This is a genomic window from Acinetobacter entericus, assembly GCF_026168575.1.
Classification (GTDB): Bacteria; Pseudomonadota; Gammaproteobacteria; order Pseudomonadales; family Moraxellaceae; genus Acinetobacter; species Acinetobacter bouvetii.
Genome location: NZ_JAPEQW010000024.1, coordinates 1 through 49597 on the forward strand (window position 1 = coordinate 1; position 49597 = coordinate 49597).

The following is a 49597-nucleotide window of genomic DNA, read 5'->3' on the forward strand; positions in this document are numbered from 1 at the left end:
ACCTATGAAAATCGGGTGGGGATGATTTTTTTGTCGTGTGCAGAGGAAAAACCTATACTTTTTTATTTAAAATGTATTTTTTTGTAAACACAAATTAAATATAATGCACTGATAGAATAATCAAAAAGAGTCAAATAATGTCTAAAATTATTTGGGGTGCAGGTTTTCTTTTAGCTGCGGCGGCTTCAGGCACTGCGGCGAATTGGTATGCAGATCAAAAGTTAACATCGTATTATGAGCAGGCGCAACTGGCAAAATCCGTTGATGAGGCGAATATAAAATACAGCAATATTCAATTAGGGCCATTCAGCGGTACCGCAGACTGGGTGCTGACAATTACGCCAGATCCATGCAAATCAAATGACGTTATTGTGCTGCATGGGCAGGATAAAATACAAAAGAAATGGAATGGCTATGCTATCGATTCCATCTATACACTGAAATCAGGCAATGAAAAAGTTAAAGCAGCGCTGCGCGGCGAACAGCATGCGGAAACTCATATTAATTGGCTGGGGAAATCCCTAACAACAGTTCATTTGCCAAGGATTGATACGCAGGCGGAAGGGCTCAAAATCCGTATTGATCCTAGCCAAGTTCATATTTATGCGGCTTCACCTGCCAACGGTGAGTCTCAGGTTTCCAAACTGGTCATGGATGTTCCCGCTTTTACGGTCGTTAAAGGGCCAAGCCAAATCCTAGCGCAAAAAATTCAGCTGGAAACCACGCAAGGCCTGAATCAGGCAGAAATTGAGTCGGGCTATACCCGATTTACAATAGGTGCTTTTCAGCGTTTAGACTCTAATTTGTCAGGCGGCATCAAAAATATAGATTTACAGCTGGATACCAAAGTCAAAGAAGGCAAAGTTTCATTTGATGGGAGTTTTAAAATCGGCGAGCTGAATGTGCCAAATTCACCGCTGACGAAAGATATTGTGATGAATTTGGACGTGCAGAATATCAGTTTGCAGCGCATGCAGGAATTATCGGCTATTTTGAAAAAGGCTCAAAACAGCTGTGCCAGCAATGAATTTCTGCAAGAGGAAGCATCTAATGCTTTCCTGAATATTGTAAATGATGGGCTTGATTTTGAATCAAAGAATCAGATGCGCATGGGTGACGGCTTAGCGACGGCCAATATTGCAGGTAAAATGATGCCGGGGCATCATGGTTCTGTTCAGGCCTTTGCAAAAATGCTGCCGAGCTTGCTGACGTTCAAAGCTGAGCTGGAATTTGATAAGAATCTTTTCAGGGTTCTTACCAACAGTTATGCGAAAGCGACTGAAGATAAAATGATGTCAGAAGAGGACATTGAAGCAATGTTCAGCAGTATGGAAACGTCTGGGCATGCTGTGCGATCTGGCGACAGTATTCAATTGCTGATGGATTACCAATTCGGTCAAAAGCAATTTTTAGATCCGAAGAAAAATTAATATTGAAATAGCATGCAGGAAGAAACCGCTGAATTCAGCGGTTTTTTCTTGGGCTGAACTTTCTTGCATCTGTAAATATCTTTTAAATCATTAATTCATGATTTGATGTTTGATGAGAGTCAGCTATCTATCGGAGAGTTAAACTGCAGATATTGTTTTAGGATTGGAAAATAGTTAGCGTGTTAATGCTATAAAAATAAAAGGAACAAGCATCATGAGGATCTATAGCCAAATACTGCATCAATTAAAAGCAGGAATAATCGGCAGTATTCTGCTGACGCCGCTAGTGTCATATGCGGATGCAAAAACGCATTTGTCAGATCACAAGCTGGAAACTGCAGTGAGGATGAATGGCACTTTAAATCGAGATGCATTACAGCAGGCATCTGTAGACGCTGAACAAAGCCAGACCAAGCAACTCGAGGCTTCTAAAGAAAAAGCCAGCAGCATAAATAAGCAATTACAGGAAAATAGCTTGGATGGCTCAGCAATGAGTGACTATTTGTTGCAGAAAAAAAGAGCGGGAGAGTATATGCCTGCCGGGAAATCGGCAGATATTCCTGATGTGAGAAGAATTGTGCATCAAGAGAAGCATGACAATATCACAATTTCATATCCTGACGGTTTAGTAGTAGAGATGAAGCACAATTAATGTGCTTCATCTTTTTTAAGCCGAGCAATAAAATATCACCGTGCCCAATTCATTTGCTTAAACAGGGAAATGCTGAATTTTCCATGCGCGGTGGATTTTGGTATTGCGTTTGAAATCCAGGCCAATAGTTTCATTGCTGATTTCTTTGACATCAAACATGGCTTCAATTTCTTCATCCATCTCAAAACCGCGGTAATTGTTTGAGAAATACAGCGTGCCATCTGTAGTCAGGCGGTTCATTGCCCGTTTCAGCAGTGAAATATGGTCACGCTGTACATCAAAGGTACCGTAGAATTTTTTAGAGTTAGAGAAGGTTGGCGGATCAATAAAGATCAGGTCATATTGTTCATGGCCTTCTTTTAACCATTCAAAACAGTCGCTGGCAAAGAATTGGTGCTGTTCATCTGCATGGTCGACCGTTAAGCCATTTAAGACAAAGTTTTCTTTAGACCAGTTTAAATAGGTATTTGAAAGGTCAACGCTGGTAGTGCTTGCTGCGCCGCCTAAAGCTGCATGTAAGCTGGCCGTAGAAGTATAGCTGTATAAGTTCAGGAAGTGTTTGCCCTTGGCCTCTGCAGCAATGCGCAAACGCATTTGACGGTGGTCAAGGAATAAGCCTGTGTCTAAGTAGTCCGTCAAGTTAACCAGGATTTTGGCTTTGCCTTCCTGCACAATAAAGCGTTTTGACGCTGTACTTTGTTTTGAATACTGGGTTTTACCTTCTTGGCGCGCGCGGGTTTTAATAAAGATCGCATCACGCGGCAAGCCTGTTACTGCGCGAATAGAGGCCAAAGCCAAGTTAAAGCGTTTTTTGGCTTTTTCTGGATCAATTGTTTTTGGCGGCGCATATTCTTGCACATGCAAACGGTCACCGTATAAATCTACCGCAACATTGAAGTCTGGAAGATCCGCATCGTATAGGCGCAAACAGAAGATATTTTCTTTGACGGCCCATTTTTTCAAGTTCTGCATATTCTTTTGCAGGCGGTTGGTAAAGTCTTCCGCGCCCTCAATGGCCTCAAACTGCTGCGGCTGCCAAGTGGCTAAGAACGGCTGCGCCGCGGCTACAGGTTTAATCACGCCAAAACGCACATAAATTGGTAATTTGCCGTTCATTAAGCGCAGAATTTGCGGTTCATTAAAGGCAAGCACATCGGCCTGTTCAACGGCAGCAGCAATCACCGCTGCGTATTGATTTGGAAAATTCTTTTGCAGTAAAGCAGACAAGCCTAAGTAAAGTGCGCGGTTAGACGCTTTATCGCCCAACCGTTCGCCATATGGCGGGTTCGTAACCACAAAAGTGCGTTTTCCTTCAGCGTGGAAGTCTGGCCAGTCGGCTAAAGTACGCTCTTCAATTTTGATTTGATCGAGTACGGATTCAAAACCTGCTGCAATAATATTTTGTTTGGTCGCTTTAACCGCTTCCCAGTCTGCATCAAATGCATAGAATTTTGGCAATTCTTGTTCTAATGCTTTGGCATGACGCTCGGCAGCGTCTGCTTTAATATCCATCCACAATTCATGATTATGCCCATTCCAGCCATTAAAGCCAAAACGGCGGACTAAGCCAGGCGCACGGTCGGTCAGAATCATCAAGGATTCAATAATGAATGTGCCTGAACCGCACATTGGATCCAAAATGATTTCAGGATTGTGTTCTTTTAGTTTTGCTTTTTGCAGAATGGCTGCTGCCAAGTTTTCTTTAATTGGCGCATCTGTCATAAAGCGGCGGTAACCGCGTTTATGCAGTGAATCACCTGATAAATCTAAGCAATAGGTATGCTCAGTTTTACCTGCCAGCACATACAGGGTGATTTCAGGCTGCTTAATATCGATGCTCGGGCGCTTGCCGACAGCTTCCATGAATGAGTCCACTACGCCGTCTTTAACACGCAACGTTGCAAACTGGCTATTCACCTTAATGTCGCGTTCAATATGCAGGCGTATTGCAAAAGTGCTTTGCGGCGCAAAGATCAACGACCAGTCAAAACTGATGGCACCTTCATAGAGTTCTTCAGCAACATCACGCGCATCATGCGTAAATTCAAGCTCATGGGTATGTATTGGCATTAACACGCGGGATGCTAGGCGTGACCACATGCAAATGCGGTAAGCATCTTCGAGTGTGCCTTGGAAAATCAAACGACCCGGCAGTTGTTCAATATTTTGAACTCCTAAACCCTCAATTTCCTCGCGGAGTAAGGTTTCAAGTCCATCTGCACAGGTGACCCAATATGAAGAAAGACGGGGTTTCGAATTCATGAATATTTCCAAAGACATTAAAGCAATCGCGTATTTTAGCGTATTTTGCTAATGAAAACTTGCAGATTGAAATTTTATGGGCTGAAAATTCTGAAAAATGCTAAAAAAAGCAGTGGTGCTGTATAAAGTTGCTTGAAATATATTCAATATATCCGTATTAAAAGCACGAATGAATAAAAAGATATTTAACTATGCTTAGTTTGATTGTTTCCATGTTCACTTTTTCATTGTCTATGTCCATTTCACCTGGGCCTGTAAATTTAACGATTCTCAGCAGCAGCATGAATTTTGGAGCCAAGCCCACTTTTGCGTTTATTTCTGGCGCTACGTTAGGATTCACGGCGCTTTTGGCTGCAGTCTGTTTTGGCTTGTATCAGGTGATTGAGCTTTATCCTGCACTATTAGACATCATTAGCATTTTAGGCACAGCATTACTGGTTTGGATTGGCGTTAATATCCTGAGGGCAAAAGGTAAAACAATCCAAACTGATTTCAATGAGGAATCTAAAATTCCAACGTTTATGCAAGGCGCTTTGATGCAGTGGCTGAATCCTAAAGCGTGGATCGCAGCAGTGGCAGGAACAGCTTTGTTTTCAGCTTCAGCTTATTCTTTTGCATTAGTTGTATTTATTTTTATCTATTTTTCAGTGTGTTATTTATCGCTTTTGATTTGGAGCATTGCTGGTGAAAAACTGGCTGTTTTTCTCAATATTGGAAATCGAGCGCGAGTTTTTAATATGATGATGGGTCTGGCATTAATGATCATTTCTGTAGAAATGTGCCTTCGCCACTTTGGTATCTTTTAAGCTAAATAAGCCTTTGGCACATGTTTTGCTATATCTGTTCGTGCCTTGGGTACGCAGCATATTGCGCAATTGTGGGCACAGCTTGTGCTGACACTGTTTTAAAGGGGTGAATATTTATATGAATAATTTAATGAATAGCGGTTTTTCAGAGCATGGTGAAGCATTTTCTATCGCCACGTTAATTTATGCACGTTTACGGCGCATTACTGGCCGTTTGATTGATGTTATGTATGTGGTAGAAAGCCGAGTTTATGCACAATGTGTAGTAAATTTGGCCCTAGCTGCCAATGACGCAGATTTATTGCGTCACGCAATGCGTTTAGATGCGCTAATTGAGCGTGAAAACAGTATGAATCCATTGCTGGAAAATATCGATCAACCTAACTATGCCGCAGTTCAACAAGCAAAAGCTCCTGAAGATTTGAGCCAGCCGCGTGAGGCGACTGACGAGGAAATTTATAAGGCGCAGGTTTCACATCATTATATTGGTGCGCTGCGTTAAGTTTTAACCAAAATCATATTTTCGATTTTGGGCAGGCTTTAAAATCTGTCACTTTTTAAAGCCTGTATTGGCTACTTGCTTGAAGCACTAAAGGTCAAATTTGAATTTCAATCGACGTTCAGCTTTCAGTTTAGAAGTAGACAAATGGGGGAGTTGAAAATAATTAATGATTTTGAAGCGATTACTGAATTGGCTGCGGGTTTTCATTTTAATGCATTGTTGATGCCTAGCAGGAACGTAATGACAATTAAAGCAATGAAATTATAGGAATAAAGGATCGAGCATATAGATTCTGTTTAAATTATCTAATTGAATTTATGCATAGGAATTTGGAAATCTATTTTTTATTTCTGAATAAGTTTTGTGTAAACGCTGAAAACTTCAACTGCCAAACCGAAGGATTCTCTGTATAATACGTTAACTTAACGATAAGGAATCTCTCATGCACTTGGCGGCATTGCATACACCGAGCCAGATTCAACTCAACCAAAATGGCCACTTAAAGCATTTCCTCACCATCGATGGTTTATCTAAAGAAACCCTTACAAAAATATTGGACACAGCGCAGTCCTTTTTTAATGACCAAAATCAGCTCATTACCAATAATCTGCTAGAAGGCCGGACGGTGATGAATCTTTTTTTTGAGAATTCTACCCGCACCCGCACCACCTTTGAAGCGGCGGCAAAACGCCTTTCTGCGAATGTGCTGAATATTGATATTGCCCGTTCAAGCACTTCTAAAGGTGAAACACTGCGAGATACGCTGTGGAACCTTGAAGCGATGGCCACTGATATTTTTGTGGTACGCCATTCATCTTCAGGCGCACCGCATTTTATTGCCAAAGACGTATGTCCGCATGTCGCGATTATTAATGCAGGTGATGGCCGCCATGCGCATCCAACGCAGGCGATGCTGGATATGCTGACCATCCGCCGTGAAACCAAAAAGAAATTTGAAGACATCAGCATCGCCATCATTGGCGACATTAAGCATTCACGTGTGGCACGTTCCGATGTGGCTGCGCTGCAAACTTTGGGCTGTAAAGACATTCGTGTGATTGCGCCGAATACATTGCTGCCTTTCGGTTTTGAAGAATATGGCAGCGATGTCCGTTTATTTAATAAAATGGAAGACGGCATTAAAGATTGCGATGTGATCATTACTTTGCGTATTCAAAATGAACGCATTGATTCACCAGCGCTGTCGTCGCAAGCTGAATTTTATAAAATGTACGGCTTGAATAAAGAGCGTTTGGCTTTGGCAAAACCGGACTGCATCGTGATGCACCCTGGGCCTATGAACCGCGGTGTTGAAATTGATTCCAGCATTGCAGATGGCCCGCAATCGGTGATTTTGCATCAGGTGACTAATGGCATTGCGGTGCGCATGGCGGTGCTGGCATTGGCGATGCAAGGCCAGCTGCAGGAAAAAGGTTTGTTAGAAGCGATTGCGGGTTAAGGGAAAGCCATGACTATTGTAAAAATTGAAAATGTACGTGTCTTAGACCCAATCTGTCAAACAGATGGCGTGCAAACGGTTTATATCGAAAATGGCAAACTGGTGGCGGAATCAGCTCAAATCAGTGAAACAATTGATGGCCAAGGCCTTTGGCTGATGCCAACGATGGTTGACCTGTGCGCGCGTATGCGTGAACCTGGCCAGCAGCAGCACGGCACATTAAAGTCGGAAGGTAAAGCAGCCCGTGAAAATGGGATTCTGCATGTCTTTACGCCGCCGGATTCTAAGCCAATTGTTCAAGACAATGGCGCGCTGATTCATGGCTTGGTTGAAAAAGCCATGCTGGATGGCGGCATTTATTTGCAGGTGATTGGCGCGCAGACGCAAGGTTTAAAAGGCAATCAGCCGGCCAATATGGCGGGTCTGAAAAAAGGCGGCTGTACGGCAGTATCGAATGCCAATGCGCCGTTTGCCGATGATGATGTGGTCATCCGCACACTGGAATACGCTGCTGGTTTGGAGATGACAGTCGTGTTCTATGCAGAAGAGCCTCAGATTGCTAAAGATGGCTGTGTGCACGAAGGTTTTGTCGCTTCGCGTCAGGGCCTGCCGATGATTCCGGCTTTGGCAGAAACAGTGGCTATCGCCAAGTATCTGTTGATGATCGAAGCAACAAAAGTACGCGCGCACTTTGGTTTGCTATCATGCGGCGCTTCAGTGGAACTGATTAAACAAGCGAAAGCCAAAGGCTTGCCCGTGACATGTGATGTTGCCATGCATCAATTGCATTTGACAGATCAGCTGATTGATGGCTTTAACTCACTTGCACATGTGCGCCCGCCGCTGCGTTCAGAGCAGGACAAAGAATTGCTGCGTCAGGGTTTGAAGGATGGCGTGATTGATGCCATTACCACGCATCATGAACCGTTAAGCAGTTCTGCAAAAATGGCGCCATTTGCTGAAACGCTGCCAGGCTTTACCGCTTTTGATACCTTTGTGCCTTTTGGCCTGCAGTTGATTCATGAGGGCTTATTTGAGCCGCTGCAATGGGTTGAAAAGGTCACTGTTGCCCCTGCAAAAGTTGCCAATATGTATGAGCGCTGGCGGGCGGAAGCGGGCTGGGTTCTTGTCAATCCTGCTTTGGAGTGGATTATTACCAAAGACAGCATTGTTTCTAATGGTAAAAATACACCGCTGATCAATCAAGCTGCGACAGGAAAAGCCATACGGACATTTACTGCATAAATCTTCAGTAAGTCATTGAATTAAAAGCCAGCGTCAGCTGGCTTTTTTGTATGTGAAGTTCGATTATTGAAGCAATACAATTAATTACAGAAGCAGAATTCGTTGGGCATAAACTGTTTAATTAATAAGCAAAACAAGAATGATGAAGATGATAAGCAGCAAAGGATCAGGCCGATGAGCAATAATTTAATTGATGTATTGAAACAGCAAGTCTCTGCAATGGTGCTGGAAGGAGAAACCACATTTCTTACAGAAAAAAATACTGCATTAAGTCTTTTCTATCCCATACTGCTGAGCATTTTAAGAGGAAGGCCCCGTTTAATTGAGCGTTTGAGGGATCAGCTGAATCCGCGGCTGAATGATTTATTTGAAAGCCATCCTGCCTTAAAGCCCCAGTTTTTAGATTCTCTGCGCGGCGCAGCGCCTGCGTCCGAAATTGAAAACATATTATCTAAATCGATTCTGCCAGTCTTGGGCGTACTGGAGAATCAGGCAGGCTCTGCCGAGCCGGATGCAATAGTGCATTTAATTAATATCCAGCAAGATTCAGTGCATCGCGCTTTGCCCGTGTGGGCTGCTGGAATACTGGAAGCATTAGGCATCAATACAGCAATCGGGAAAATAGCCCACCAAGCGCCTGAAATTGCAGCACCAGTGGCGGTTAAGGAGAAAAGATCCGGCGCATGGCTGCCTGTTTTAGCCCTTATCATTTTAGGGCTGCTGGCCGCGTTTTGGTATAAATCCTGTTCGAGCAAAAGCAGCGTGGACGATGCAGGGCCTCCTGTGCAAAGCGCAGCGGCCCAGCCGGCGTCTTTACATCTCAGCACGAATGAACAGGGTGCGCTGGCCAGCTGCCAAATATATGTCAATAACAGCAGTTATATCGATATTTTACAGCAGCAAGTGAAACAGATTTTTAGCAGTCCTGCAGGCTGTGGCGCTTCGGCGGATGCTAGCTACCATACCGTATATACAGATCAGGATACCATTCCATCGGTATTGAAACTTATTGAGGGCACACCCAATGTTTCTTTGAATTGGGTCGGTGAACAATTGTCGATTCAAGCGGCCGACCCGCAAGATGCTGAACGGTTAGCCGGTGACATTAAGAAAATTGCAAAAAACATGAATATTTCGGTTCAGAAACCTGTTGATGTCAATACAGCCGTGAATAATAGTATTTCCGAGGCGCAAAAGGCGCTAGCTGCAATTAATCCTGAGCATATTCGCGCACTGGATGTTGCGACTGCATTGAATATGCAAATTATTAATTTTGCTGCGGGCTCTGCAGAGATTCCTGAAGTCAACAAATCAATCTTGGATCAGGCTACCGCTTTAATGCAGTGCGCGAAGCAGGTCGAACTCACCGTAACAGGGCATACTGATGCGACAGGCAGTGCGGCGGCCAATAAAAAATTGTCTCAGGCCCGGGCCCAGGCTGTTGTGGATTACCTTATTGGCAAGGGCGTAGATCCGGCGCAATTGAGGGCTGTCGGCATGGGGCAGGAAAAACCGGCAGCAGAAAATGCCACAGAGGAAGGCCGGTTTAAAAACCGCCGCATTGAATTTGAAGTGTTGAATAAAGATACAGGCGTGATGCGTACAGTAGATGAAGAGGGTGGGAAAGAATACTCTTATTAACGCCATGCATGCCGTGCAGCAATGTTTCAAGCAGTTTTTTAATCCTGAAAAATACTTGCACTGGCTGCAGGTTTTTTCAAGAAGCTATGGTCAAGATGCTGAGTTTTTGATTTAATACGCGAAAATTATAAAACAGTATGGTTAAAAGATGATAAATAAAAAAATAATGATTGGCCTCATGTGCGGTACTGCAATGCTTTCAGGCTGTGATTATTTTAAAAATAAAAAAGATAAAGCCGCTTCAGAAGAGCCGAAAGTACAGCAAGTGACAGATTTCAGCTGTACAGCGCCTGCAAATGTAGAGCAGCTGCAGGATTATTTAAAGGAAGAATATCTTAAGGATTTAGATCAGCGCCTGCGCCAGTCATCTTTTGAAGCAGATCAGGCCTTATTGGATAAAATCCGCAAAAACATAAAGTTTGAAATTACGCATATCAGCACGAAAACGGAAAATCCTGAGCAGGCTAAAACCTTGGACTGCAGCAGTTTAGTGACAGCAATCTTGCCAAATGGCCTGCAAAAGCGTGCTGAAAATGCGTTTATGGATGCGCCGTGTGAGGAGTGTGAAGGAGAAGTAACAGATAGCACAACGACGCTGCAAGATTATCTGGGCAGTTCGTTTGCCAGCCTGACTTTGAAAAATGACCGTCTGAATGGCATCGATTTTATTTATCATATTGATAAATCTGATAAAGATGAAATCAGCATGACCATGGAAAATCACTCAGTCATCAGCCAGTCTGCATATTTGACTGAATTGGCGGTGCAGTATGCATCATATATGAAGGCCAATGAACAAAACAAAGAAGAGTCCAAAAAATATGTGGAAGAGGATACTGCGCAGCGTGAACTGGCGCAAAAGGCCTTAGATGTGCGTCAAAAAGAAATTGATGGTGAACAAAATGCTTCGGTAGAGAAGCTGAACGCTGCTTGGGACCGTTTGACGGCAGAGCAGAAGACTTCCCAGCAGCAGGATCAGTCAGATTGGTTCGAAAAGCGTGATGTGGACTGTAAAGTGCTGTCGCAAAAAAGCGTACATCAGATGGATGAAAAAGAGTTAGAGACTTACCAAAAGAAATTTGACTATTGGAACGATGCGATGTCTGCACAGAATCAGGCGATTCAATACAGCAAATGCTTTATCCAAAAAACCAAAGAACGCACTGTCTATTTGAATAATCTGTTTAATTAATTTATAGCCGCTGCAGCATTGTTTGCCGCGGCGCGCAATAGCGCATTATTGAATTGAAAAGTGCGGGAATGAATGCGGCTGCGGTAAATTAATCTGAAGGACGAATTGATTCGTCCTTTTTTTATAGGCATGCTTATGCATCATTTTAATAATGTAGCAGAATTATGCGGATCAGTTTTATTGGCGCAGGGCGGGTGGCGCATCATTTGGCGCGGGCTTTAAAGGGGCGGCACCAAATTGTTCAAATCTGCAGCCGGAAATATGAACATGCAGACGCGCTGGCACAGGCTGTGGGCGCTGAAGCGGCAACGTCATTCAGTGCTTTGAAGGCCGAGATTGATTTATTGATTATTGCTGTGAGTGACAGCGCAATTGCCGATGTGATTCAATCTGTTCACCGCTATGCGCCGGAAGTCTTGATTGCGCATACATCCGGCAGCACAGACATTGCGAAATTAACCGAAGTTCATCCTAGAGCTGGCGTGCTGTATCCTTTGCAGACTTTCAGTTTTGAACGTGAAATTGATTGGGCGCAGACCCCGGTATTTATAGAAGCTGCAGAGCTGCAGGATTCAGCCATATTGAATGCATTGGCAAATGAGCTCAGCCAGCGGGTATATCAATACACTTCAGCGCAGCGCCTGAGCCTGCACTTGGCAGCGGTTTATGCCTGCAATTTCGCCAATTACTGCTACGACATGGCGAAACAGGTTGTCGATGCACAGCAGGTCGATTTCAGCCTGCTGTATCCGCTGATATTGGAAACCGCGCAAAAAGCCACAGCAGCTGATCCTAAGGCAATGCAGACAGGCCCAGCCATGCGGGGAGACAAAAATATTATCGCCATGCATGCAGAAATGCTGGAACAGTCACAGCGTCAAGATTTGAAAGCTGTTTATGCACTGCTGAGCGAACAAATTTTACAACGGCATCAGTCATGATTTTATTAAAGCAATTGATGCTGGATGCTTGAGAAGGAGCGGATTTTGGCAAAGGATTTTAGCAGTCAGCAGGTTGTTGATGGTTATGACCAGCACATTAGAAAATTGATTCCGGGCTATGATCTGGCGCATCAGCAGATCTTGGCAATTTTACAGGGATATCTGCCAGAGAAAGCCAATGTGCTGATTATTGGTGCAGGGACAGGCTATGAATTGGGCTATCTGCTGCAGGCTTTTCCAAAGTGCAAATTTACCGTGACAGAATTGTCCCAGCCGATGCTGGAAAAAGCGCGGCACTATGCGGCGCCGTGGAATGCGGATCAGCGGGTAAATTTTGTTTTTGGCCCGCATACGGCATTAACTGAGCCGGGGGATTTTGATGCCGTGCTTTCGGTACTGGTAACGCACTTCGTCCCTTTTTCTGAAAAACTGGGTTTCTTGCAGGGCGCACAGCAATGTTTAAAATCCAGCGGGATTTTTTTGACATTTGATTTAATGCAGTTTCATGATCAGCAGGAAGCGATAGCCTTAAAGCGGCTGTGCGAAATGAACGGTTTGGCTGAAAAGCAAACACAAGCCATGCTGAATCGGATGAATGACGATTTTTATGCTTTAAATGAATTGGATACTTTGGCGCTGTTGCAAAAAGCCGGCTTTAAGCAGATGTCTTCATTTACGCAAATTTTATGCTATCAGGGTTTTATCGCTGGAAAGTAAAATCATATTTAGGTTCAGCAGCTGTTTATATAAAAAAATGACCTTTAAGTAAAATACGTGATGACGTTTTTTACAGATATATGCTATTAAAAGACAGGCATGAAAAATAAAAATCAAAGGAAAACAAAATGCAAAAGGAATTTGACTACATTATTATCGGCGGAGGCAGTGCGGGCAGTGTATTGGCCAGCCGTTTAACGGAAGACCCGAATATTTCTGTTTGCCTGCTGGAAGCCGGGGGGCAAGGTGACAGCTGGACGGTGAATATTCCCGCGGCCTGTGTCGTAAGCCTGCCAACAAAAATCAATAACTGGGCCTTTGAAACGGTGCCTCAAACAGGCCTGAATGGCCGAAAAAGCTATCAGCCGCGCGGCAAATGCCTCGGCGGATCTTCAGGCATTAATGCCATGATTTACATCCGCGGCAACCGCGCCGATTATGATCATTGGGCAGCATTGGGAAATGCAGGCTGGTCGTATGACGAGGTGCTGCCGTACTTTATCAAATCTGAAAATAATGAACGCATTGAAAATGAATTCCATGGCAATGCAGGGCCGCTTTCAGTCAGTGATGTGCGTACCGACAATCCGATCCATCAGCGCTATATGGCTGCAGCAGAAGCGCAAGGCTATAAAGTTCTGGATGATTTTAATGGCGCAGAGCAGGAGGGTTTGGGCGTATATCAGGTGACCCATGTGAATGGTGAGCGCTGCAGTGTGGCCCGGGGCTATCTTTTTCCGCACTTAAGCCGCCCGAATTTAACCGTGCTGACACAGGCTATAACGCATAAAATTCTGATCGAGAACAAAATAGCGTCGGGTGTAGAAGTGCAGCATGCAGGGCAAATCAAACAGCTGCATGCGCGTAAAGAAGTGCTGCTGTGCGCAGGAGCAATTCAGTCTCCGCAAATTCTGATGCTGTCAGGCATTGGCGATCAGGCGGAATTGAATGAGCATCAAATTGAAGTGAAGCACCATTTGCCAGGCGTCGGTAAAAATTTTCATGATCACCCCGATTTTATTTTCGGCTATACCGTGAAAGACACCGTCAATACATTTGGTGTGTCTATGTCTGGCTCATTGGGGATGATCAAACAGATTAAGCGTTACCGCAGTGAACGCCGCGGCATGATTGCATCCAATTTTGCGGAGTGCGGCGGCTTCTTAAAAAGCGATCCTGCATTGGACATTCCAAATTTGCAGCTGCATTTTGTGATGGCGCTTGTTGATGATCATGCGCGTAAATTCCATGCCAGCCATGGCTTATCCTGCCATGTGTGCTTATTGAATCCGCGGAGCCGAGGCAGTATACAGCTGAGCGGCAATAAAATTACCGATCCGCTAAAAATTGATCCGAACTTTTTAGGCGATGCCGGTGATGTAGAGGACTTGGTTCAAGGCTATAAGCTGACGCAGCAGCTGATGCAGTCTCCGTTTTTATCTGAGCTGTATAAGCAGGATTTATTTACTGCGGATGTGCATACAGATGATGATATCCGCAATATTTTAAGGGCGCGGGTAGATACCGTGTACCATCCTGTAGGCAGCTGTAAAATGGGCATTGATGAAATGGCGGTCGTTGATCCGGAGCTGCGCGTGTACGGCATTAGCCAGTTAAGGGTCATTGATGCCTCTATTATGCCAACAGTCGTGAATGGCAACACGAATGCGCCTGTGGTGATGATTGCTGAAAAAGCAGTGGATTTGATTCGTCAGAGCCAAATTTATCAAGATGTGGCTTGATCAGGCAAAGCACGGCACTGACGAAGATTGAAATACACTTATTTTGCAAAGATTAAATAAAGGAAAATGCATGGCAATGGAACAGCAGCAGGCGCAAGCAGGGAATAGCGCTGCTTTAGAGCAGATTTTTACACAGCAGAAACTGGCATTTAAAGCGCAAAGCTACCCCAACTATGAACAGCGCAAACAGAATTTACAGTCTCTTTACCAAATGCTGGTTGATCATCAAGACGAGATCGCTGCCGCAATCAGCCGCGACTTTTCCAACCGCAGCGCTGATGAAACCCGCTTATTTGAAGTAATGACCAGCTTAAACGGCATTAAGCACAGTTTGAAATACTTAAAAAAATGGATGAAGCCCAGCAAGCGCGCTGTCGGTATCTTATTCCAGCCTGCTAAAGGTTATGTGCTGTATCAGCCTTTAGGCGTGGTTGGCGTGATTGTGCCTTGGAATTATCCTTTATTTTTAGCTGTAGGCCCGCTGGCTCAGGCACTGGCTGCTGGCAATAATGTCATGCTGAAAATGAGTGAATTTACCCCAGACTTTTCTGTACTGTTTAAAAGGCTGATTGCGGACAATTTTAGGGAAAGTCATGTCACTGTAATTACAGGCGATGCACAAATTGCGCAGCAGTTTACCCATTTGCCTTTTGATCATTTGCTGTTTACAGGGGCGACTTCAATTGCTTCGCATGTCTTGCATGCTGCCGCAGACAATTTAACGCCAGTCACCTTAGAGCTTGGAGGCAAGTCGCCTTCTATTGTTGCACAGAATGCAGATTTAAAAGAGAGCGCCCGCCGCATTGCTTTCGGTAAAACCATGAATGCAGGTCAGACCTGCGTGGCGCCAGATTATGTGCTGGTGCACAGCAGTCAGCAAGATGACTTTATTCAGGCTTATATGGATGCGGTTAAGCAGTTTTACCCAAACAGCATTGAAACCAATCCTGACTATACAGCTATTGTGAATGAGCGTCAGTTTGACCGGCTGCAGCATTATCTCACTGATGCGCATGCCAAAGGCGCACAGCTTGTTCAGGAACATACTGAGCCGGATGGGCGCCGTATGCCGCATGTTGTAGTGACGAATGTCAATGATGATATGGCGTTGATGCAAAATGAAATTTTTGGGCCGATTTTGCCGATTGTCTGCTATGAACATATTGATGAGGCGATTGAATATATCAATGCGCGTGAACGCCCTTTGGCTTTATATTATTTTGGCTATGACAAAGCAGAACAGCAGAAGGTGTTGCATGAAACGCACAGCGGCGGCGTTTGCCTGAATGAAACGCTGATGACTGCAGGGATGGAAGATATGCCGTTTGGCGGTATTGGCGCTTCAGGCATGGGGCATTATCACGGACATGAGGGCTTTAAAACTTTCAGCCATGCCAAGTCGGTATTTGTACGGCCCAAATTCAGTTTGATGAAGCTGATTTATCCGCCTTATGGAACATTCATTCAGAAGCTGATTTACCGTTTGTTTATCCGTTAAATGTACTTCCCATTTAAAGCATAAAAAAGCGCTCCATTGAGCGCTTTTTTATGCTTTGGCAATTAACCGATTTTCTTAAATAGGAAGTCGTTAATTTTATGTCCGGCTTCTAAGCCGCGGCGTTCAAATTTAGTTTGCGGACGCCAGTCTGGACGCGGGTAGCTGTTGCCTTTGCCTGCCGCATTTTCTAAATTTGGACGGTTGTCCAGCACATCCAGCATCCATTCAGCATAGGGTTCCCAGTCAGTTGCGGCGTGGAATGTACCGCCCATTTCCAATTTTTGCTCTACCAGCGGCATCCGGTCATGCGATACAAAGCGGCGTTTGAAGTGGCGTTTCTTCTGCCATGGATCAGGGAAATACAGCTGTACGGTATTGATGCTGTTGTCAGGCATTTCGCGCAGCACTTGAATGGCATCGGCATCTAAGACGCGCAAGTTTTTCAGCTCAGACATCCCAGCTTCAAAAATACATTGCGCAATACCCGGCACATGCACTTCAATGCCGACAAAGTTGCGTTCTGGGTTCGCTTTAGCCATCAGGACTAATGAACGGCCCATGCCGAAACCAATTTCAACTGTCAGCGGGCGCTCAGGGTGTTCGAAATGCTGACGTAAATCGCCGACAGGATATTCCAAAATTAAGTGACCATATTGTTCAAGCGCAGTACGTTGAGAGGTGTTCAGCGGAGTTGAGCGGCGCATAAACGTCACGATTTCACGCTGTTCGCTTAAATTGTCCAGCTCTACGACTTGCTGGTCTAATTGATCGTTCGACATAACTTTGGCAAATCTAAAAAATTCAGAATGCGGTATTTTAAGTCCTGAGCTGAACAAGTCAAACTTTTTGCCTTGATTTTATCTTTAAAACCGTCTTGTCTGAGCGGCAGATGGATAGGATTGGCAAAATATCAGGCGTACCTATTTCATCATGCTTCAGCAGAAGCTTTATGTTTCGGGGCTAAAGGCAAGCTGACCTGAATACTGGTGCTGCCGAATTGCGAAGCTATATCGAATGTACCGCCTAAACGGCTAATGCGGGCGCGCATGCTTTGCAGTCCGACATGCAATCCTGCATCTACAGTTTGCGGGTCAAAGCCAGCGCCATTGTCGTGAATGCGCATGAGCAGTTCATGATTGCCTGTTTGGGTTAAAGAAACCGACACTTTTGAAGCTTGGCTGTGTTTGAGAATGTTAGTCAGCGCCTCTTCTGCAACGCGGGTTAAGGTTAGGCACTGCAGCGCTGTAGGCAGTTTTTCCCAGCTTGGCTCAAAAGACCATTGTGAAAGGATCTCTATTTCCTCAAACAGCTGGACAAATCTGTGGCGAATCGGCGCAGCCCATTCAATAGGCGTATCAGGAACTTTAGCGGAAAGGCTGGATCCTGTATCAATCACTTGGCGCAGATCACTGCGCAGCATTTTTAGAATAGACAGCACTTGAGGCTTATTGATTTGTTCATTGCGTTCCAGTGTGATAATGGAACGCACGATAGAACCGCCTAAACCATCATGCAGGTCATGCGAAAGGTGTATGCGTTCCTGCAGGAGGGCATTTTCCAACGCCAGTTTATGCTGTACGCCTAAAGACTCAGTGAGTTCACTTTTGGCGCGAATGATATTTTCATTAAGGGTTTTATTAAAAGCCGCAATTTCACGTGAGTCACGGGCTAAACGGAAAGCCAAAATTATGCCGATGGACATCGATGAAAAAGGTGCAGTATAGGGCGACAGCGGCTGACCTTGCAAAGTGGTCATAAATATTGCGTCATTAATCGCAATAGGAATAAACACGAGATATGTCACAGACATAAAATAGGTTTCAGTGATTTTAGACTTATAGGCGATATAAGGATAAGTCAGGCATTTGGCTAAAAAGATCAGCACGGCAATGCCGAAAAAAACCTGCATGGTTTGATTGATATAGGCATCAGGCGCCAAGGCAATTGCAGCTGCTCCGCAGAAGGCAAAGGCATACAGTATTTTTTCAATTTTAGGAAATGACTTGCGTGCAAAGCGCCATGCGCCCAAACAGCCAGCAACCACATAAAAGCAAAAAATAATATTCTGCAGGCGGTCTACATCAGTGCTGTTCAAATAGGGCAGAGGGTCTGAATACACAACCAGTGTGCTGTACAGCACCCAGGCAATCGATACCAGTGCAAACCATAAAAATGCGGAATCACTACGCGCTATGCCCCAAACTAAAAAACAAATAATGGCGATCACTAAATTCAGCATCGCGTTTAAATAAGGCAAGGTTTTCTTTTCAAATATCCATTTACTATAGGCTTGATAAATACTTGCATAATCGCCAATCAGCACCTGGCCTAGGCCCGACTTTTGGGTCAAGCTGCCTTGTACTTGTACCCACAGAACATTTTCACCTTGATGCAGGCTTGAGGCTGGAATATTCCATAAATGCGGTGTAACGGCATTGCGTGCAATAGGTTCTTCAGTTGAAATATCTTGCCAAAGCAAGTCATTATTAATAAATACTTGCCCCGTCTGTGTAATGCTTTCAATGGCCAGTGCCAAAGGCGAGTTTTGCGCAGGATTTTGACAGCTATAGCTGAAAATAATTTTGTACCATGCCTTGCTGTGATAGTCAGGCCAGCGCTTTTCCCACTGATCAGGCAGTTTTTCCAGCGTTACCCAGCCTTGAGCTGGGCCCTGCATTTCTTGATTTGGATTGCTTTGCGCGGTTTCTATGCGCTGTATTTTTGCCTGACATTCAGCAGCGCCGCTGTGCTGCGGCGCGGATGCAAAAACGCTGCTGGATACCCCAATGAAACTCGCAAACCAAATGAAGCACGCAATGATGGCGTGCTTAATCAGATTGGAACGATATTCAGAGTCTTTCAGCTCAATCACAGGTGTTTCCCCAAACCTTATGTTAAAACTAGACAAAATATGACACTTAGCTGAAATCAGAAAGCCGGCAAATGAAATACTGTAAATGTTTAATTTATAATTTTTTTTAGGAAAAATATATAGATAATTAACGTGAGCGTTCAATAAAGCCCTTAGATAGGGCTGTTGCTGCCGCTTGGATGGAAACAGATTCTGCACATCTGTTTTGCAATTTCAAGAAGGTGAAGTTGGATTTCAATTAAGGTGCTGCTGGCTTTATTGCCATAAGGGCAACCAACGCTGCTTGGTCAAATTTGCGATTAGACATTTGACAGATTAACAATAAGGTGTATGAGTAAGGCGTAATCATAATTTTATAGGAAACTTAGATTCTGGAGGCATTAAAAAATATCGAACGCTTATTTTAATGCAATAGTGAGTACGCCAAGGGCAATGAGGATGATCCCTAGATATTCTTGAACGCTGGGCCGTTCACCTAAAAAAAGAACAGCAAATAGGGTTGCCAACACGACACTGAGCTTATCAATCGGTGCCACTTGCGATACCTGACCCAGCTGTAGGGCGCGAAAATAACAAAGCCATGATGCGCCAGTGGCGAAAGCAGATAATGTTAAAAACAGCCACGTTTTGCCTGAGAGCAGCAAGGGATTCTGCCACTTACCTAAGCCCCAAACCAATAAACTTAATACAAATGCAATAATCACGGTGCGAATTAGTGTTGCCAAGTCAGAATCGATCTGCCGCAACCCTACTTTAGCAAAAATAGCAGTTAAGGCGGCGAAGCAGGCAGATAATGTAGCCCACACCAGCCAATGATTCATATTCATATTGTTGCCTATATTTTTTAGTTTTGAACTGCTATCGCATAGGTTGTTTTATTTATGATAGCAGTAATGGTTTCATTTTTATTTTAGTAAAAAACTAAAGCGGATTGCAGCGGTCCATTAAGGTGCTGCTGGCTTCATTTAATCCTACAATCTCTACGTCAATATTTTGATCTTTAAACTTCTGCACTACGGTATTCAGCATATTCACTGAAGTCATATCCCAGATATGGGCATGGGTCAGATCAATGATGACCTTGTGCATATCTTCTTTAAAATTGAAAAATTGAAAAAACTTATCTGAGCTGCTAAAAAAGATTTGTCCGTAAATACTGTAATTGCGGACCTTTCCAATCAGCTCAGACTGCACTTTGACTTCACCTTCCAGTTTGTTAATGATGAACAGGGCAGAGAGCAAGACACCAATCAACACACCCAAAGCCAGATTGTGCGTTGCCAGCACAATGATGACTACGGCAATCATTACCGCATTAAAAGAAGCCGGATGCTTGCGGAATTGCTTGATTGAGCCCCACTGGAAGGTGGTAAAAGACACCATCACCATAATCGCGACTAAAGCCGCCATAGGCACATAGGCCAGCCAGTCTTTAAAAAATACCACCAGGCACAGTAAAAAAACGCCTGCCACTAAAGTAGATAAACGGGTGCGCGCCCCTGAAGAAACATTAATAATTGATTGGCCGATCATAGCGCAGCCAGCCATGCCGCCCATAAATCCGCTGACGATATTGGCCAAGCCTTGCCCGCGGCATTCCCGATGGCGGTCGCCCTCTGTGCCTGTCACTTCATTAATGACTGTTGTGGTCATCATAGTTTCGAGCAAACCGACAGTGGCCAAGGTTATAGAATAGGGCAAGATGATCTGCAAGGTTTCCACATTCAGCGGAATTTCTGGAATCAGAAAAATCGGCAAGGTATCTGGGAATTGCCCTAAGTCGCTGACGGTGCGCATATCCGCGCCCAGCAACGGTGCTAAACCGCTTAGAACAACAATACAAATGAGTGGCGAAGGAATGGTTTTGCCGATTTTAGGAATGTATGGAAACAGATAAATAATCGCGAGGCCCAGTGCCATAAATAAATAGCCTAAGCTATCCATTTGGCTTATTTCAGGAATCTGCGCTGCAAAAATTAAGATGGCCAGCGCATTGAGAAAGCCATACACAACAGCTTGCGAGACAAAGCGCATCAGCTTAGCGACTTTAAAAAACCCCGCAATCACTTGTATCACACCTGTTAATACCGTAGCGGCCAGCAAATACTGCAAACCATGCGCTTTGACTAGCGTAATCATCAGCAGGGCCATAGCGCCAGTCGCTGCTGAAATCATGGCGGGACGTCCGCCTAAAAAGGCAATGGTGACTGTAATGCAGAACGACGCATACAAGCCGACTTGCGGGTCTACGCTAGCAATAGCGGAAAAAGCGATAGATTCAGGAATCAGCGCCAGCCCTACGACCAATCCTGCCAGTACATCTGTACGTATATTGGAAAACCACTCTTCTTTTTTAAAAACCACAATTTTTTCATCAAAATTAAATCAGGCGTATGGTAAATCATCATGAAGCAAAATTGCATCGCAGATTCACTTGAAAAAAGCTGTAATTTAGACAATATTCAAAGCGTAAAGGTTTTTATCCATTTACGCTTTTTTGCAATTTATAGGTGTGATCACTTGAAAGTTTGTTAGAAGCGATTTAAAACAGTTAATAGTGTAATAACAAGGATCAGATATGAAGCTTTACTATTCTCCAGGCGCTTGCTCATTGGCATCGCATATTATTCTAAATGAAATTAATGTTGATTTTGATTTGGTTCGCGTCGATCTAAAAACACATAAAACAGAAAAGGGCGCAGATTATTATGAAATTAATCCTAAGGGCTATGTCCCGGCTTTAGAGATTAATCCAGGCTTGATCCTTACTGAAAATGTTGCAATTTTACCGTTTCTCGCACAGCATGATCCTAAGCAAGATTTAATCCCGCCGTCGGGTCTGGGCCGCGCCAAGGTCTTGGAATGGCTGGGCTATTTAAACTCAGAATTGCATGATGCCTATGCGGTGTTTTTTGGCGCGCCGCTTAATGATGAAGCCAAGGCAAAAGGCTATGCAGAAATTGACCGCTTGTTGAGCTATATTGATAAAGCGATCAGCGAATCAGACAATGACTATTTGGTGGATGATAACTTTGGGCCAGCGGATGCATACCTATTTGTATTAACAAACTGGTCGAATTTGATTCACCATGATTTAACGCCGTATAAAAATATTATTGCACTCCGCAATAAGGTCGCCGCGCGCCAGTCTGTGCAAATTGCGATGCGGGATGAAGGTTTGATTCCTTAAAAAAAGCTTTAAAACGCCAGATGATAAAAAAACGCCCTTGGGCGTTTTTTTATGGCTATTATTTTGATTGCTGATTTTTAATCAATAATATTTTGCGTATTCGGGAATTTTTAACAGCATTGATTGTCGCTATAGTGCCTGCAGTACTTAATATTCAAGGCTTAGACATGAGTAACATCTTAATTGTAAATGGCGCCAAAACATTTGCGCATTCAAATGGTGAGTTGAACGATACCCTGACTGATTTAGCGGCATCTGTTCTAGCTGATTTGGGGCATCAGGTTAAAATTTCCCGTGCAGATTCCAATTATGATGCGAAGGATGAAGTGCAGAATTTTCTTTGGGCGGATGCTGTCATTTACCAAATGCCAGGCTGGTGGATGGGTGCACCTTGGACAGTCAAGAAATATATTGATGATGTTTTTACTGAAGGACACGGCAGTTTATATGCAAGTGATGGCAGATCGCGTTCTGATGCCTCTAAAAAATATGGTTCCGGCGGTTTAATTCAGCATAAAAAATATATGCTGTCATTAACCTGGAATGCGCCGATGACGGTATTTAATGAACCTGACCAGTTCTTTCATGGTGCGGGTGTGGATGGGGTGTATCTGCCGTTTCATAAAGCCAATCAATTTTTAGGACTGCAGGCGTTGCCGACATTTATTGCAAATGATGTCATTAAGGCGCCAGCTGTCGAAACTTACAAAGCGCAATACCGTGAACATTTGATACAGGCTTTTGCTTAATTGGCAATCAAGGAGACTATTATGCTCACTGTTGTTGCAGAAATTATATGTGCTGCAGAAACTGATTTTGTCAAAGTGCTTGAGTCATTTAAAAAGATCCGTCCGCGGGTTTTACAGGAAGCGGGCTGCTATGGCTATGACATTTATATTGATGATCTGTCTGGTGAAAGCGCTATGCAGGCGAAAGTTCCATATTCCATTATTATGTACGAAAAATGGGAAACGCGGCAGGATCTGGAAACGCATATGCACAGCGTTAATATGAAAGCGCATCAAGAGGCAATACAAGGTGCTGTATTGCAGGTTCAAGTGCGCATACTGGAACAAGTGATGTGAGTTGATTACATTTATAAAATAGCCCTGCCGCAGGGCTATTTTACTCAAACTCATCATGTTCATTAAATTGTATTTGCTCGAGGCTCAGTGAATATTTGTTTTTTAATTTTGACCATTCAACTTTAATGGGCCGCGCAGTTTCTGAAAACTCATTTTCTCCAGATGTGCTTTTCACTTTTCCTGTTAAGAAATTGATACTGCGTGCGCTGATATCGCCTGATGCGCGATGAAAGTCATTGCTGTCCAGGCCAATCAATTTAAATGCATGGTTTTGATATTTGAAGGTATAGGTCTGATTGGTGACGTACCATGAGCCGCAGCTGAGCCAATAATGGAAGCTGATTTTAAGCAGGCCTTTCTGAATGACTAAGGTTTCACCTTCGCCCAATGGATCGGCGAGGCAAGGAGCATCGGCATCACCTTCGGCCGGCAAGCTTTGGTTGCTGGCAGCCAGCTGATAGCCCTGCTGTGACTGCAGCAGAACCATCAATTTCCGCGGATTCAGATTGAGTTTGTCGCTGCCCAAGTTTTCATTTAAGACAATCATTTTCGGGTCAGTATCTTCGATAATGACAGCAAGATCGGGCAGTCCATCACGGTTCAAGTCGCCTTGGGTTGTTTTGAGGACTTTCCAATGTTTAGGAATAAAGGACTGATAGCTTGTTGAAGCAGGTTTTTGTGCTGAAATGCTGCTGATCATTAAAGATGCGGCAATAAAACAGAAGATTCGTTGTTTTAATGGCATGTTTTGTCCCTTTTGAAATTTTTATCAAACACACAGCAGCATATAAAATGCTAAAAATAAAATTTGAAAGCAATCCAGTATAAAAGGATTCCGAAGAATCCTTTTATTGAGTATTTTTGCTGATTATTTAAAGAAATACCCAGTTTCTGGCGAGCTGGCATTAGCCATGCGCTTGCGCGGCATGCGGCCTGCTAAAAATGCTTCACGTCCAGCCTCGACGGCTTTTTTCATTGCAGAAGCCATCAGCACTGGATTTTGCGCGGCGGCAATCGCCGTATTCATCAGTACACCGTCACAGCCTAATTCCATGGCAATCGCTGCGTCACTGGCTGTCCCTACGCCAGCATCTACCAATACGGGAACTTTGGCATTTTCTTTGATAATTGAAAGGGTGTGCGGATTTAAAATCCCTAGGCCAGAGCCAATTAAGCTGCCCAGCGGCATAATGGCCACGCAGCCCATGCTTTCAAGTTCCTGAGCCACGATAGGGTCATCTGAGGTGTAGACCATAATTTCAAAGCCGTCTTCAATCAGTGTTCGAGCGGCTTTCAGTGTTTCAGTGATATTGGGATAAAGGGTTTTTTCATCTCCCAGCACTTCCAGTTTCACAAGGTTATGGCCATCCAGCAATTCGCGTGCCAGCATGCAGGTGCGGATTGCACTGTCAGCATCAAAGCAGCCTGCTGTATTTGGCAGGATTGTATATTTCTCAGGCGGGACAACGGACAGTAAGTTCGGCTGATCTGGATGCTGGCCAATATTGACACGGCGGATTGCCACGGTCACGATTTCAGCGCCGCTGGCTTGAATGGCTAAATCTGTTTCATGCAAATCTTTATATTTTCCCGTACCGACCAATAAGCGAGAATTGAAAGTACGTGAACCGATTTTAAAAGTGTCTTCCATGGGGACTCCATTTAGCCGCCGCCGACGGCATGAATTATTTCGATGCGATCTTCATCGCAAATGGCGGTCTGTGCTAATCTGCTTTTAGGAATAATCATTTCATTTTTCTCGACGGCAAAGCGCTTGCCTTCCAGTGCGAGGTCTTGAATAAGTTCCAATAAATTGCGGCAAGCAGTTTGCTGTGGCTCGCCATTTAGGTAGATGTGCATGCAAAAAATCTCTATGGGGTTATTTTGCGAATTTAAATGCGTTCCAAGCCAAAATTAGCCAGCCTAAAATCATCAACGCACCGCCAATCGGGGTGATGGCGCCTAATATGCGGGGCAGGCCTAAAGCCATGACATAGAGTGAACCGCAAAAAAAGAGGATGCCCATTTGAATCAGCCAAAAGCTGGCTTTTATTGGAAGCTGCGGGATGATTTTGCTGATGATGGCTAAGGCTAGAAGGCCCAAGGCATGATAAAAGAAATAATCTGTTGCAGTTTGCCACCAGGCAAGCTGTTCAGGCGATGCAATTTTTTTAAAACCGTGTGCGCCGAATGCGCCAAGCATCACGGCTAGAGCGAGGTTAATTGCAGAAATTCCAATCCACATACACAAGATGCCCTTGGTAAAATTTGCGCTCCACCATAGCATATTTAGGGCAGGCGGGTAAGCCGAAAACTGCCATTTTTTATACCAGAATTCAACGCAAGTGCATATGTGCGCACTTGTGTTGAATGTTAAATCTTCAATAAAGCTGAAATTCAGCGGCCAGAGGTGTAAACCATCACAGGGGCATTGCTGTAGGACATTGCGCCATTTGCATCAAAGGCAATAGCTTGCGCTAAGCTGGCAGATTTCCAGCCGTTGCATAAGTCAGATTGTTGACTGCGCGCACTAGGATGCCGCCAATAGAAGTTGCAGATGGGTGCCGGATAGCATGCGGGCCATTGACTCTTTTTTTTAAGCGCAGAGTTTTGTTGATATATAACGGTCATAGCCACCCTTTATTTTTATTGAATACATACAGGTGTCATTATTTTTTGCACAGGATAAGAAAAATTAGACAATAAAAAAGCGCCGAAGCGCTTTTTTATAGAAGCTTAATTAGTCTAATTCTTTAGTTCGATGACATCGCGACTTTAATTTTTTCCATTGCGTTTTTTTCAAGCTGACGGATGCGCTCTGCAGAAACATTATATTCAGCCGCTAATTCATGTAAAGTTGACTTTTCATCGTCCAGCCAGCGGCGCTGCAAAATATTGCGGGAACGGTCATCTAGCTGCTCCATTGCGTCATGCAATGCTGACGTGCTCTGTTCTTCATAGTCTTCATTTTCGACCAGACGCGCTGGATCATAACGATTATCTTCTAAATACAGAGCAGGCGCCACATGGGTTGAGCCTTCATCATCATCATCGCCTTGCGCTTCAAATGCGGCATCATAAGCCGTTAAACGGCCTTCCATTTCCAGCACTTGTTCAGCAGTTACATTTAAGTCTTTTGCAATAGACTGCGCTTCTGCCAATGTTAATTTTTTAGATGACTTTTTTAGGCTGCGCAAGTTGAAAAATAATTTACGCTGCGCTTTCGTTGTCGCAATTTTGACAATACGCCAGTTGCGGATCACGTACTCATGAATTTCAGCTTTAATCCAATGCACCGCAAAAGACACTAAACGTACACCCATATTCGGGTCAAAACGCTTTACAGCTTTCATTAAGCCTAAATTGCCTTCTTGGATTAAATCGCCTTGCGGCAGGCCATAACCCGCATAACTGCGTGCAATATGAACAACAAAACGCAAATGAGACATGACCAGCATTTTAGCTGCGTCTAAATCTTGATCATAGTAATAGCGTTCTGCCAGCTCTTTTTCTTGTTCAGCTGTAAGAATAGGAATCTGGTTGACAGTACTGATATAAGCACCAAGATTCACCCCAGGTGCTGATAATGACAGGGGCATCAATTGATTGCTGCTGTCACGCATGTGTTCTCCTTAAGAGTCAAATGGGTTCTCGCCCAATAATTAAGTTTTATCTTAATCCAATATTTACCTGAATTATGGGAAATTGGGTAGAGAAATGTAAACTTTAATACGATTGAGGTAGCTTTTAGTCTAAACGAAAATATTTAAGATTCAATTAAGTAGTGATATTCAAAATCAGAAATTTTGTTAGGCTGACACCTTAATGCGTGCAGTTGGCAGTAGCGTGAAACATCTTGCTGGCTATGCGGGTCTGACGACATTAATAAGAAATTTTTCCCAGCATTGCTTTTTAGCGCCTTTTTAAGCATCAGCAGGGGCATCGGGCAAGGTCTGCCCATTGCATCCACAATAATACAGGCAGCTGAATTCTCACTCATTTTAAAATCCGTTCACGATTTTTAAAAAAGAACATGAATATTAGCAAATTGAATGCCAAACCCCAAGAAGGCTGAATTTTTTTATAAATGGCTCATTAGTAAAATAAACTCGAAGCTTATGAAAAAATTATAGGATAAAATTAAGATTGATGAAAAAAATTCTATTATTTGTCAGTAACCCATGTTAAGCTCGATCCGAATTTAGGATTTCAGATAAGCAAAAGTTGTTTGTCGCCCTATTTCAAATGGATGTAACCGGGATTTTGTTAATAGTTTTACAGAATGATTACAAGCTTAGAAATAAAAAGATTTTTAAACTTGTTTGCTCTGCTGTTTGCAACACCGGGTTGTCCTTTTTATGCTATACAATGAGGATTAACTTATGACAGCACGTGAACAAGGCGTTGTTAAATGGTTCAACGACACTAAAGGTTTCGGCTTTATTCAACGTAACGGCGGCGACGATGTATTCGTTCACTTCCGCGCTATCCAAGGTGACGGTCACCGTTCACTTCGTGATGGCCAACGCGTTGAATTCAGCGTAGTAAAAGGTCAAAAAGGCTTCCAGGCTGAAGAAGTTCAGCCTTTAGACTAATCGTCTAAAAGGTCTTAAAAACGCTCCAATGTAAATTGGGGCGTTTTTTGTTTATACTGTTCCAAGTTTTTTGTGATTACTAACGTTCGAGCGCATTTATATGTCATCTGGTTTTGAAACCTTAAATTTACATCCGCAGTTGAAACAGGCAATTGACGCCTTGGGTTTCAAGGAAATGACGCCAATCCAGCAAAAAGTTTTGAAATATACTTTAGCGGGGCATGATGCAATTGGCCGTGCGCAAACGGGAACAGGGAAAACAGCTGCATTTTTGGTCAGTGTAATTAATGATCTGCTGAATAACCCGATTCAGGCGCAGCGTTTCCGCGGAGAACCTCGTGCGCTGATTTTGGCGCCTACGCGTGAGCTGGCTTTGCAAATTGAGAGCGATGCAAAAGAATTAACAAAATTTACAGACCTGCATGTAGTAACTTTACTGGGCGGGGTCGATTTTGATAAGCAAAAAGCCCAGCTGGCTAAAAACTTTGTTGATATTATTGTGGCAACACCTGGCCGCCTGATTGATTTGGTCGAGCAAAAAGAAGTTTGGCTGGATCAAATTGAATTTTTAGTGATTGATGAAGCAGACCGTCTGCTGGATATGGGCTTTATTCCGTCAGTCAAGCGCATCGTGCGCTTTTCGCCGCGCAAAGAGCAGCGCCAGACGCTTATGTTCTCTGCGACTTTCAGCTATGACGTGCTGAACTTGGCGCAGCAGTGGCTGTTTGAGCCAGTCACTGTTGAAATTGAACCTGAAAAGAAAACCAATGCAGATGTGGAACAGCGTGTGTATATGGTTGCAAAATCAGATAAATACAAACTGCTTGAAGAGATTTTGCGTGACGAGCCGATTGAAAAAGTGATGATCTTTGCCAACCGCAGGGATCAAGTGCGCAAACTATACGATCATTTGAAAAAAGATGGCTATAAAGTGGTCATGCTGTCCGGTGAAATTGCACAGGACAAGCGCTTGAAAATGCTGGATCAGTTTAAAAACGGCAAGCACAATATTATGATTGCAACCGATGTTGCAGGCCGCGGTATTCATGTGGATGGTGTTTCACATGTGATTAATTATACGCTGCCGGAACAGTCCGATGATTATGTACACCGTATCGGGCGTACTGGCCGTGCCGGTTCGCGCGGTGTCAGCATCAGCTTCTTGTCAGAAGACGATGCTTTTTACCTGCCGGAAATTGAAAAAGCCATTGGACAGAAATTGCCATTAACCCGCTTGGAAGGTTACTGCTGATTCTGTAATGGTAAAAAAACCGCTCATTGAGCGGTTTTTTTATTTTAAGCGCGAAACATGCTGTATCTGAATTATTTGGCTTTACAGGTAAACGTCAGTACCGTTTGGTAATCATCATCTTTGCTGAGATTGCCGCTGTTGCCGGTAATAGTGCCTAAAACACTGGCTGCAGCTTGCACCATTTGCCCCGTTTTTTCATCCAGCACGCCTTTTAAGGCGCCATTGTATTCGCTTTTTTCATCAGAGATCACGGGTACTGCATTTTTGCCGCAAGTATTGTTGGCTGCGCTGATGGCATTATTTTTAGAAATCAGTGCGGATTTTCCGACACCTGTCACTTCATATTGATTGTTGGCTTTTTGAATAGCGAGAGACTGTGTTGGCGTATTGGATGCGCAGGCGCTGAGTAAAAGCGTTGAAGCGATAGAAGAGCAGATGACGAATTGATTTTTCATTATTTTCCCCGTTGTGATTAAGAATTTATCTATTTGAACATAGCTTTGAAAAATCGATGCATAAAAGCTGTATAAATTGTGCTGCTTTTCATTGATGAACTGTATGGTGTAGATGCTTATCAAATTTGAAACTGACAGATTTATTCCATATGGAGTAAGTGCTTGAGAATATGCTAATCTTGAGTTTAGCCTTATTTAAGTGATATATAAAATCAATGTCAGATATTGCGGTTGAAACAGTTCATCAAAATATTCATCAGCGCCAATCCATTGGGCATCTGGTTGAGCCTGCACCCAATGCTGCGCAACTGGAAATGGCTTTTGCTGCGGCATTGACAGCGCCAGATCATCACCGGTTAAAGCCGACCCGTTTTGTTGTGGTGGCGGAATCAGAGCGTGAGGCATTTGGCGAGCTGCTTTCGCAAGCGCTGGCGGATACAGGACAAACCGAAGAAGCGCAGCTGGAGCGGGTGAAAAATCACCCTTTTCGGGCGCCATTGCTGGTTCTGGCTTTAACAAAATTGCAGGATCATCCCAAGGTGCCGCATTTTGAACAAATTTTAAGTTCTGGCGCAGCAATACAGAATTTTCTGCTGTCACTGCAGGCGCAAGGCTTTTCGACCATGTGGCGCAGCGGCGCAGTGGTTGAGTCTAAACTGTTCAAACAATCTTTGGGCTTGAATGAATCTGATTTAATTGCAGGGATTATTTATATTGGAACGGCATTCAAGGCGATTCCGCCGCGTTCAGCCATTAATGTTTCAGAATTTGTCAGTGATTGGAAATAATAAGCGTTTAAATTGAACGTATTGGGAAATAAAAACAATGTCAGAACTTAAATTTTCAGATTTGGTTGAGCCAGTTGCGCCAGCGGATAAAACAGCGTTGAGAGTGACAGTATTGGGCGGCGGCAGTTTTGGTACGGCAATGGCCAATACCGCAGTGCGCAATGGCTGCAATACCATGATTTGGATTCGTGATGAAGCTGCGGCGGCAGATATCAACACATCACATATCAATAAGCGTTATCTTCCAGATTTCCAGCTTGAAGCAGGACTTCGCGCGACTTCGGATTTAGAAGAAGCTGTGTGCAGCCGCGACATAATTTTTGTGGCAATTCCGAGCCATTCCTTCCGCAGTGTTCTGGAGCAGATTAAGCCTTTTATTACCTCTCAGGCGGTCGTGTCTTTAACCAAGGGTATTGAGGCAAAAACCTTCAGCTTTATGAGTGATATTATCCGTGAAGTATTGCCTGAAGTTCCTTATGGGGTGCTGTCTGGTCCAAATTTGGCAAAAGAAATTGTTGCGGGGCAGCCAGCGGGAACAGTCATCGCCAGCCAGTCAGAAATGGTGCGCTACGCTGTACAGCAAGCTTTGCATAGCGCATTATTCCGTGTATTTGCCAGTGATGATGTGCATGGTGTGGAACTTGGCGGGGCATTGAAAAATATTTATGCTGTGGCAATGGGAATGGCGGCTGCTTACGGTGTCGGTGAAAATACCAAAAGTATGATTTTAACCCGCGCCTTGGCTGAAATGAGCCGTTTTGCAGTCGAGCTTGGCGCAAATCCATTAACCTTCTTAGGCTTGTCTGGTGTGGGTGATCTGTTTGCGACCTGCAGCAGTCCGCTGAGCCGCAATTACCAAGTGGGTTATGCATTGGGTTCGGGCAAAAGCCTGGAGCAGGCAACGCAGGAATTGGGCCAAACGGCGGAAGGGATCAATACTATTGTTCAAGTGAAAGCGCGTTCAGAAGAATTGAATGTATATATGCCAATTACCAGCGCGTTGTATAATGTGATTTTTGAAGGCGCACCGCCGCTGAGTATTGCGCTGTCATTAATGAAAAATGGCCACCGCAGTGATGTGGAATTTGTCTTGCCGCATCAGCAGGTTTAATTTGAAGGTGATATTCCTTTTGTTGAGAATGACAGCATGAATTGTCATGTATAGAAGATATAATGCAGCATAGAAAAAAGGAAATTTTATGCAACTGACTTTAGTTCGTCATGGGGAAGCAGCGCCGCCGGTTATGGGGGATGATGCCAAGCGTCCGTTAACGCCGAGAGGGCATCTGCAAGCTGAACAAACAGCAGCTTTTTTGAAAGGCGTGATTCAGCCTGAAGTATTTGTGGTGAGTCCTTTGCTTCGCGCTCAGGAAACACTTGCGCATTTGAGCCAGCATTTTCCAGAAGTGCCTGTGGTGATTTGCAATACAATTAAACCCGATGATGATGGGCGCACGGCTGTGGAGTGGCTTTCGCATCTGCCTTATGAATCTGTTGCTGTGGTATGCCACATGAACATAGTCGCACATATTGCATCTATATTGCGGTCAGAGCCGTTTCAGCCTTTTGCGCTGGCAGAGGCCCGAATTTATGAGCAGGCGGTGATTGCGCCAGGACTATCGACACAAATTAAAAGCTTTATACCAACGGCATAATAAATTAATTATAACGGCAGAACAGAACCGATGTTGTATTTATGGACACCTGAAGCCAATGGGGTTTGGCAGTGGTCGGATGGAGAATGCTGGAAACAGTCCTCTAATCTTGAGCAGTTAATTCAAGATCTGAAAGAGCATCATGGTAAAGAAGCAACCGTTTTTTTTCCAAGCAGGGATGCACAGATTATTCAGCAGAGTTTTTCTAAGGCGCAGTATAAAAAACTCGGCGCAGATGGCGTGAAATACTTGCTGGAAGAGTACGTTATTTTGCCTTTGGACTTGATGAAAGTGCTGCACCATTTTCAAAATCCGGAGCAGTTAACGGTTTTTGGCATCGCGAATGCTAAGGTGGAAACCCTGCAGCATGCTTTGACCTTAATTCCTGTGAATGTGACATCATTGTTGCCAGATTTTTTGCTGCTGCCTGAGCCGAAAGCGGGGCAAACTGTTTTAGCGAATATTAATGGTCATTTGCTGGTTCGTGAAAATGAGTTTTTGGGGAAAACGGTCGATGATTTATCCCTATTTTTAGATTATCAGCAAACCCAGCCTTTATATCAGATTACAAATTTAACAGCAGAGCAGATGAATAGCCTGCAGGCAGTTGTGACGGCAGAGCAGATAGAAAGTTTCCACTATGAAGTCCCTGTTATTAAAAAGCCTAAGCAGCATCCATTTAATGTGCTGCCGAAAGAAAAAAATCAGCAGGGTGTATCGGGTTATTGGAAAGCTTGCGCTGCTGTGCTGATTGGGCTGCTTGTGGTGCAGTTTAGTTATGATGCTGTGCGCTGGCATCAAAACAAAAAAGTGGCGAATGCGATGGCAGTGCAGGCGGTTGATCAGTTTAAATATTGGTTTGGTCAAAGCTATCCGGTAACAGAGCAAACCTTGAAAAGCCAGTTTGAGGCGCAATTGCGTCAAAGCCAAACAGGCAGTACGCAGGCTTTATCTTTGCTTAGCCGTGTTGGACCTTTGCTGATGCAGCAGCAAATTACGGCAAACCGTGTATCTTACGACGCATCGGCCTTAAATATGGAACTGAAAGCAGGCTCAGCTGAGCTGCTGCAAACTTTAATCCAGCAGCTGAATCAGCAGGGCTTTAAAGCTGAATTGGGGAATATTCAGCCCAGCGCTTCCGGTGTGGTGGGATTGGTGAAAATACAATAATGAAAGCATTAGAAAATTTACAGCATCGTATTGATCAGCGTGTTGAACAGATTACTGATTATCTGGATGGCCTCTCTGTGCGCGAGCGGGTGATGGTGGTGTTTACAGCGGCTTTTGTCATTGTTGCGGCGGCGGGTTCTGCGCTTTTTTATATGCATAAAGCGGCGGAATATCAGCAAAAGCGCCTCAATGATTTGAAAGATACGATGGTCTGGATGCAAAGTAATGCTGTGACGATGAAACCCGCAGGTGATACTGTTTTATCCGTTGCAGATAAGGTGCAGCGGGCCGCGCAGCAGCAGGGGCTGTCGGTTGCATCACAGCAGTCTGACGATCAAATTCAAATTGCAGTCATGCATGAAAATTATGCTGTGCTGGCTAACTTTTTAACCCAAATGGCGCAGATGGGCCTGAGTATTGAAAAAATGGAGTTAAACTCTGAAGCGGGTCAGATTAAATTAACTGCGGTTGTGCATTAATGCGTGTCGATGCCTGATCAGAAGCTGCGGGGGGAGTGCGGATGCACTGGCTGCATCACAAAAGTACATTGATAGCAGGGCGGGTCTGGAAAGCTGTTTATTCAGTGTTAATAAGTCAGCAAATGCGGGGGTGCAAGTGCCTTAGCAATAGGAACTTACGTAGCCAGTTGCTTGCCGGTAAGAGCTCTCTCCATCGGCACATCTATCTATAATGGCGAACAGGTCATCGCGATGGGTGTGTCCGCTGTAACTATTGATCATAATATGTATTTAAAGGCGGTTTTTTCAGCAAATGCCGGCCATGGTATGAGTTCCTTTGTTCGGCTGGGATTCAATGATTAATTGGATGGATATTCTTTCCGGCATTATGCCGCGAAGAATATCGAATGAAGTTGTATATTATTGAAACAATAAAATCAGAACTTTATAAAATAAGCTTTTATCAAGCATGGTGTTTTAGTGCGGCTATGCCTATAATATGGCGACTTAAAAAGCAGTAGACTTTTGCCGATATGTTGTATTCTCTTGCCCGCCCTTTGTTGTTTTCTTTAGCACCGGAGCGTGCACATGAGCTGACATTATCTCTTTTGAAATCATCCTATAAAATGGGCTTGATGCGTCAGGCCGTTGCTGAAAAACCGGTGACCTGCATGGGTATTGAGTTTCCAAATCCGGTTGGTTTAGCGGCAGGTCTTGATAAAAACGGCGCTTATATTGACGCCTTGGCAGCTCAGGGGTTTGGTTTTATCGAAATTGGCACCATTACGCCAAAGCCTCAGCCAGGCAATCCTGAACCCCGCCTTTTCCGTTTGCCGGAAGCAAAAGCCATCATTAACCGCATGGGCTTTAATAATGATGGTGTAGATCAGCTGATTGAAAATGTCAAAGCCGCTAAATTTAAAGGTGTGCTGGGCATTAATATCGGAAAAAATGCAGCGACACCGGTTGAAAATGCGGTCGATGATTATTTGATTTGCCTCGAAAAAGTTTATAATTACGCATCATATATTACTGTCAATATTTCATCCCCCAATACTAAAAATCTGCGCAGCCTGCAAAGCGGCGATGCTTTAACAGAGTTGCTGGAAACTCTGAAAAAGCGCCAGCTTGAATTGGCTGAAGAATATCAGCATTATGTTCCTTTAGTGCTTAAAGTCGCGCCTGATTTAGAACAGGAAGATATTCAGTTCATCAGTAATCAATTGCTGCAATTTAAAATAGACGGTTTGATTGTGACGAATACGACTTTGTCGCGTGAAGGCGTTGAAAACCTGAAGCATGGCGATGAAGCAGGCGGTTTATCTGGCGCTCCTGTATTTGCAAAAAGCACAGCATGTTTGGCAGCTTTTGCGAAAGCGCTGAAAGGTCAAATTCCATTAATTGGGGTAGGTGGTATTTTGTCAGGCGAAGATGCTGTGGCGAAAAAGAATGCCGGCGCCACCCTTGTACAAGTTTACAGCGGTCTCATATATACTGGGCCTAGGCTTGTTAAAGACTGCGTCGACGCGCTATAAAGATTATGAATGCCATTGATATCTTTATACTGATTATATTGCTCATTGGAGGGCTTAACGGTTTGCGTCAAGGATTTATTAAAGCCTTTGCGAACTTGGCAGGATGGATTCTGGCATTAATTGTTGCGGCAAAATATGCATCCATTTTGGCGCCTTCGATGCTTGCGCTCAGTTCGGATCCAGTGGTTCAAAAGATTGCGGCCTTTGCATTTATTGTACTGGTGATTGTTGTCCTTACATGGATAGCCACATCCTTGCTTAACGGTATTTTAAAAAGCCTGAAATTAGGTCCATTAAACCGCTTGGCAGGCGGTGTATTTGGAGGCCTAAAGGGCTTGCTGGTGGTGCTGATTACCATTCAAGGCGTTGGGCCTTGGGTGGAAAGTTCACCGCACTGGAAGCAATCAAAATTTATTCAAGCATTATTGCCATATGCACCTTGGGCTGCGCAAATGTCCAAAGATGCTGCCAATGAAGCCATGCATCATATTCATTCTGAAGACCAGCCAAAGTCTTCGGAGCTTTCATCTGAAGCGGCTGCTAAAAAACCGCCGTCTGAAGGTAAGTCAACAAATAATCCTTTTTATTAATCCTAGCTTGTCTGCGAGGTTGCTATGTGTGGAGTAGTTGGTATAGCTGGTAAATCACCCGTTAACCAAATGTTGTTTGATGCATTAACGATGTTACAGCATCGTGGACAAGATGCCGCTGGGATCGTAACTTGCCATGAAGGTCGCCTATTCCTTCGCAAGGACACCGGCATGGTGCGTGATGTGTTTCATACACGTCATATGCGCGCTTTGCAGGGGAACTACGGTATTGGCCATGTGCGTTATCCAACTGCGGGTTCTTCAAGCAGTGCTGAGGCCCAGCCATTTTATGTAAACTCGCCTTACGGCATTACATTGGCGCATAACGGCAACTTAACCAATGCGGCAGAAATTCATGAGGACCTGTTTAAAACAGATTTGCGCCACATGAATACGGATTCAGATTCAGAAGTACTGCTCAATGTTTTTGCGCATGAGCTGCAAAAACGCAGCAAATTGACTGCGTCAGCGGAAGACATTTTTGATGTGGTTTCCCGTGTGCATGAGCGCTGCAAAGGCGGCTATGCTGTGGTTACGATGATTACTGGGCAAGGCTTGGTGGGCTTCCGCGATCCAAATGGTATTCGTCCGCTGATCTATGGCTCTCGTGAAACAGAGCAGGGCAAAGAGTATATTATTGCTTCTGAATCGGTTGCTATTACTGCCCTTGGCTTTAAAGTTGAGCGTGATATTGCGCCCGGCGAAGCGATCTTCATTACGGCACAAGGTGAGATGTTCACTAAACAGTGCGCATCAGAACCTGAATATCGCCCATGCATTTTTGAATACGTTTATTTTGCGCGTCCAGATGCAACCATTGACGGCATTTCAGTATATAAAGCCCGTTTAAAAATGGGTGAGAAACTTGCGCAGAAAATCTTGCGTGAATGGGGTGAAGAGCATGATATTGATGTCGTGATCCCAATTCCGGATACATCACGTACTTCTGCGCTTGAGCTGGCAAATACGTTGGGTGTGAAATTCCGCGAAGGCTTCATGAAGAACCGTTATATCGGCCGTACCTTCATTATGCCGGGTCAGCAGTTGCGTAAAAAATCAGTTCGCCAAAAATTGAACCCTGTTGAATTGGAGTTCCAAGGCAAAAATGTCTTGCTGGTGGATGACTCTATTGTCCGCGGCACAACATGTAACGAAATTATCCAGATGGCGCGCGACGCGGGTGCGAAAAAAGTATTCTTTGCCTCTGCTGCGCCTATGGTGAAATATCCAAATGTATACGGCATTGATATGCCTGCTAAATCTGAGCTGATTGCATCAAACCGCAGTGTTGAAGAAATCCGTGAAATTATTGGTGCGGACCGGTTGGTTTTTCAGGATCTGGAAGACTTAAAAGCGGCTGTGCGCACGACGAAAGTTCCTGAACTTCAAGAGTTTGACTGTTCTGTGTTCAATGGCGTGTATGTTGCGGGCGGCATTGATGAAGCTTATTTGGATGCATTGGAGAAGCAGCGCAGCGATTCGGCGAAGCTGGAAAACAATGACAAATATATTGATGTCAATATTGATGCGGCATCGGTTGACTTAACAGGGGTTCGCGAAGAGTAATCGCTTCAAAATCTCTATGAAAAGCGGGAATTTCCCGCTTTTTTCATTTATGATGGTTAAACAAAAGACAATGTTGTTTTAAGGGATTGCATTGAGAAAAGTCGGCTATGCTTTTATAAAAAACAAAAATATGTTTTGGTCCGCTTCGATTTGTGCGGTTGCCGTGCTTTTAACGATTGTGCTGATTAACACAATTGTGGGCTTATTGGTTTTTTATGTAGATTCAACCCAATCAATTTATTGGCATATGCTCAGCCCATATTTAATTGCGCTGCTGATCTTGATCATGTCGGTTTCTGTCATTTATGAATTTTATGTTTTTAGAATGGGCGGACACTCGTTGGCAAAGCAGCTGGGTGCGCGCCGATTAAGCCTGATTGAAAGCATTCCTGAAGAAAGCGCGGCGCTTAAAATTACAGAACAGCTGGCGGATACATTTTTAATTGATATGCCTGCTTTATATGTGCTGCCGTATGAAGTTGGAGTGAATGCCTTAACTGCGGGCTTTTACCCGCGAGATACCGTTATCATTTTAACATGGGGGGCAATGCAGAATTTAGATGAAATGGAATTGTATGGTTTGCTCAGCCATGAGTTTAATAAAATTTTGTCGGGTGAGGCTGCTGAAAATACCCGCCTTAAAATTTTATACAGCGGTTTGACGACATTCAGCCAGTGGGGCAGTAAAATTGCCAAACGCGGTTTTTACCATAACGGCTATGTGCGTGAAAATAAATTTGAAACCGTATTTGTAGCCATTGGCGCGCTGATTTGGCTTACAGGGAGTTTAGGAATACTGATTACCCGCTTTATTAAGTTTATTACCTTGGGCGGGCGCACTTACCGAAATGACCAAAAGACCAAGCGTCTAATTCAAAATGATGCCAATATTCAAACGCTGCTGCGGATATATGTTCATCACTCAGGTTCTCAAATTCACAGTGAATATGCTGAATCCATCTCTCATATGTGTTTTGCCAACGCATTAAGCCCGCAAAACTGGATGAATATTCATCCCAGTATTGCGCAGCGCATTTTTGAGTTGAATCCGGGTGTCATTCAGGATTTACAGCTGGAAAATCTAAAAAAATTAAAAAATCAGCTGCTGTTTAGCTTATTCCGTTCGCTGGAAGAAGTCAGTCCGGATGTTACGATTCCTTGGAGTTCGCCTCAGCCTTTGCCTTTGCTGCGGCTGTCGCCAATCAGTTTTGCCATTAAAGATGCGATTAAACCTTTAAAGCCTGAAATCCGCACCAATTGGCAGCGTCCTGAGCTGATTGTCCGGGCGATGCAGACGGCTACAGGGTCGCGTGAAGTAATGGTAGCGATTTTAATGATCCGTCAGTATCGGGAATTTATTCCGACGGAAGCGGAAGTCAGCCGCGCTATTGTCGATTCATTGTTGAATTTGGATGGCCGGGTGCATATTGCTATTTTTAAAGAAGCCTGTAAAAACATTGGCGGTATGCCGGCAACAATTGCAAGACAGTTCCTTATGAAGCTAGCGCTCATAATTCAGGAAGATGGTGAAATTGGGTTGCTGGATGCTTTGCTGCTCGAGCGGGTAAAGTTTGAGCTGAACCTGATGCCTATTCATACGGCGACCGCTTTAGAGGATGTAAAGCCCAGTATTGTGCGTTTGATTGATGCTTTGCTGCATGTGCAGCAAATTAACAGTGATAGTCAGCTGGAAGTGCGTGAAAAAATTCTTAAGCGTATTCTAAGTTCAAAAGAGCTGGAGCGTTACAGCGAAATTTCAGATGAACCCATTGATTTGGCGGAAATTCTAAATGATATTGCAGGGCTTTTACTCCGCGACCGATTCAGTATTTTGGCTGTTGCGGAAATTTGCTTATGGAATGACCGGATTATCACGCAGGATGAGCTGGATGTGCTGGAGCTGCTGTATTGGCGCTTAGGTTTTGAAACTGATGAAATGATTGATTTAATGCAAAAGAAAAACAGCTTGATGATTATCTGAATTATGGTTTTAAGCTATGGTGTTGGTATCTGTCAAATGGGTTTTGGTCGCGGCGATCCGGTTTAATAATTGACGATGTGCACCATTTAAGCTGAATTAAAATAAAAGTACAGCAAAGTGCGCCTAATCTCGATAGAATATTGGCTAGAATTTTGGTGATGATGAAAGCATGATGGGGCATCAGCGTGACATAATGGCAGCGTTGGGAATTGATATTTGGATTCCTAAGGATGCTCTGTGTCAGCAGCATCAGCCTGCTATATGGCGTGATCAGGCGCCTGAAGAAGCTATTTCGGAAATCATTCTGCCGCACATGCCTGCTGTGGTTGAACAGCCGGAACGGCCGCCTGTCCATCAAGAGCCTGTGCTTTCAGCTCCTGAGGCGGAAAAACAGCGAACAGCACCCGCTGCAGTGCAAGAAAACTTAGTTTCGGCAATGTACGTGCCTGCTTTTTCAATTGAGGCAATGGTGTTGCCGCAATGCGTGCTGCTGGTTGATGCAACTGCGATTACAGCTGATCAGCAACAATTATGGCGCAATATTCAGCGTGCCGTTTCTGCAGAATTTCATCATCTGCAATGGCCATTTGCCTGGCAGAACATGCAGGATGGCCGCGGCGCATCATCTTATATACAAGGCTTTTTAGATGTGTTCAGCACAGAAAAAAATGTGCTGTGCTTAGGGGAAATTCCGCACCTGCAGGCATCCTATTCTATTCAGCTGGCTTCACTGCAGGAGATGCTGACTCAGCCTTTGTTGAAAAAACGCCTTTGGCAATTTATGCAAAATAAAATGAAGGAATCATGAATACATGAAAAAGAAAGTTGTTGTTTTTAGCCAAATCGATAATGAAATTTTGATGAGACTGGAACAGCAATATCATGTTGTTCAAATTAATCCGAAAAAAGGCGATATCAATCAGCAAATTTTAGAAGAAAGCCGTGATGCGGATGGGATGATCGGCGCTGGCCGGCGGCTGAATGAAAGCAATTTAAAACATGCAGAAAAACTCAAGGTTATTTCCAGTGTGAGTGTGGGGTACGACAATTATGATGTGTCATATCTAAATCAAAAGCATATTTGGCTGACGCATACGCCGTATGTTTTGACTGAAACTACAGCAGACTTGGCGTTTACGCTTTTAATGAGCGCAGCAAGAAAAGTTCCATCACTGGATGCCTGGATGAAGCAGGGGCAATGGTCCAGAACAGCAGGCCCAGAGCAATTTGGTGTTGATATTTATGGGAAAACATTAGGCATTATAGGTTTAGGCTCTATCGGCGCTGCGATTGCAAGACGCGGTTTTTACGGATTCAATATGAATGTGCTGTACCATAACCGCCATGAAAAAATTGAGATAGCCGAACAGTTCAAAGCTGAGTTCTGCAGTCTGGATAATTTATTAAGCCGTTCCGATTTTGTTGTAATTGCAGTTGATTTAAATGCGGCATCCAAATCATTAATGGGTGCGCGCGAATTGCAGCTTATGCAGCAGCACGCTGTGTTGGTCAACATTTCTCGCGGTTCTGTGGTTGATGAAAAGGCGCTTATTGATGCTTTAAAGTCGCGCAGTATTTTCGCAGCTGGATTGGATGTGTATGAAAAGGAGCCGCTGCAGGCTTCAGAATTATTTGAGCTGGATAATGCAGTAACCTTGCCGCATGTCGGGTCTGCGACTGCGCAAACCCGCAAGCGGATGGCTGAACTGGCATATGAGAATTTGGTCGATGCTTTGGAGGGCAGGCAGCCTCGCTACGCTGTTAAGAAAGCGGTGTAATTAAAAAATTAATAACACTTTCTTTCATAATGGCTCATTTTTCAATGCTATATTTCTGAATAGATAAGCAAATAGATTTGATTGGGACGCGGCATTGAAAAAAACTTTACTGGCTTGCAGTCTGGGACTGTGTTCGATGCTCGCGCAGAGTCAAACGGTAGAATTTAATTCGGCAGCTCAATTTGCTGTGCCGGATATTGGCGGCGGCATTGGTTTGCTGGATCAGCAAAAAGAAAAGGCCATTGGCGAAAAAGTATTCCGTGAAGTCAATAAGCAGATGCCGGTTCTGCAAAATCCTTGGCTTGAAGACCGTTTGTATGCAGTATTTTCCCATATTTTAAGCCAGACACAGCTCAGTCAGCCGGTCGGCCTTTTAATTATTAATGATCCGCAAATTAATGCTTTTGCTGTGCCTGGCGGATTATTTGCCCTGAATGCGGGTTTGATTAACTCTGCGCGCAATATGGATGAGATGGCCGGTGTAATGGCGCATGAAATTGCGCATGTCACACAGCGCCATTATAGCCGCTCTCAAGAAGCCTTTAAGGGGCAAGGCTTGCTTTCATTGGCAGGCATTCTGGTAGGAGCATTGGTTGCTTCCAAGGCGGATGGTGATGCGGGCGCTGCCGTGATGCTGGGTTCGCAGGCAGCTCTGCTGGATAAGCAGCTGACTTATAGCCGAAACCAAGAACGTGAAGCTGACCGCATAGGGATGCAGTATATGTATGCTGCAGGCTATAACCCGCAAAGCATGGCGGATTTTTTTGAAGTCATGAACCGAGCTACAAGTCAGGTCAGTTTTTTGCCGGACTTTTGGCTGACGCATCCACTCACAACACAGCGTATGAGTGAGGCGCGCCTGAGGGCAAATCAGCTGCCGAAAGTAAAGCCAAATTTAGACAATGAAGATTTTGAAATAATTAAGCAATATAGCCGAGTTCTGTCTGGCCAGAGCAGCGAACAGCAGCTGCAGGCGTTGGCGAATCAAAATAATTTTGCGGGTTTAATGGGCTTGGCTGCTTTTTATATACAGCATGGTGACTTTTTGGCTGCACAAACCGCACTCGATAAAGCTAAAAATGTTAAATCCAGCCATGTGCTGATGACGCTGCTGCAGGCAGATGTTTATTTAGGCCAGAATAAAATTGAAAATGCATTCAGTTTGATGAGCAGCGCTGCGGCGGTTATGCCAGAAAACCGCGCGTTAAATTATAAATATGCAGAAGTGCTTATCCTTAATAAGCAGCCAGCTCAAGCGGAGTTGACGGTGCGTCAATTTTTACGCAATAACCCGCGTGATGTATCCGGTTGGCGTCTAATGCAGCAGTCTGCAAACGCTGATAATTCTTCTGCGCTGCGGTCTGTGAATGTATTGCGCTACCGTGCTGAGGTGGAGTTTTGGACCGGCAATGAAGAAAATGCCATAAAGTCATTATTGCATGCAAAGCGTTTAGCCAAAGAGCGCAAGTCACTCGAAGCTGTAATAGACCAGCGCTTAAGCGAAATGCAGAAAGACCGGCAATTGACTGTCTAGGCGAAAGCGCTGGAGTTTTCCATGAGGCGTCTTCACTGCATTGATCAGCAGGTGATCTGGTGAGGATAGTGAAGATTAAGCAAACGCAATTTAAAGCATAATAATTCAAAATAATGGAGTGCTGTAATGATTCAGGGACAATGTTTGTGTGGTGCGGTAAAATACCGGTATGCAGCAGAGTTGGAACAGAGCATTTTGTGTTTTTGTCAGCATTGCAGGCTGGCGCAAGGTGCATTGTTTGGCTGGAACTCTCCAATTGGTAAATCTAAGTTTCAGCTGCTGCAAGGTGAAACTGATCTTCAGGAATATTTTCATACGGAAAATAAGGCACGGGTATTTTGCAGAAAATGTGGCAGCCCAATTTATTCCTATCGAAAAGATCTGCCAAATGTACTGCGTTTACGTTTAGGGACTGTGACGCAAGGTGTCATTCCTGCGCCAAAAGAGCAAGCTTATCAAGAATATAAGCCGGAATTTATTTGTATAGATTCATCGTCATAACTGTTTTAAATTAGATTAGGCATGTGGCAGATGCTACAATTGTAATTGCACTTTTGGATAAATGATAAAGATTAACTTGATGAAAAAATTCATATTTACCCTGTTAAGTTTAGGTGTGGCAGTGCAGGTGGTACACGCAGCAAGTGCGGAACAATATGTATTGGCTGTCGAAAAAATTAATGAAACTTACAAACAGGATGTTCGGAAATTTTATACAACCTTAGATCCGATGCAGCGTAGTTTTAATGCGCAGCAGCAGGAAAAATTTTGCTCAATATTGAGTAAGTATGCGGATGACTTATATCAGGCAGCAGATACGAATAGAGCATACTTAGATAAGCAATATGCCAATATTTCGAAAAAGGAAGTTATTGATCAGGTGTCTACATCTAAAGAAATGCAGATGTTAAAACCTTATGGTGTGCAGTGTAATTTAAAGTAGAAAGATGGCGTAAATACGTTGAATAATGATTATAGAGAGTGTGTTTGAATAATATTACGGAAGAACTGGCTTAAAGAATAAATGAGTTTTAAGGCAGTTCAACGCAAAAGAGGGAAGTATTTGGGTATTAAGCAAGTTTTGCTTTAATTTTTGCAGAAACTTGAGAAGGATCGGCGCGCCCGGCTATGAGCGGACGCAGAGAGTTCATCACCTTACCCATATCTTTCATGCTAGTAGCTTCTTGCGCAGCAATAGTCTGTGCAATGATGGAATCAAGTTCTTCCTCAGTCATAGCTTCTGGTAGAAATTGAGATAAAACCTCAAGTTCGGCTTGTTCCTTACTAGCTAAATCTTCTCGACCAGCGCCTTCAAAGGCTTTGATCGATTCTTTACGTTGTTTGATTTGCTTTTCAATGACCGCAAGAACCTGAGTATCGTCAAGCTCAATGCGTTCATCGACTTCAATTTGCTTGATTGCTGCCTGTAGACTACGAATTACCGTTAACTTGCCCATTTCTTTAGCACGCATAGTTGCTTTCAAAACATCAGTTATTTGGTTTTTTAAAGTAGTCATTTATTTTTCCAGGTTAGTCAATCAATCACAAATTAATCTTAGTAAAGGCGAGTCGTACGTACTGATTCGCGCGCCAATTTCTTTTGGTAGCGTTTAACAGCAGCAGCTTTTTTGCGCTTACGTTCTTGAGTAGGTTTTTCGTAGAATTCACGTTTACGAACATCAGCAAGAACACCTGCTTTTTCGCATGAACGTTTGAAACGACGGATAGCTACGTCTACTGGTTCGCCTTCTTTCAATTTAACTTGTGGCATGAAGAATCCTCATTAAGTTATGGATAAGATCTAGGGCGAAATTGCCTTCGATCACAAGTGAAGGTCAGTATTTTACTCATTTACATCTCATACCACAAGTCTATAATAGGCTTCGCAATAGATTTGATACAGGTTATAGGCAGTTTAATGATCGTTTTAGGCTTAGAAACATCTTGTGATGAAACAGGGCTCGCATTGTATGACAGCGAGTTGGGTTTGCGCGGGCAAGTGCTGTATAGCCAAATTAAACTGCATGCAGAATATGGCGGCGTCGTGCCGGAGCTGGCTTCGCGTGACCATGTGCGCAAATTAATTCCTTTAATTACCCAATTGCTGGCAGACAGCGGCATTAAAAAATCTGAAATTGATGCTATTGCTTATACCCGCGGGCCAGGTCTGATGGGCGCGCTCATGACAGGCGCGCTGTTTGGCCGAACTTTAGCCTTTGCGCTGAATAAGCCGGCGATTGGCGTGCATCATATGGAAGGCCATATGCTGGCGCCATTACTGTCCAAAGCTCCGCCAGAATTTCCATTCGTCGCTTTGCTGGTGTCGGGCGGCCATACACAGCTCATGGCTGCGTATGGCATTGGCCAATATGAACTGTTGGGCGAATCTATTGATGATGCAGCAGGCGAAGCCTTTGATAAAGTCGCGAAAATGATGGGTCTGCCTTATCCGGGCGGGCCGAATATCTCTAAACTGGCTGCAGCTGGCGATATGAATGCGTTTGCATTTCCGCGGCCAATGCTGCATCAGGGTTTAGATTTTTCGTTTAGCGGTTTGAAAACAGCAGTATCTGTACAATTGAAAAAAGTGGAAGGCGAAGGCCGTGAAGCGGATATCGCCGCTTCATTCCAAGAAGCTTTGGTGGATACACTGGTGAAAAAGTCAGTGAAAGCATTAAAGCAAACGGGCTTGCGGCGTTTGGTGATTGCTGGCGGTGTAAGTGCCAACAGCCGTCTGAGAGAACGCTTAGAAGCCGACTTGGCTAAAATTCGTGCCCATGTGTTTTATGCTGAACCTGCATTGTGTACCGATAATGGCGCCATGATTGCTTTTGCCGGCTATCAGCGCCTAAAAGCGGGACAGCATGATGGTTTGGCTGTAACGACAACACCGCGCTGGCCAATGACGGAATTAAGCAACCCTGAAGAAGTTTAAGCGCTGAATCACACAAACCGATATAAAAAAGCCCAGACATGAGATCTGGGCTTTTTTATATCGGTTATAAGACTATTTTTAGGAAATTGATTTCTTGACGCGAAAGGCAGTTGAAGTAAGTGCAAGCTCGCTGAGGAATGGAATCGGTTTAGATGCGAATAACGGATAAAAATTTTAAAAATATTTGAATTGGCTGAAATTATTATTAAGACTGTGAAAATTGAAGTTTGGCTTTATAAACTCTGCCTTAATAACAATTAATGAGGGATTCTTTTCAAAAAAAATTAACAGCGGTTCTGTAATCCACATCCGCTGTGTGTGGTGTGGAAAGGGGGATAAAATAATTTGCTGATTAATAATAAAAGTATTTAAACCAATATCTTAAGTATGCTTTTTTTTGCGGATAAGACTTGTAATATCAACATATTTTCGTGAAAAAAGCCCCATTCGAAATAAACAGGGCCTTAATTTTATTGCCGTATGAAGGAAATTAAAACTTAAAAATAGCGTTATAGATTCAATAACTGCTGTGAACCAATCCAGTGTTTAGAAAATTGATACGCTGCGCGCCCCGAACGCTGTCCGCGCCCTTGAGACCATCTTAAAGCCTCTGTCCGAGCTTCCTCGGTCCATGGCATATTGGCTTTCGCTAAATAATGCTCAGCAATTTCCAGATACAGTTTTTGATCCATGGGGTAGAATGACAGCCACATGCCAAAACGGTCAGACAGTGAGATTTTTTCTTCGATGGCTTCCTGTGGATGCAGTTCTGTATATTGAGGGACATCGACCTTTGTTACAGGTGTGTTTTCATGCATAAATTCAGGCAGCAAATGGCGGCGGTTGCTGGTGGCGTAAATAATAAAATTGCTTGAACCTGACTGCAGTGAGCCATCTAAAACACTTTTTAAGCTGCGGTAATTTTCATCTTCTGCGTTAAAGGCTAAATCATCACAATAGACAATAAATTTTTCCGGCCGGCCGGCAATGAGTTTTTGAATTTCAGGAAGATCAGACAAATCATCACGTTCAATTTCAATTAAGCGCAGGCCTTGAGGCTCGTATTCAGTCAGTAGCGCGCGTACGATAGATGATTTACCCGTGCCGCGTGAGCCTGTAAGTAAAACGTCATTGGCAGGGAAGCCTTTTAAAAACTGTAAAGTATTTTGGATGACTTTTTCTTTTTGGCGCTCAATGCCTTTTAAATCTTCCAGATACATTTTTTTTGATTGCTGAATTGCTTTCAGCTGTTTATCCTGCCATGTATAGGCAGCAGCGGTAAAGTCTGGCGCTTTTCTTAGTTCAGGAAGCGTTTGCTGCAATTGCAAAAGAACGCTGGAAAGGGACTCTAATATATTATCTGGTAAATCTAAGGTTGGCATGGGTATTCAGCTTGTGGTTAATCGATGAATAGATGTAATTTTACAACAACAATGTATAGTATTTCGGCATGATATGCCAACGGAAGCAAATTTTGCCTATTGAATTAATGATCAAATTTTGCAAAAGTTTAAGCTGCATAAGAATGTCATGCTTATGCAGCAGATAAAAGCCAGCGCTGAGGGATGGATATGCTATTTAAAGACTTTGCAAGGGATGTAAATCCTCACCAAGCGTACAGAATAAAAAAACTAAGCCGTCAACTGGAAACTGCAGAAAGCTATGCCGAGTGGAAAAGCACTGCGCTGAAAATTGATGAGGAATCTGGCGCTCAAGAGTGGAAGCTGGATAATTGCTCTCCCTACTTTGATGCAGAAATTATTGTGCACCGTTTGGCTTTGCTGAGGCGTTACCGCCAGCAAAAGCGCACTCGTGATCTGATGTATATTTTGAGTGAAGGCTTAACCTACGATATTGCGAATATTGGCCATCCATTGCTGTTTTCTGTAACGCATGTCGGGACAAAAAAAATTATTGAAGATTATGTTTCGGAAGTCAGTGAAGGATTGGCTTTTATCGCTTCCGAAGATTGTGAATGTTTAACATCAGAAGAAAAAATTGGTTTCTTTGAACAGTGCCAAAAAGCTTTTGGACAGCCTGCAATGATGTTCTCTGGCGGTTCAACCCTCGGCCTGTTTCATACAGGCGTCTGCAAGGCGCTGATGGAACAGGACTTAATGCCTAAAGTGCTGTCTGGTTCGAGTGCAGGCGCTATCATGACAGGCATGCTGGGCGTGTCAAAGCCATCTGAGTTTATGGAAATTTTAAAAGGCCATAATTTTTACAGTGAAGCCTTTCACTTTAGAAAGCTCAGCGATTTGCTGCGCGGCAATGGCGGATTGGCGGATGTGAAATATTTAAAGAATTTTCTCAAGGAAAATTTAGGGGATATGACCTTTGCAGAGGCGAGAAAAACCTCGGGTCTGAACATCAATATTGCAGTTGCGCCCTATGATGCTTCGCAGGATGCGCGCATTATGAATGCATATACTGCGCCGGATTTGCTGGTGTGGAGTGCTGTTCTGGCTTCTTGCGCAGTGCCAATTCTATTTCCGCCAGTTAAGCTGACCAGCAAGCGTTATGATGGTCAATTCACGCCTTATATGGCATCTACCCGTTGGGTGGATGGCAGTGTACGCAGTGATTTTCCGCAAGAGAAAATGGCGCGCTTATACAATATCAATTATACGATTGCCAGTCAGGTGAATCCGCATATTGTGCCCTTTATGCAAAATGACATTTCCCGCTTCCGCAAAGACATGCTGAGTTGGCCTGAGCGGATTATCCGCCGGCAGGGCAAGGTGATTACCAAAGGGGTGATGGATTTTGCCCGTGAACGTGTAGGCAGTGTGCCGCCGATACGCCGTTTGTTGGATCATGGCTATGGCGTGGTAGATCAGCGTTATTATGGCGATGTGAATATTGTCGGTAAACAGAGCCTGCGCCATTACAGCTATATGCTGCAAAACCCGCGGCCATATTTATTTAAAGTGCTGCAGCGTGAAGGTGAACGGGCGACTTGGCCGAAAATTTCACTGATTGAAACCCATGCGCGGGTTGGAAAAACCATTCAGCATTGTTTAGAGCTGCTGCATTATCAAAAATCACCTGAAAAGCAGCATGCAGAATTTATTGCAGTGTGATCAGGATTTATTGCAGGCAGCTGTATATAGCTTAAAAGCCAAAGCCCAGAGTTTGAGCTTTGGACGGTATTTGTATCAGCTGCAAAAAGCGTCTAACGGTGATCAAGTTAATTCCTCCTGTTTTTGGCTCAAAGGGCAGTCCATGCGGGAAGATGGCTTTCAGCATGCGCAGCAGGGGTTTTTACAGGAACAGATGCTGTATCAGCAGTGGTCTCTGCAGGGTCACAGTTTTTTGTTGCCGCATCGCTTTATCTCAGTCAATCAGCTGGATCATCGGCAGTTAATTCAAGCAGACCATCTGCATCCGCAACTATTGCTATTGCCTCATGCAGAATCAATCTTTAGTCAGGATTCGAACCAATTCACTTCAAGCCAAATTAAAGCGCTGATGATAGAGATTGTTAGCGTCTTAGCGCAGTTAACTGAGTTAGGATGGCTGCATGCAGATCTCAAAGCAGGGCATTTTGTGCGCTATCAAGGGCAGGTGAGGCTGCTTGATTTTGAACAGGCCGTACTGATAGCGTCTGCAAAGCGTCCACCTATGAACGCAACACCGCGCTATATGGCGCCGGAGTTATTCCACGGGCAGCCCAAAAGTGTGCAAAGTGATCTTTACGCCTTAGGCATTGTGCTGCTGGAATGGCTGACTGCTCAGCGTTTGCAGGCCCATACATATAAAGATTGGGCTGTTTTGCACTGTCAGCGGTTAACAATTGATCTTCCACAGCAATTTATATTTTTCGAACCGATATTGCGAGATATGCTTGCGAAGCAAAAAGCGCAAAGAATGCGTGATTTTTCGCAAATAAAAATGCGCTTAATATCTGAAAATGTTTAAGAAATCCTCAAATTATCTTTTTTGTTTTTTATTTAATCAATCAAAATGCTTTTTTCTAAAAAAGGCTTGTCATGTACAGGTGATCTCTATAATATACACAGCCATTGGGGACGTGGCGAAATTGGTAGACGCACTGGATTTAGGTTCCAG

50 protein-coding genes are annotated in these 49597 nt (G+C 44.0%); 34 read left to right on the forward strand and 16 right to left on the reverse strand.

Features of this window, described 5'->3' with window-relative positions; genetic code table 11:
* Positions 1–137: 137 nt before the first annotated feature.
* Positions 138–1430, forward strand: coding sequence for a DUF945 family protein (locus OKC24_RS15405; RefSeq protein WP_131275933.1), 1293 nt, complete (start codon positions 138–140; stop codon positions 1428–1430).
* A 346-nt stretch (positions 1431–1776) separates the two neighbouring features.
* Complete coding sequence (locus tag OKC24_RS15410; RefSeq protein WP_228257628.1) at positions 1777–2082, forward strand: hypothetical protein; 306 nt, start codon at positions 1777–1779, stop codon at positions 2080–2082.
* A 57-nt stretch (positions 2083–2139) separates the two neighbouring features.
* Here the strand turns inward: OKC24_RS15410 and rlmKL are convergent, their stop codons facing one another.
* Positions 2140–4344 (reverse strand): bifunctional 23S rRNA (guanine(2069)-N(7))-methyltransferase RlmK/23S rRNA (guanine(2445)-N(2))-methyltransferase RlmL, encoded by a 2205-nt coding sequence (rlmKL, locus tag OKC24_RS15415; protein WP_130147454.1) that lies wholly within the window; start codon positions 4342–4344, stop codon positions 2140–2142.
* A 233-nt stretch (positions 4345–4577) separates the two neighbouring features.
* Here rlmKL and OKC24_RS15420 point away from each other — a divergent pair, with 233 nt between their 5' ends.
* The 10 genes from OKC24_RS15420 to OKC24_RS15465 all read left to right on the forward strand — a co-directional run bounded on the left by OKC24_RS15420 (position 4578) and on the right by OKC24_RS15465 (position 16087).
* Positions 4578–5150 (forward strand): LysE family translocator, encoded by a 573-nt coding sequence (locus OKC24_RS15420; RefSeq protein ID WP_265465991.1) that lies wholly within the window; start codon positions 4578–4580, stop codon positions 5148–5150.
* 118 nt (positions 5151–5268) lie between these two features.
* Entirely contained in the window at positions 5269–5652 is a 384-nt protein-coding gene (locus tag OKC24_RS15425; RefSeq protein ID WP_130147450.1) for a hypothetical protein, read from the forward strand.
* A gap of 442 nt (positions 5653–6094) precedes the next feature.
* Positions 6095–7111 carry an aspartate carbamoyltransferase catalytic subunit gene (locus OKC24_RS15430; RefSeq protein ID WP_130147448.1) on the forward strand — a complete coding sequence of 339 codons (1017 nt, stop codon included), beginning with the start codon at positions 6095–6097 and terminating at the stop codon, positions 7109–7111.
* Between the two features lie 9 nt (positions 7112–7120).
* Positions 7121–8356, forward strand: coding sequence for a dihydroorotase (locus OKC24_RS15435; protein WP_131275932.1), 1236 nt, complete (start codon positions 7121–7123; stop codon positions 8354–8356).
* Positions 8357–8530: 174 nt separating this feature from the next.
* Entirely contained in the window at positions 8531–9997 is a 1467-nt protein-coding gene (locus tag OKC24_RS15440) for an OmpA family protein (protein WP_130147444.1), read from the forward strand.
* Between the two features lie 148 nt (positions 9998–10145).
* The gene (locus tag OKC24_RS15445) at positions 10146–11189 is read left to right on the forward strand and encodes a DUF1311 domain-containing protein (RefSeq protein ID WP_130147442.1); all 1044 of its coding nucleotides are present in this window, start codon (positions 10146–10148) and stop codon (positions 11187–11189) included.
* Between the two features lie 164 nt (positions 11190–11353).
* Entirely contained in the window at positions 11354–12130 is a 777-nt protein-coding gene (locus OKC24_RS15450) for a Rossmann-like and DUF2520 domain-containing protein (RefSeq protein ID WP_130147440.1), read from the forward strand.
* A gap of 45 nt (positions 12131–12175) precedes the next feature.
* Positions 12176–12847, forward strand: coding sequence for a class I SAM-dependent methyltransferase (locus tag OKC24_RS15455; RefSeq protein WP_130147438.1), 672 nt, complete (start codon positions 12176–12178; stop codon positions 12845–12847).
* Between the two features lie 128 nt (positions 12848–12975).
* Positions 12976–14589, forward strand: coding sequence for a GMC family oxidoreductase (locus OKC24_RS15460; protein ID WP_130147436.1), 1614 nt, complete (start codon positions 12976–12978; stop codon positions 14587–14589).
* Between the two features lie 70 nt (positions 14590–14659).
* A complete protein-coding gene (locus tag OKC24_RS15465) occupies positions 14660–16087 on the forward strand; it encodes a coniferyl aldehyde dehydrogenase (RefSeq protein WP_130147434.1) in 1428 nt (475 codons plus the stop codon).
* Between the two features lie 62 nt (positions 16088–16149).
* Here the strand turns inward: OKC24_RS15465 and trmB are convergent, their stop codons facing one another.
* The 4 genes from trmB to OKC24_RS15485 form a co-directional block, all read right to left on the reverse strand.
* The gene (trmB, locus tag OKC24_RS15470) at positions 16150–16866 is read right to left on the reverse strand and encodes a tRNA (guanosine(46)-N7)-methyltransferase TrmB (protein WP_130147432.1); all 717 of its coding nucleotides are present in this window, start codon (positions 16864–16866) and stop codon (positions 16150–16152) included.
* Positions 16867–17015: 149 nt separating this feature from the next.
* Positions 17016–18959: a sensor histidine kinase gene (locus OKC24_RS15475; protein WP_131275930.1), complete on the reverse strand. Its 1944-nt coding sequence runs from the start codon at positions 18957–18959 to the stop codon at positions 17016–17018.
* Positions 18960–19357: 398 nt separating this feature from the next.
* On the reverse strand, positions 19358–19786 hold the full coding sequence (locus OKC24_RS15480; RefSeq protein WP_130147428.1) for an EamA family transporter: 429 nt from the start codon (positions 19784–19786) through the stop codon (positions 19358–19360).
* Positions 19787–19880: 94 nt separating this feature from the next.
* The gene (locus OKC24_RS15485; RefSeq protein WP_130147426.1) at positions 19881–21326 is read right to left on the reverse strand and encodes a SulP family inorganic anion transporter; all 1446 of its coding nucleotides are present in this window, start codon (positions 21324–21326) and stop codon (positions 19881–19883) included.
* Between the two features lie 211 nt (positions 21327–21537).
* Between OKC24_RS15485 and OKC24_RS15490 the strand changes: the two genes are divergently transcribed.
* The 3 genes from OKC24_RS15490 to OKC24_RS15500 all read left to right on the forward strand — a co-directional run bounded on the left by OKC24_RS15490 (position 21538) and on the right by OKC24_RS15500 (position 23234).
* The gene (locus tag OKC24_RS15490) at positions 21538–22149 is read left to right on the forward strand and encodes a glutathione binding-like protein (protein WP_005010644.1); all 612 of its coding nucleotides are present in this window, start codon (positions 21538–21540) and stop codon (positions 22147–22149) included.
* 167 nt (positions 22150–22316) lie between these two features.
* Positions 22317–22898: an NAD(P)H-dependent oxidoreductase gene (locus OKC24_RS15495; RefSeq protein WP_265465990.1), complete on the forward strand. Its 582-nt coding sequence runs from the start codon at positions 22317–22319 to the stop codon at positions 22896–22898.
* Positions 22899–22919: 21 nt separating this feature from the next.
* On the forward strand, positions 22920–23234 hold the full coding sequence (locus OKC24_RS15500) for a putative quinol monooxygenase (RefSeq protein WP_130147422.1): 315 nt from the start codon (positions 22920–22922) through the stop codon (positions 23232–23234).
* A 40-nt stretch (positions 23235–23274) separates the two neighbouring features.
* Here the strand turns inward: OKC24_RS15500 and OKC24_RS15505 are convergent, their stop codons facing one another.
* The 7 genes from OKC24_RS15505 to OKC24_RS15535 all read right to left on the reverse strand — a co-directional run bounded on the left by OKC24_RS15505 (position 23275) and on the right by OKC24_RS15535 (position 27234).
* A complete protein-coding gene (locus tag OKC24_RS15505) occupies positions 23275–23934 on the reverse strand; it encodes a hypothetical protein (protein ID WP_165499119.1) in 660 nt (219 codons plus the stop codon).
* A gap of 168 nt (positions 23935–24102) precedes the next feature.
* Positions 24103–24885 (reverse strand): thiazole synthase, encoded by a 783-nt coding sequence (locus OKC24_RS15510; protein WP_131275926.1) that lies wholly within the window; start codon positions 24883–24885, stop codon positions 24103–24105.
* Between the two features lie 11 nt (positions 24886–24896).
* Positions 24897–25094 carry a sulfur carrier protein ThiS gene (gene thiS / locus OKC24_RS15515; protein WP_131275925.1) on the reverse strand — a complete coding sequence of 66 codons (198 nt, stop codon included), beginning with the start codon at positions 25092–25094 and terminating at the stop codon, positions 24897–24899.
* 19 nt (positions 25095–25113) lie between these two features.
* Positions 25114–25479 carry a DUF423 domain-containing protein gene (locus tag OKC24_RS15520; RefSeq protein WP_131275924.1) on the reverse strand — a complete coding sequence of 122 codons (366 nt, stop codon included), beginning with the start codon at positions 25477–25479 and terminating at the stop codon, positions 25114–25116.
* A gap of 152 nt (positions 25480–25631) precedes the next feature.
* A complete protein-coding gene (locus OKC24_RS15525; RefSeq protein WP_131275923.1) occupies positions 25632–25865 on the reverse strand; it encodes a hypothetical protein in 234 nt (77 codons plus the stop codon).
* Positions 25866–25987: 122 nt separating this feature from the next.
* Positions 25988–26857, reverse strand: coding sequence for an RNA polymerase sigma factor RpoH (gene rpoH / locus OKC24_RS15530; RefSeq protein WP_131275922.1), 870 nt, complete (start codon positions 26855–26857; stop codon positions 25988–25990).
* A gap of 143 nt (positions 26858–27000) precedes the next feature.
* On the reverse strand, positions 27001–27234 hold the full coding sequence (locus tag OKC24_RS15535) for a sulfurtransferase TusA family protein (RefSeq protein WP_130147412.1): 234 nt from the start codon (positions 27232–27234) through the stop codon (positions 27001–27003).
* A gap of 382 nt (positions 27235–27616) precedes the next feature.
* Between OKC24_RS15535 and OKC24_RS15540 the strand changes: the two genes are divergently transcribed.
* Complete coding sequence (locus OKC24_RS15540) at positions 27617–27829, forward strand: cold-shock protein (RefSeq protein ID WP_004648643.1); 213 nt, start codon at positions 27617–27619, stop codon at positions 27827–27829.
* A gap of 100 nt (positions 27830–27929) precedes the next feature.
* On the forward strand, positions 27930–29081 hold the full coding sequence (rhlB, locus tag OKC24_RS15545; protein WP_130147410.1) for an ATP-dependent RNA helicase RhlB: 1152 nt from the start codon (positions 27930–27932) through the stop codon (positions 29079–29081).
* A 71-nt stretch (positions 29082–29152) separates the two neighbouring features.
* On the opposite strand, the gene OKC24_RS15550 is transcribed toward rhlB, so the two are convergent.
* Positions 29153–29536, reverse strand: a complete 384-nt coding sequence (locus OKC24_RS15550) for a hypothetical protein (protein ID WP_130147408.1) — start codon at positions 29534–29536, stop codon at positions 29153–29155.
* Positions 29537–29751: 215 nt separating this feature from the next.
* Here OKC24_RS15550 and OKC24_RS15555 point away from each other — a divergent pair, with 215 nt between their 5' ends.
* From OKC24_RS15555 to OKC24_RS15620, 14 genes are all read left to right on the forward strand, one after another.
* Complete coding sequence (locus OKC24_RS15555) at positions 29752–30324, forward strand: nitroreductase family protein (RefSeq protein ID WP_130147406.1); 573 nt, start codon at positions 29752–29754, stop codon at positions 30322–30324.
* Positions 30325–30361: 37 nt separating this feature from the next.
* Positions 30362–31435: an NAD(P)H-dependent glycerol-3-phosphate dehydrogenase gene (locus OKC24_RS15560; protein ID WP_130147404.1), complete on the forward strand. Its 1074-nt coding sequence runs from the start codon at positions 30362–30364 to the stop codon at positions 31433–31435.
* Positions 31436–31523: 88 nt separating this feature from the next.
* A complete protein-coding gene (locus OKC24_RS15565; RefSeq protein WP_130147402.1) occupies positions 31524–31979 on the forward strand; it encodes a SixA phosphatase family protein in 456 nt (151 codons plus the stop codon).
* Between the two features lie 30 nt (positions 31980–32009).
* On the forward strand, positions 32010–33149 hold the full coding sequence (gspL, locus tag OKC24_RS15570; protein ID WP_130147400.1) for a type II secretion system protein GspL: 1140 nt from the start codon (positions 32010–32012) through the stop codon (positions 33147–33149).
* Positions 33149–33628 (forward strand): type II secretion system protein M, encoded by a 480-nt coding sequence (locus OKC24_RS15575; RefSeq protein ID WP_130147398.1) that lies wholly within the window; start codon positions 33149–33151, stop codon positions 33626–33628. The genes gspL and OKC24_RS15575 overlap by 1 nt, the downstream gene beginning before the upstream one ends.
* Before the next feature lie 512 nt (positions 33629–34140).
* On the forward strand, positions 34141–35142 hold the full coding sequence (locus tag OKC24_RS15580) for a quinone-dependent dihydroorotate dehydrogenase (protein WP_131275921.1): 1002 nt from the start codon (positions 34141–34143) through the stop codon (positions 35140–35142).
* 5 nt (positions 35143–35147) lie between these two features.
* Positions 35148–35732 (forward strand): CvpA family protein, encoded by a 585-nt coding sequence (locus OKC24_RS15585; RefSeq protein ID WP_130147394.1) that lies wholly within the window; start codon positions 35148–35150, stop codon positions 35730–35732.
* A gap of 24 nt (positions 35733–35756) precedes the next feature.
* Complete coding sequence (gene purF / locus OKC24_RS15590; protein ID WP_005010598.1) at positions 35757–37298, forward strand: amidophosphoribosyltransferase; 1542 nt, start codon at positions 35757–35759, stop codon at positions 37296–37298.
* Positions 37299–37389: 91 nt separating this feature from the next.
* Entirely contained in the window at positions 37390–39279 is a 1890-nt protein-coding gene (locus tag OKC24_RS15595; RefSeq protein WP_130147392.1) for a M48 family metalloprotease, read from the forward strand.
* Positions 39280–39448: 169 nt separating this feature from the next.
* Positions 39449–40087: a hypothetical protein gene (locus tag OKC24_RS15600; protein ID WP_131275920.1), complete on the forward strand. Its 639-nt coding sequence runs from the start codon at positions 39449–39451 to the stop codon at positions 40085–40087.
* 4 nt (positions 40088–40091) lie between these two features.
* Entirely contained in the window at positions 40092–41057 is a 966-nt protein-coding gene (locus OKC24_RS15605) for a 2-hydroxyacid dehydrogenase (protein WP_131275919.1), read from the forward strand.
* Positions 41058–41151: 94 nt separating this feature from the next.
* Positions 41152–42591, forward strand: coding sequence for a M48 family metalloprotease (locus tag OKC24_RS15610; RefSeq protein WP_213073339.1), 1440 nt, complete (start codon positions 41152–41154; stop codon positions 42589–42591).
* A gap of 126 nt (positions 42592–42717) precedes the next feature.
* Positions 42718–43092 carry a GFA family protein gene (locus OKC24_RS15615; protein ID WP_131275918.1) on the forward strand — a complete coding sequence of 125 codons (375 nt, stop codon included), beginning with the start codon at positions 42718–42720 and terminating at the stop codon, positions 43090–43092.
* A 79-nt stretch (positions 43093–43171) separates the two neighbouring features.
* Positions 43172–43534 (forward strand): hypothetical protein, encoded by a 363-nt coding sequence (locus OKC24_RS15620; RefSeq protein WP_130147384.1) that lies wholly within the window; start codon positions 43172–43174, stop codon positions 43532–43534.
* A gap of 127 nt (positions 43535–43661) precedes the next feature.
* On the opposite strand, the gene OKC24_RS15625 is transcribed toward OKC24_RS15620, so the two are convergent.
* Both OKC24_RS15625 and rpsU read right to left on the reverse strand, forming a co-directional pair.
* Positions 43662–44108, reverse strand: a complete 447-nt coding sequence (locus OKC24_RS15625) for a GatB/YqeY domain-containing protein (RefSeq protein WP_131275917.1) — start codon at positions 44106–44108, stop codon at positions 43662–43664.
* Between the two features lie 38 nt (positions 44109–44146).
* A complete protein-coding gene (gene rpsU / locus OKC24_RS15630; RefSeq protein ID WP_001136722.1) occupies positions 44147–44362 on the reverse strand; it encodes a 30S ribosomal protein S21 in 216 nt (71 codons plus the stop codon).
* Positions 44363–44509: 147 nt separating this feature from the next.
* Between rpsU and tsaD the strand changes: the two genes are divergently transcribed.
* Entirely contained in the window at positions 44510–45526 is a 1017-nt protein-coding gene (tsaD, locus tag OKC24_RS15635; RefSeq protein ID WP_131275916.1) for a tRNA (adenosine(37)-N6)-threonylcarbamoyltransferase complex transferase subunit TsaD, read from the forward strand.
* A 509-nt stretch (positions 45527–46035) separates the two neighbouring features.
* Here the strand turns inward: tsaD and OKC24_RS15640 are convergent.
* Positions 46036–46908, reverse strand: coding sequence for an ATP-binding protein (locus tag OKC24_RS15640; protein ID WP_131275915.1), 873 nt, complete (start codon positions 46906–46908; stop codon positions 46036–46038).
* Positions 46909–47097: 189 nt separating this feature from the next.
* Between OKC24_RS15640 and OKC24_RS15645 the strand changes: the two genes are divergently transcribed.
* Together OKC24_RS15645 and OKC24_RS15650 are read left to right on the forward strand one after the other, a co-directional pair.
* On the forward strand, positions 47098–48609 hold the full coding sequence (locus OKC24_RS15645) for a DUF3336 domain-containing protein (protein ID WP_130147374.1): 1512 nt from the start codon (positions 47098–47100) through the stop codon (positions 48607–48609).
* Positions 48587–49447: a protein kinase domain-containing protein gene (locus tag OKC24_RS15650; protein ID WP_131275914.1), complete on the forward strand. Its 861-nt coding sequence runs from the start codon at positions 48587–48589 to the stop codon at positions 49445–49447. The genes OKC24_RS15645 and OKC24_RS15650 overlap by 23 nt, the downstream gene beginning before the upstream one ends.
* Positions 49448–49597 lie beyond the last annotated feature (150 nt).

Coding starts and splice junctions, on each gene's coding strand:
- OKC24_RS15405 (WP_131275933.1), top strand. CDS start 138: ATGTCTAAAATTATTTGGGGTGCAGGTTTTCTTTTAGCTGCGGCGGCT.
- OKC24_RS15410 (WP_228257628.1), top strand. CDS start 1,777: ATGAATGGCACTTTAAATCGAGATGCATTACAGCAGGCATCTGTAGAC.
- rlmKL (WP_130147454.1), bottom strand. CDS start 4,344: ATGAATTCGAAACCCCGTCTTTCTTCATATTGGGTCACCTGTGCAGAT.
- OKC24_RS15420 (WP_265465991.1), top strand. CDS start 4,578: ATGTCCATTTCACCTGGGCCTGTAAATTTAACGATTCTCAGCAGCAGC.
- OKC24_RS15425 (WP_130147450.1), top strand. CDS start 5,269: ATGAATAATTTAATGAATAGCGGTTTTTCAGAGCATGGTGAAGCATTT.
- OKC24_RS15430 (WP_130147448.1), top strand. CDS start 6,095: ATGCACTTGGCGGCATTGCATACACCGAGCCAGATTCAACTCAACCAA.
- OKC24_RS15435 (WP_131275932.1), top strand. CDS start 7,121: ATGACTATTGTAAAAATTGAAAATGTACGTGTCTTAGACCCAATCTGT.
- OKC24_RS15440 (WP_130147444.1), top strand. CDS start 8,531: ATGAGCAATAATTTAATTGATGTATTGAAACAGCAAGTCTCTGCAATG.
- OKC24_RS15445 (WP_130147442.1), top strand. CDS start 10,146: ATGATAAATAAAAAAATAATGATTGGCCTCATGTGCGGTACTGCAATG.
- OKC24_RS15450 (WP_130147440.1), top strand. CDS start 11,354: ATGCGGATCAGTTTTATTGGCGCAGGGCGGGTGGCGCATCATTTGGCG.
- OKC24_RS15460 (WP_130147436.1), top strand. CDS start 12,976: ATGCAAAAGGAATTTGACTACATTATTATCGGCGGAGGCAGTGCGGGC.
- OKC24_RS15465 (WP_130147434.1), top strand. CDS start 14,660: ATGGCAATGGAACAGCAGCAGGCGCAAGCAGGGAATAGCGCTGCTTTA.
- trmB (WP_130147432.1), bottom strand. CDS start 16,866: ATGTCGAACGATCAATTAGACCAGCAAGTCGTAGAGCTGGACAATTTA.
- OKC24_RS15480 (WP_130147428.1), bottom strand. CDS start 19,786: ATGAATATGAATCATTGGCTGGTGTGGGCTACATTATCTGCCTGCTTC.
- OKC24_RS15490 (WP_005010644.1), top strand. CDS start 21,538: ATGAAGCTTTACTATTCTCCAGGCGCTTGCTCATTGGCATCGCATATT.
- OKC24_RS15495 (WP_265465990.1), top strand. CDS start 22,317: ATGAGTAACATCTTAATTGTAAATGGCGCCAAAACATTTGCGCATTCA.
- OKC24_RS15500 (WP_130147422.1), top strand. CDS start 22,920: ATGCTCACTGTTGTTGCAGAAATTATATGTGCTGCAGAAACTGATTTT.
- OKC24_RS15505 (WP_165499119.1), bottom strand. CDS start 23,934: ATGATCAGCAGCATTTCAGCACAAAAACCTGCTTCAACAAGCTATCAG.
- OKC24_RS15510 (WP_131275926.1), bottom strand. CDS start 24,885: ATGGAAGACACTTTTAAAATCGGTTCACGTACTTTCAATTCTCGCTTA.
- thiS (WP_131275925.1), bottom strand. CDS start 25,094: ATGCACATCTACCTAAATGGCGAGCCACAGCAAACTGCTTGCCGCAAT.
- OKC24_RS15520 (WP_131275924.1), bottom strand. CDS start 25,479: ATGTGGATTGGAATTTCTGCAATTAACCTCGCTCTAGCCGTGATGCTT.
- OKC24_RS15525 (WP_131275923.1), bottom strand. CDS start 25,865: ATGACCGTTATATATCAACAAAACTCTGCGCTTAAAAAAAAGAGTCAA.
- rpoH (WP_131275922.1), bottom strand. CDS start 26,857: ATGCGTGACAGCAGCAATCAATTGATGCCCCTGTCATTATCAGCACCT.
- OKC24_RS15535 (WP_130147412.1), bottom strand. CDS start 27,234: ATGAGTGAGAATTCAGCTGCCTGTATTATTGTGGATGCAATGGGCAGA.
- OKC24_RS15540 (WP_004648643.1), top strand. CDS start 27,617: ATGACAGCACGTGAACAAGGCGTTGTTAAATGGTTCAACGACACTAAA.
- rhlB (WP_130147410.1), top strand. CDS start 27,930: ATGTCATCTGGTTTTGAAACCTTAAATTTACATCCGCAGTTGAAACAG.
- OKC24_RS15550 (WP_130147408.1), bottom strand. CDS start 29,536: ATGAAAAATCAATTCGTCATCTGCTCTTCTATCGCTTCAACGCTTTTA.
- OKC24_RS15555 (WP_130147406.1), top strand. CDS start 29,752: ATGTCAGATATTGCGGTTGAAACAGTTCATCAAAATATTCATCAGCGC.
- OKC24_RS15560 (WP_130147404.1), top strand. CDS start 30,362: ATGTCAGAACTTAAATTTTCAGATTTGGTTGAGCCAGTTGCGCCAGCG.
- OKC24_RS15565 (WP_130147402.1), top strand. CDS start 31,524: ATGCAACTGACTTTAGTTCGTCATGGGGAAGCAGCGCCGCCGGTTATG.
- gspL (WP_130147400.1), top strand. CDS start 32,010: ATGTTGTATTTATGGACACCTGAAGCCAATGGGGTTTGGCAGTGGTCG.
- OKC24_RS15575 (WP_130147398.1), top strand. CDS start 33,149: ATGAAAGCATTAGAAAATTTACAGCATCGTATTGATCAGCGTGTTGAA.
- OKC24_RS15580 (WP_131275921.1), top strand. CDS start 34,141: ATGTTGTATTCTCTTGCCCGCCCTTTGTTGTTTTCTTTAGCACCGGAG.
- OKC24_RS15585 (WP_130147394.1), top strand. CDS start 35,148: ATGAATGCCATTGATATCTTTATACTGATTATATTGCTCATTGGAGGG.
- purF (WP_005010598.1), top strand. CDS start 35,757: ATGTGTGGAGTAGTTGGTATAGCTGGTAAATCACCCGTTAACCAAATG.
- OKC24_RS15600 (WP_131275920.1), top strand. CDS start 39,449: ATGATGGGGCATCAGCGTGACATAATGGCAGCGTTGGGAATTGATATT.
- OKC24_RS15605 (WP_131275919.1), top strand. CDS start 40,092: ATGAAAAAGAAAGTTGTTGTTTTTAGCCAAATCGATAATGAAATTTTG.
- OKC24_RS15615 (WP_131275918.1), top strand. CDS start 42,718: ATGATTCAGGGACAATGTTTGTGTGGTGCGGTAAAATACCGGTATGCA.
- OKC24_RS15620 (WP_130147384.1), top strand. CDS start 43,172: ATGAAAAAATTCATATTTACCCTGTTAAGTTTAGGTGTGGCAGTGCAG.
- OKC24_RS15625 (WP_131275917.1), bottom strand. CDS start 44,108: ATGACTACTTTAAAAAACCAAATAACTGATGTTTTGAAAGCAACTATG.
- rpsU (WP_001136722.1), bottom strand. CDS start 44,362: ATGCCACAAGTTAAATTGAAAGAAGGCGAACCAGTAGACGTAGCTATC.
- tsaD (WP_131275916.1), top strand. CDS start 44,510: ATGATCGTTTTAGGCTTAGAAACATCTTGTGATGAAACAGGGCTCGCA.
- OKC24_RS15640 (WP_131275915.1), bottom strand. CDS start 46,908: ATGCCAACCTTAGATTTACCAGATAATATATTAGAGTCCCTTTCCAGC.
- OKC24_RS15645 (WP_130147374.1), top strand. CDS start 47,098: ATGCTATTTAAAGACTTTGCAAGGGATGTAAATCCTCACCAAGCGTAC.
- OKC24_RS15650 (WP_131275914.1), top strand. CDS start 48,587: ATGCAGAATTTATTGCAGTGTGATCAGGATTTATTGCAGGCAGCTGTA.